Here is a 49,022-nt window from a genome sequence, read left to right on the forward strand (position 1 = left end):
GCGGCCATAGAAGGCCAGATAGAAGGAATTGACGGTGGAATCGTGACTGCTGAAGGTGGTCATGCTGGCTCTCAGAAATTGAACACGGCCGAGTTGCCGTAAGGCATGATTATCCAGTTAAGCAGCCACGCGCCCCACAACTTTCGTTTCGAATTTTTACTTATGTCTGTTTTTGAATACGAAATCAATATGGTTATTAACTTTTTTCTATAAATGACGCCAAAAAAAAGCAATCATAATGATAAAAACGAAATATTTGCAAATCATGGTGTGATAACAAAATAACCCCGCCGGCTTGCGCGGGCGGGGCTATCAAGATCATCAGCAAGCTTCGACGCCGTCAATCGACGGTTCTACGATGCCAGGTGCAGGCTGCGGTCCAACGATCAGCTTACCGACACCTTTCTCGTTCCACGGTCTGTCAGATGCTCACATCTGCTTCTTGCGGCAAGCCCGTCAGCTCGATATTGCCGTCAGTGATCGCGCCGTTCGCGAACACCGCGAACGCCGACAGTTCGTGGAAATCAATGAGGCCATTGTCGAACTCGTTTTCGTAGACAAACAACACACTGCTCTCATCATTTCGGCTATTGACGAGTATCAAAATCTGATCGCGCCAGCCGATCGATTCAACGTTCACAGCAGAGTTGATCTGTTCGAATGTTTTTTCCAGATCCAGTTGTCGTCCGACGCTGAAAGACTCGTCAATGGTGATGACCACGCCTTCGGTCTTCTCGCCGACAACGCCATCCAGGGACCAGTCGATACTTTCACTGCCGTTACGGTCGAGCTTATTACTCAGGTCGGCGCCGAGCAGGATGACGTCCTGCTCGTCGAAGCCGAAAATCAAATCCTGGCCCGCATTGTCGATACGATCGTAGACGACGGTCAGCTTGCTGCCATTGTCGACCACCACGTCATTGCCCCTGCTGGTGCGAATGACTGCATCGGTCTGGCCGTCCGAGATGAATGCCTGGCTTCGGAATTCGTCGTCGTTGCGCAGGGTGTCACCGTAGACCATGAAGGTTTGATGCACCTCAAAGCCAGCGTGGAAGAAATTATCTGCCTTCCCACCTGCGAAGAACACGGTATTCGACTTCACCATGCCGTTGGCAGTCTTGAAGGTCCCATCGGTCCAGCTCATCTGATAGAGCCCCGCGTCGATCGTCGTCTTCAGGTTCAGATACGTCTCTTGCAGCGTGGTCTTGCCGGAGGCATTGTCGTAGGCGGTTGCCGGCTGGGCGCTTCCAGAGCTGTAATCCTGCACCTTGAAACCGTCGGCACTGATCAGCTCAGTAAGCCTGCCGCCTGTCGTGTAGATGTCAATCGTGCTCGGACCGTTGGCAAGGTAGAAGTCTGCCCCCAGGTAAGACTGTGTCGCAGGTACCAGCGGTGGAGTCTCCGGTTGCGACGGGACTTCCGGCGTCTCGTCATGTGGCCTGTTCGCGAGCGTCATGGTCCCGGTCGCGGCATCGATCTTCAGGAATGGCGCGGTAGTGCCAAAATCATCGAGAATGATGTTGTTCACTTGTTCGCCATCGGACCATTGAATCATGTAGGACGTGGCAGTCTCGCCCGCGCCGGCCAGGAATGTCGAATCCTTGTGCGTGCCGCGTACGATGGCCAGCTGGTCGCGATCGGCGCCGAGCAACAACGTCGTGCCCACCAGTGGATCGCCGGTGAACACGTTGCCGAGCTCGATCACATCGCCGACCTCGGCGCCAGAAATCACGTCCATCGCGTGGGTAAGCCAGTGCGGATTGTTGGCGGCCCACTGCAGCGTATCGCCCGGATTGATCACGACCGTATCCACGTAGCCGTCCTTGCCCAGGACGATGCGATCGCCATTGGCGCCGCCGATCAGGGTATCGGCGCCAAGGCCGCCAGTGAGGGTATCGTTGCCGGCGCCGCCATACAGCGTGTCGTCCCAGTCGGTGCCGGTGATCTTGTCATCGCCGTCGAAGCCCCAGACGAGCTGGCCGCCGAAGATCTCGTCGTCACCGTTCGTGGCCAGGCTGTACAGCTTTCCACTCTTGTCGACGACCGGCTGGGCGCCATCGGCGGTCACCTGCAGATGGCCCGACACCAGGTTCGACTGCGCGCCGACCAGCGTCGTGCCTTCCTTGACCTTGCCGTCGAGTTCGGTCGTCACGACGGGTTTGCCTCCCTCGACCAGCGACAGCACGCCGGCGACGGTACTGTCGAGCGAAATGCCCTTGTCGGTCGCGGTCGCCGTGAGCTCGCCCAGGCTGATGGTGAAGATCTTCGTTTCCGAGGATGCGCCAATATTGCCGGCCGCGTCGAGCTGGCGAACACGCAGCGCGCCTTGCTCGACGTTGAGCTTGGCAAGGTCGAGTTCGGCGATACCGAGGCCATTGGCGCCGCCAAAGGTCCAGGTGCCGCCGTTATTGATGCTGTATTCCCAGCCGCTGCCCTGCACGGGTTCGAGACCGGAGATCAGGACCATGCCCGAATTGGCGCCCAGTGAAGAATCGATTTCATGGGCAAACTTGACGGTCGGCGCCTTGGGCGCGGTGTTATCCAGAGTAAAAGTGAACTTGCTCTCGCTTTGGTTGCCCGCCGCGTCCGTCTGGCGCACCCAGATGGTGTTGATGCCTTCCTGTGCGACCGGCTTCAGGTCGCTCCACTGGCCGCCGGTGACGCCGCCTTCCTGGACGTCCAGGCGCATCAGGTCCGGCAGCTGATCAGGCAGCGGCAAGGTGGGAACCACCTGCGCCACCATATGCTTGTACTCCACCGTCGTGCCGGCCTCGAGGCCGAGCACTTCAAATGCACCATCTTTGGTTACCAGGTCGTCATGCGAACCGACCTTCACGCCAGCGGTATCGTTCACCAGCCTGATGGTCGGAGTCGACACGTAGCTGTCGTAGACGATATCGGCGAAGTCGGAGGAAGCGATGATCTTGTCGCCCTCCACGGCGCGCATCACGACGCGGGTGACCAGGTCCGGCGCACGATCGGCGAACGGCTGCACCAGGCCAGGCTTGGCGTCCGACTGCGTAGAGGAACGGATCGGCATGCCGCCAGTCAGATCCAGCGCGTCGATGGTCACGGTGTTGTGGACGCGATCTTCGCTGATACCCGCGCGCACCCAGGTAGTGCCGTTGGTGGTGTATTCGAAGTGCTGGTTGCTGCCCAGATCTTTGCCGGTGTACTTGAAAGTGACAGCAGGGCTCTCCTTCTTGGTAACAGTGTCGAGCTTGTTGGTGTCGAGGTCATCCTGGGCCACGCCTGCAAAACTTAGCGTCATCGGCGTCGAAGGCGCTGGAGTAACGACCGGCTTGCTCGGCGGGTAGACCACGTCGACCGCAGCCGGCAGGCCACCTTCTCCCAGCGCAACGACCACGTCCTGCAGGGTCGCCTTGGCCGGCATCACTTTCAGCACTTTATCCATGCCGCCGCCGCGCAGCAGCGATTCCAGCGTCACCGGATCGCCGGCCGCCGCCTTGGCGGTATCGGCCAGCGCCTTGGCCAGCGCCACCGGCTCGCTCACGCCGCGCGCGGTGTCGAACAGCGCCAGCAGGGTGGTGTTGACCGCGATTGCGTCGACCACTTGCGGGGTCTTGGTGGCGGTATCGGCGAACGAGACGGCGGCGTTGACCAGCGTATCGAGATCGGCCTGAGTAGCGTTGGCGGTCACCGCGCGCACCAGGATGCGGGCCGCTTCGATCGACGCATATCCGCTGTATTCGGTGCCGTCGGCGTCGACCTTGGCGGTAAATGCGTCGGCGGCCTGCTTGCGCAGCTGCGACAGGGTAGCGTCGCTGCCCTGGGCGCCGCCCTGGATCGACATGGCGATGTCGGCCAGGCTGGCGTGGCCCTGCTCGATCGCATTGGTCCAGAAGGCCATGCCTTCGGCATCGGGCGTACGGTTGAACAGCTGGGAATAGATTTCGGTGATGCGGTCGGCGACGGTGTCGGTGCCGAAGCGTACCTGCGCTTCTTCGGAGGCGGCGAAGAAGTCGACGATCGCGCCCATGTCGCCATTGTTGGCGGCCAATTGCGTGGACCAGAATTTCAGGCCGGCCGGATCGGCCGGACGGCCATAGAAGGCCAGGTAGAAAGAGTTAACCGTGGAATCGTTGGTGCTGAAAGTGCTCATGTTCGCTCGATGGAAACGCATGGGCCAGTCGCCATGCCCGCGCAGTATGAGCGGCAACTTAAATTGCGAACAGGAAATTAAGCGGGTTTTACTGATTTTGTGGGTTTTGCGCTACAAAAAATGTCGATCTCACCCTGTTTTTGCGAATAAAACATTGAAAATCATTAAATACTGGAAAATCGGCAAAATATGTTTCTTGATACGCAAGTTTTACGAGTAAAGATTGAAACCGCTGGCATCAAGACCGTTCGCCTGCAGACCAATACGGCGTGGGCAACCTTTCAACCACCCTCGCTTGGTTAGACGGCCCAAAAAGGCGAGATAGCAGGAATGGACCGTGAAATCGTAATTGGTATGTTCGCTCATGATCGGTATCAAAAGGTCAGCATGGTCGAGTTGCCATGTAGAATCAGTACGACATGAAAACCAATAGTAAAAAAAAACTAACTGTAGATTTCCCAAGAATTTATAGGATTAATCTTACAAAAAACTAGTAATAACGCCATGTATTTACACTAAAGAAATGGTGATTTTTTTGAAAGAATGTGGCGGTGTTCATGTGGATTTAGCACTGCCCTTGTAACAATCCATGCCCACAAATAAAGTGCTTCGCCAATGACAAGCCCCGCTGCGGCAACACAGCGGGGCTTGGGGTGGGCACTTCAAGGCGCCCACGATCAATCTTCAGCTCACTCCGACTGAGCGACCAGGGTAATCTGCTCCGTGGTCGGGATGCCATCGGCGAAGGCGGCCAGCAGGGTCACTTCGTTAACATTGATCTCGTGATTGCCGTCGCTTTCCGAGTAGTACAGCAGGACTGCCGCATCGTTGCTCGCATCCTTTGCCAGGATCAGCAGGCTCTCGCCCGCCTCCATCTTTTGCAGGTCGAGGCGTGAATTAAGCGCCAGCAAGGTCAGCGAATCTTCTTTGGCGAGGTCGTCATACACGAAGGTTGCACCAAGCGAGATGGACACGGCTTCGACCGTATCGTCGACTTCCACCAGGCCGCTTTCGGGCGCCCACGTCAGTTCGCCGTCGGATTGTTTCTCGAGCGCGATTTCCAGCATCCCGCCGAGCGTGATCTTGTCATTGACGTCGAACCCGAGGATCAGGTCATGCCCACCGTGACTGGCCACCCGGTAGACGACGTTGACGGCGCCTTCGTCGGCAATGATCACATCGTTGTAATACCCGGTAGTGACATCGGAGCTGGTATTGGCCGCGGTACGGTACAGGCTGCCAGGATGGCTACCGCCATGGAGGAGTTCATTGCCTTCAAGTAAGTACGAATTGGCAATGATGAAGCCAGGCACGACGACCTCGCCTGCCACGCCACCGGCGAACAGATACTCGTCGGCGGCCAGGGTTCCGCCCGGGGTCGCGAAGGTTTCGCTGGTCCACGCTGCCCGGTACACGCCGGCATCGAGGGTGCCGTTGAGCTTGATCACGCCACTAGCCTGGACCCCGAAGCCCTCGCCGCTGGTGTACTTGTCGGCCGCTTGACCGGTACGCATGTCGGTCAGGACGAACTCGCCACCGGCAAGCAAGCCATCGTCGGTCGTCGTCACCGGCGTCATCTGATGCGGGGCAGAGATCAACGCCAGCGTGGAGTCGATGCCGACCTGGAAGCCGAACTTGAGCCCATGGACATTCGATGCCACCGGGGGGATTTCCAGCGCAATCAAGTTGCCGTAGAACTTCAGGCCAAGGCCGCTGCCGCCAAAACTCTCCAGCAGGATGCTGTTGATGGTCGATTTCTGGGTCCATTGCAGCAGGTAGGAGGTGCCCTTGAGGTCGGTCTCAAAACCGTCGAGCGGCGTCACGCTGCCGCGCACCACCGAGACCTGGCCGTCCGCGACAGTGGTGAGGTAGCCATTGCCGACAGTTTGCCCCGCGCTGCCGGTGAACTCATGGATCAGGATCACGTCGCCTGCTTCGGCGCCGTAGATCCGGTCCATCCCCACGATGCTGTCGTCGTCCTGGAATTGGCCGGTATGCGTCTCGCCGTCTTCGTAGACCAGGGTGCTGGGCACGCCATCCTTGGCCAGGAAGATGGTATCGCCGCCGGCGCCGCCCGAGATGACGTCGCTGCCGCCATTCGACCAGATGGTATCGTCGCCCGCGCCGCCGTGAAGGCTGTCATTACCCTCGGTGCCGTGGAGCGTATCGTTGCCGCCGAAACCCCACAAGGAATCGCCGATGAGCGTTTCGCGGTCGCTGCTGCCGAGCTTGTAGTAGCGAGCGCTGGCGTCCTTGAGCACGGCGCCCTGGCTGGTTTCCACGCTCAGGTAACCCTCGACCGCCTCGGGCTGCTCGCCCACGATCACGAGCCTGCCGGCGGCCGCGCCCTCGGAGGTGTGATCCGACGTCACGATGGTCTGTCCGCTCGACGACGACAGCACGATCTTGCCATCTACCTGGCTCTCGACCGTCAAGCCACGGGGGCCCGGCGTCACCGAAATGCCGGCCGGGCCGTCGATGTCGAACGTCGTCTCCTTGCCCACATTGCCAGCGGCGTCGATCACGCGCACCTCGATGGTCGCATCGGACGTCGACAGGTCGATGCCTTTCAGCGTCGCGGTGCCGCTCTTGTCGTCGATCGTGGCGGTAGTCCACTTGTCGTCGCCCTTCACGCGCCACTGGACGAATCCGTGGTCGCGCTGGTCGAGATTGAAGGTGACGTCGACGCTATTGCGGTCGGTGACCAGGAAGCCCGCAGGCTCGCCGACGATGCCCACCAGGGCCAGCTCCTCGCCCGGCGGGGTCGTGTCGTAGAAGATTTCTTCGCTGACCGAGGTGACCGGCACGCCGTTGGCATTCAGAAGCTGCACCTGCACCTTGGTGACGACGTTGCCGATCACTTCCATGATGCCGACACGGTATTCGTGACCGCCGCCCTGTTCCGAGCCGGTGCTCAGGTCGACGTGCGGCACGACGATGGTCTTGCCGGTCGGCGCGACGTCGGTCCAGGCCGCGTCGCCGATCTTGTACTGGAATTTCTGGCCCGCGGACGGGGTGCCGGTAAAGCTGAACGTCACGTCGGCATATTTTTCGTTGGTGACGTTGTCGCCAGGCGTAGGGTCTTCCGGGTCATGATCGACGCTGACGAACTTGAGCGTCACACCTTCCGGCCGCGGCGGGGTAACCGGACGCGGCGGATACACGACGTCGATCGCGGCCGGCAGGCCACCGTCGGCCAGCGCATCGACCACGTCCTGCAGGGTGGCGCGCGCCGGCATCACTTTCAGGACCTGGTCCATGCCGCCGCCGCGCAGCAGCGACTCGAGCGTGGCCGGGCTGCCGGCAGCGGCCTTGGCGACATCGGCCAGGGCCCGGGCCAGGACCACCGGGTCGAGCAGGCCGCGCGGAGTGTCGAACAGCGCCAGCAAGGTGCTGCCGCTGGCGATGGCGTCGACCACGGCCGGATTGTTCGAGGCGATGTCGGCGAAGTCGGCGACCGCCTTCACCAGCTTGGCGATATCGTCCTGTGAAGCGCCAGGGGTCACGGCGCGCACCAGTACCCGGGCCGCTTCGACCGCTGCATAGCCGTCATAGTCGCTGCCGGACGTCTCGACCAGGGCGGTGAAGTCGGCGCTGGCCTGCTTGCGCAGCGTGGCCAGGTCGGCGTCGGTGCCCTGCGCACCGTTCAGGACGGAGATGGCGACGTCGGCCAGCGAGGCGTGACCCTGCTCGACCGCATTGGTCCAGAACGCAAGGCCATTGGCCTCGGGGGCGCGGTTGAACAGTTGCTGGTAGATCTCGGTGATGCGCTCGACCGCGGTATCGGCGCCGAAACGGACCGTCGCTTCTTCGGAAGCGGCAAAGGCATCGGTGATGAAATGGTAGTCGCCGCCGTTGTCGGCAAGGTGCCCGGACCAGAAAGCCAGGCCTGCAGGGTCGGCGGGGCGGCCGAAAAAGGCTAGGTAGAAGGAGTTAACCGCAGATTCGTAGTTGGAAAGTTCGCTCATTGTCGATATCGGTTGGTCACGCATGGCCGGGTTGCCATACCAGATCAGTATGTATTCAAATGTAATTGCGAACAGGAAATATTTAGCATTTTTAGTGTTTTTGTAGGCTATTTCCTACATAAAAATACTAAAATAATATGTATTTACTTGATTGTGAATTGACTCAATGTTAATTAATTATCACATTTACGCAATAATCATCGATTTTAAATGGTTACCAGAAGTAGTGGCCAAGGTATGAATGAGGCTTGATGTTTGGCGGCTTCACCAAATCGGCATAGGGCCAGTCAGCATGCCGACTGGCCCCTCGTGCTCCCATGCGGGGCGCACCAAAAAAATGCTCCCGGCCTTGCACCGGGAGCATTCACACGCCGGCTAGGACCAATCCGGCAGGCCGACCAGCTCGATCTGTTGCATCTCGGGCATGCCGTCGGTGAACAGGGCGATCACCGAGACTTCGCCGGCGTCGATCAGGCCATTCCCGTCGACTTCACTATAGTAGTAGAGGGCGCCGCCGGTGCCGTTCATGTCCTTGGCCAGGATCAGCAGCTTTCCACCTGCGGCCATCTCGCTGGCATCGATCCTGGTGCCCAGCGTCCCCAGCGTCGGCGAGCCCAGCTGGTCCAGGTCGTTACTGCCCAGGATGCCAAAGGTTTCGATGTAGACGGCCCCGATGGCGGCATCGGGAGTCAACATGCCCGTGGAATACGGCGCCCAGACCAGGTCACCCTGGGAGTCGTGCTCCAGCGCGAGCGCGAAGTCGGTGCCCAGCACCACGCGGTCGTCGGTGCCGAAGCCGATCACCAGGTCCTGGGCCGCGCTGGCGGCGGATTCGACCTTGAGTCGCACGGGGCCGCCCGCGGCCGCCACTACGTCATGCCCGAAGCCGGTCGTCAACTCGGTCTGGTGGCTGCCACTGCGATACAGGATCGACTGGCCGCCGCCCGCATTGCTCACCGGATTGCCGTTGAGGATCGCCTCCTGGTCGAAGGTGAAGCCATGCTGGACCACCAGGCCCTCGGCGCCGCCGGCGAACTTGACGCTGTCCGCGGCCAGGGTGCCGCTTTGCGTCGCGAAAGTAGCGTCGTTCCAGCTCATTTCATAGACGCCGGCCACCAGTTCCCGGCCCAGGTGCAAGCCGCCATCGTTCTGGACGCCGCCGAAGTGCACACGATCGACGTAGTCGGTGGCCACGTTCTCGCGGCTGACCAGGTCTTCCAGCACCAGGCCGGCCGTCGACAGCATGCCATTGGTGCTGCTAGTGGCCGGCGCCAGGTTTTCCGGATCGCCCTGCAGCCTGATGATGGCGTTGTTTGCCGACAGCTGGAAAATGGCGTCGGTAAAGGTCGACTGCATCGGCGCATCGACCAGCTTGATGGTGCGCGCCAGGGGATCGTATTCCAGTTCCGGCACGCCGTCGGCATAGTCGCGCAGGAGAATGCTGTGGATCGCGTTGTCCTCGGTCCACTGCAGCATCCAGGAGCTGCCGTTGAGGGAGGAGAAGAAACGCGAATCGATGGTGGCATTGCCTCGCACCAGGGCCACCTGGCCATCGGCCGTACTGGTCAGGAATTGATTGCCGATCGAAGGCGTATTGAAGCGGATGCCTTCGCCGATGAAGAAGCTGTCGCCGGCTTCGGCGCCGTGAATCTGGTCCATCCGGGTGACATAGTTGCCGCTATCGAACAGGCCGGTGCGGGTATCGCCCGCCTCGTAGCCGATCAGGCTGCCCTTGCCGTCGGTACTCAGGCGGATGTCGTCGGCGCCGGCGCCGCCGGCGATCTTGTCCTCGCCGCCATTCGACCAGATGATGTCGTCGCCGTCGCCGCCGAACAGGTAGTCGTCGCCTTCGGTCCCGGACAATTCATCATTGCCGCCGAAGCCCCACACATGGGTGCCCGACAGGTCGACGTCGTTCCCGCCCGTGCCCAGGACAAAGCTGATGCCGCTCGGGTCGTTCACATTGGCGCCGGACTGGGGCGCAATCGCCAGCGTGCCCGAGCGCACACTGCCCTGCTCGCCCAGGATCGCTTCCTGGCCCGCCACCACGCCATGCGAAGCGTGGGTCGTCTCGGCCGGCATGCCGCCGATCTCGACCGAGCCGGTCACCGGACTGGTGATCCCCAGGCCGTCGTCGGTAAACCTGAGCTGGATGGCCGGGCCGACCGGGCCGTCGATGGTCCATTCGCCATGGTCGCCCACATTGCCGGCGGCGTCGATCACCCGCAGCTCGATGGTCTGGTCCTCTTCCGAGAGGTTGATATTGCGCAGCGTGAACAGGCCGCTGCCGTTCGGCCGCGGGGCGTCGGTCCAGGCGTCGCTGCCCTTGATGCGCCACTGGACAACGCCATCGCTGGTATCGTCGATGGTGAAGGTCACGTCGACCAGCTCGTCGCCGGTCGTCAGGTCGCCTTCAGGGCCCTGACCGATGCGCACGAAGCCCAGTTGGCCGTGCGGGTCGGTGACGTCGAGCAGGATCTCCTGCTGGAAGGGCGTGCCGACGGTAGCGCCATTGGCGTTGGCCACGCGCAGTTCCACCGTCAGCAGGTGGTCGGGCATCGGCTCGCGCGCGCCGGCGCGGTACTCGCCGACCGGCTCGCCGTCGGTCAGCGCCACGTCCTTCAGCCGGATCAGGCCATTGACCGGCGTCACATCGGTCCACTCGCTGCTGCCGTTGTGGCGGTACTGGATCTTCTGGCCGGGCTGCAGGCTGCCGTTGGCGCGGAACACGATGTCGACCTCGCTCATATTGGTGACGTGGTCGCCCGGCTTCCGGTCATCGGGGCCGTGCTCGACGCTCACGAAGCTGAAGCTCACGCCCTGGGGCGGGACCGGGGTCGGACGTGGCGGATACACCACATCGATCGCGGCCGGCAGGCCGCCTTTTTCGAGCGCGTCGACCACGTCCTGCAAGGTGGCGCGCGCCGGCATCACTTTCAGCACCTGGGCCATGCCGCCGCCGCGCAGCAGCGAAGCCAGCGTGTCCGGATTGCCGGCCGCGGCCTCGGCCACGTCGGCCAGTGCCTGCACCAGGGTCACCGGATCTTCCAGCCCGCGCTTGGTGTCGAACAGCGCCAGCAGGGTGCTGCCGGTGGCAATCGCGTCGATCACTTTCGGGTTATTGGAGGCGATATCGGCGAAGTCCACGGCCGACTCGACCAGCCTGGCAAGATCGTCCTGGGTGGCGCCCGGGGTCACGGCGCGCACCAGTACGCGTGCGGCTTCGACCGCGGCATAGCCGGCGTAGTCGCTGTCGGACAGCTCGACGCGCGCGGTGAAGTCGGCCACGGCCTGCTCGCGCAGCGCGGCCAGGTCGAGGTCGCTGCCTTGCGCACCTTCGAGGATGGTGACGGCGACATCGGCCAGCGACACATGGCCGTTCTTGACGGCGTCGCTCCAAAAAGCCAGGCCGGTGGCTTCGGGGGCGCGGTTGAACAGTTGCTGGTAGATCTGGGCGATGCGTTGTTCGGGCGTATCGTCGCCGAAGCGCACCTTGGCTTCTTCCGAATCGGCGAAGGCGCGGGTAATCAGACTGGTATCGCCACCATTGGCGGCCAACTGGCCGGACCAGAAGGCCAGGCCGTCCGGGTCGGCGGGACGGCCGAAGAAGGCAAGATAGAAGGAGTGGACCGTGGATTCAAAAGTGCTCATATCGCTCGCAATATTCGTGATGGATTAATCAATCATGACTGTTAGTCACGCCAATATTATGAGCGAAATTTAATGCAAATTGATGTCTGGTAATTGTTTATGTGAAACTTTTGTAGGATTTATCCCACACCGCCTTATTGAGAGGCCAGATAGGCCTTGGCATGACGCCGGGCCGTCCGCAAAGCCCGGTCTCAGGATCACGCTCAGACCACGCCGATCACCCGTACCTGGTCCGCCACCGGCGCGCCATTCAGGATGGCCCTGGTGCTCGGCAGCTCCAACGAAAAGCAAAGCCCCGCTGCATCGCTGCAGCGGGGCTCGAAGTTTCCAACTGTAGTGGCAGGTTGGCGATTCTTTCTACCAGGCGACGTTCATGACGTCGCCGTCATCATGTCGAACTGCCTGACGATCAACCGCGACGGCGGCGCGCAGCCACCAGGCCGGCCAGGGCCAGGCCCATCAGGGCAACGCTGCCTGGTTCCGGCACTTCGTTGATGCGCAGGTCGCCAATGCTGACGACACTGCTGCCGAGGTTGGCGGTGCGGAAGCCGATGGTGTCGAACGACTTGAAACCGGAATCGAATTCCAGGTTGATATGGCCGTCGGTCAGCTTTTTCAGATCGTCGTTGCTTGGGTTGTACCAGGCGCTCATGCGATCGTAGTTGCCGGTTTCGGTGCTCTTGTACAGATAAGCGTACAGATGCGCGAACTGGCCTTCAACGGCTGGCTCGATATTGCTCTTGGTGAAGTATTTTTCGCCGGTAGTGCCGCTGGCGCGTACGAACAGGTCATTGGTGCACTTGCCGTCGCAGTTCGCTTTCAGCCCGATCTGCGGGCCCTTGTAGCCTTCCGACGCACTCGAGTCGTTGAACCACAGTGCAGTGAACGCGTTTTTCGGGAAAACGCCGGTGTACGACAGCTTGAAATCGACCAGCACCCCGTTCGTGTAATCGATCGGCGCCTTGATGGTTGCGGCACTGTAGTTATCCTTGCCGGTGAACTCGTACGACGTGATTGGGGCAGCCGATGCGAAGCTTGCGCTCAAGGCCAGGGTCAGCAGGGCGATGCTTTTGCGAATCATATTATTCCTTGGTGATCAAAATGTTTTGGACGAGACACTTAAAGCAACTACCATGCCAGCCGAGTACTCTTGCGTTAAATCAAACACTTAGCATCGCCCGCCAATACCCAACGAAATGCACTGTAAATTTTTCCGACAGGAATTAATACTTTTGGAATTCCAATACTGTTGAATTGTAATTACACGACAATTCCAGCCCTTGCGGGGGCGGCAGATGCGAGCGACGCGCCACGCTGCCTTATAATGTCGGCCTGTCTTTCCAACCGCCTTTGCAAGGCCTATCCCACATGTCCTCCGAAAACCAGTACGTCAACATCGCCGCCTATAAATTCATCACGCTCGACAACCTGGAACAATTGCGCCCGCAATACCAGGACCTGTGCAACGAGCTCGGGTTGAAAGGCACTGTGCTGCTGACGCCGGAAGGCATCAATATGTTCCTGTCGGGCACGCGCGCGCGCATGGATCAGTACCTGGCCTGGGTGCGCAGCGACGCCCGCCTGGCGGACCTGGAATGGAAAGAAAGCCTGTCGACCGAACAGTCGCACAAGCGTATGCTGGTCAAGATCAAGAAGGAGATCATCACCATGCGCATGCCGCTGATCAAGCCGGAACTGGGCCGCGCGCCGGTGGTCGATGCGAAAACGCTCAAGCGCTGGCTCGACCAGGGCCATGACGACGACGGTGTCGAGGTGGTGATGATGGAAACCCGCAATGCCTTCGAAGTCGACGTCGGCACGTTCAATAACACGCTCGACTACCGCATCGACAAGTTCACCGAGTTCCCTGCCGTCGCGGCCGAGCACAAGGAAGAATTGAACGGCAAGACCGTGGTGACCTTCTGCACCGGCGGCATCCGCTGCGAAAAAGCCGCCATCCACATGAAAGAAATCGGCTACGACCGCGTGTTCCAGCTCGAAGGCGGCATCCTGAAGTATTTCGAGGAAGTCGGCGGCGACCATTACACTGGCGACTGCTTCGTGTTCGACTACCGCACCGCGCTCAATCCGAAACTGGAACCGACCGAGACCGTGCAATGCTTCGCCTGCCGCGCGGTGGTGACCCCACGCCAGCAACTGGCGCCCGAATACGTGATGGGCGTGTCTTGCCCGCATTGCGCAGGCAAAGAGGCCGGCGACGCGCCGCAGCAGGCCGCGGCCTGAACAGCCATGGGCGGCAGCCCGCCGCCCTCTTCTCTCAGGCCAGCGGAGCGCCCGCTTCGGCAACGCCGACCAACGGGATATCGTCCTGCGCGGCCGGCGACCCGCTCATGCGCGCGATTGCCAGGTCGATGCTGCCAGGATCGGTGGCAAGATCGCCGGTAATGAAATCCTTGACGCCTGCCAGGTAGTTAATCGCGATCATGTTCGCCGCTTCGCCGTTGTACGCGGCCTTCTCTTGCGGCGTGTCGATCCGGTTGGTGAAGGCGATGGCCACGCCGATCTTGGCGTTGAAGGCGAACTGGTCGGCGCCCTGCGCGCCCGCGGCCACCATCGTCACCATATTGTCGACCGTCATGGCGCCGGAATCGAGCGCCTTGACCCAGAAATCCAGCCCCGTCGTTTCCGGTCCGCGACCGAACAGGTTGTCGTAGATTTCCTGGACAAGCACGCGGTGATCGGTATCGAAATAGGTCGCCTCGTACTCGGCAGTCTCTGCGAAAGCGGCGGCGATTTCCTCATGGGTCACGACCTGGTGCTCGAGAAGATCGGTCCAGAACGCCAGGCCGCCGGGATCGGCCGGGCGGCTGAAATACGCGACGTACAGTTCCTGCACCTTGCTGACATAGTTCGCCATGACCTTCTCCGTATGAAATAGAGAGAAAAATATAGCGTAGTAAAAATATTAACGGCGCAGCTTACAGCAGGGTTGGGCCGGCGGACGCCGGCCCGGAAGGAATTACTGACGGAAGTAGGCGGCGATCTCGCGGATCACCTGCGAATCCAGGTTGCCCGCCGCCGCGCGCAGGCGGATCACGCCGAGCAGGTAGCCGTAGCGGGCCTGGGCCAAGTCGCGCTGGCTGACGAACAGCGTCTGCTGGGCGTTGAGCAGGTCGAGGTTGATGCGCACCCCGCCCTTGATGCTCTGCTCGGTCGCCGTCATCAGGACTTTACCGGACTCGACAGCTTTCACCAGCGCCTCGACCTTGCGGCCGCTGCTCTCGACGATGCTGTGCGCGCGGCGCAGCTCGACCAGGATCTCGTTGCGGCGCGCATCGAATTCGGCCTGGGCGCGGCCGTAGTTGGCAGCAGCCTGGCGCGTGGCCGAGCTGATGCCGCCGCCGTTGTAGATCGGGATATTGATTTGCAAGCCGAGCTGGCGGTTGGTCGATTCGGTACCAAGCTGGTTCAGCGACTCGCTGTCCGCCTTGTTATAGGTGGCCAGGAAATCGACCCGCGGCGCATGGCCGGCGCGCTGGCGCTGGATTTCGAGACGCTGGTTCTCCACCGCCAGGCGCGTGGTCGCCAGCGTGTTGTTGTTGGCCAGCGCCAGTTTTTCCCAATCCTCGTACGACGCGATATCCTGCGGCAGCGGACGGAAGTTGTCGCCCAGCTGGTCCAGGTTGCCCGGATCCATGCCGATCACGCCCTGCAGCGTCTCGCGTGCAGACTTCCGGTTATCCTCGGCCTCGATCAGCTGCGCCTCGGCCAGGTCATAGCGCGCCTGGGTCTCGAGCATGTCGGTGCGTGTACCTTCGCCGCGGTCGAACAGGCGCGCATTGACCTTTTGCTGCTCCAGGTACATATCGCGCTGCACCCTGGACAGGGCGACCTGGTCTTCGGCGAACAGCGCATCCATATAGGCCTGCGCCACCCGCACCGCGACTTCGTCGGTGCCTGCCTCGAGCGCTTGAGCGCTCTGGGCGTCCTGCACCTTGCCCTGGCGGTAGCGCACGAAGGCGTCCAGGTTCAGGATCGGCTGGCGCAGCTGCACGGTGGACGAGCGGCTGATGTAGCGCGGATGGTCGGTGGAAGGAGACACCACCCCGGTAATAGGGTTGCGGCCCATTTGCGTCCGGTCCGAGATATTGCGGTTCACCGTATGGCTGCCCGAAATGTTCGGCAGCAGCCCGGCACGGCCCTGGATGGCATTTTCGCGGCCGGCTTCGCGCTCCTGGATGCGCATCCGGTACACCGGATCGTTGCGCAGCGCCGCTTCATAGGCTTCCTGCAGCGACAGCGCGTGGGCCGGCACGGCGAAGGCGAGGCCGATGGCGGCGCCGAGGGTACTGCGCGCAACGATGGCGCGCAGGCGGGTCATCGAACGGCCACGCATCAGTCACCTCCCATTGCTGCCGGCATGCGGTCGAGGATCGGACGGAACAGGTAGTTCATCATGGTGCGCTCGCCGGTCTTGACGAACAGTTCCACCGGCATGCCGGGACGGGCGTCCATCTTGTGTTCTGCCAGCATCTTCTGGCCCTTCGGCGTGACCTTGACCTTGACCACGTAATACGGCATCCCGGTGCGCTCTTCGACCTGGCGGTCGGCTGCAACCAGCACCACTTCGCCTTCGATATGCGGGGTCTTGTTGGCATTGAATGCCGAGAAGATCAGCTCGACCTTCAGGCCCGGATGCACCTTGTCGACCAGGTTGACCGGCAGTTGGCCCTCGACGACCAGCGGATCGCCTTCCGGCACGATGTCCATCAGCTTGAAGCCGGACGGAATCACGCCGCCATTGGTAAACACCGCCAGGCCGACCACGGTGCCTGCCACCGGCGCCCGGACGTCGACGTTCGACAGCTGGAACTTCTCCGCGGTCAGGCGCGCGCGCTGGGCATCGGCTTCGCGCTGCATATCGTTCATGTGAGTGCGCACTTCTTTCTGGTAGTCCTGCGTCGTCTGCGACTTGCGCAGGGTCAGCTCCAGCACCTGGCGCTGCGAGCGGCCGATATTGCCGATGTCTTCCGACACCGCGCCGCTCAGCTGGGCATAGGTGCGTTCCAGTTCGAGCAGCCGGTTGCGTGCAACATAGCCTTCCTTGGCCAAATCGCGCATGCCGTCCAGTTGCTCCTTCAGCAGGGTCATCTGTTCTTTCTTGCTGTCGCGCGACTCTTGCAAACCCTGGATCTGCATCTTGAGACCGGCGATGCTTTCATCGACGCCACTCAACTGGCTCTGCAACGCATTCTGGCGCGACAGCAGCAGGCCATTCTGCGAACTGATCAGATCAGCCACCGCAGGCTCGCTGCGGCGCTGTTCGATTTCGGCAGGAAATTTGATGGTCTTCGCACCATCGCGTTCGGCGGCCAGGCGCGCGACGTTGGCCAGCGCCGACAGATACTGCACTTCGGTCAGCTGGACTGCCGACTCGGCGGTAATGGGATTCATGCGCGCCACGACCTGGCCTTCCTTGACCTGGTCGCCGTCACGCACCAGCAGTTGCTGCACGGTGCCGCCGACCAGGTGCTGGACCGCCTGGCGGTTCGACTGCGCCGCCACCGTGCCGCTCATCGGCACACCCTTGTCGATCGGGGCGAACAGCGCCCACAGCACGAAGCCGCCAAAGCCGAGCAAGACGAGCAGCCAGCCGATGCGGCTGAACTTGCCCGAGTCGGTGTCGACCTCGACCGGCTCGACGATATGGGAAATGACGTCGGACGTTTGTTCCTGTTTCTTCACGAGTTGCATGTTTTACTGTCCCTGTTCCGTGGTAGCGGAAGTGTTGCCGTCCTGCGCTTCGGGCGCTTGCGGCTGTGCCTGTGGCTTGCCCTGTGCCTGCTGCTTCGCCAGCATCGCCTGGCCCTTGGCGGCGAGCGCCGCCTTTTGCGCCTGCAGTTGTTTCTGGTTGGCTTCGTTAATCGCTTCCAGCACTTTCTGGGTCGGGCCGAAGGCCGCCACTGCCCCGTCGCGCATCATGAGCAGCTTGGTGGTCGCGTTCAGCGCCGCCTGGCGGTGGGTGATCAGGACGATGGTCTTGCCGCGCGCGCGCAGCTCCATCACGGCCTTCACGAGCGCGGCTTCGCCGACTTCGTCGAGGTTGGAGTTCGGTTCGTCCAGCACGATCAGCGCCGGGTCGTCGTACATGGCGCGGGCCAGCGCCAGGCGCTGACGCTGGCCGCCGGACAGGCCTGCGCCGCCGTCGCCCAGCTTGGTGTCGTAGCCTTCCGGCAGGTGCAGGATCATCTCGTGCACACCGGCGCGCTGGGCGGCGGTCACCACTTTCTCAGCATCCACATCGCCAAAGCGCGCGATGTTTTCGGACACGGTGCCGGCGAACAGCTCGATCGACTGCGGCAGGTAACCGATGTGCGGGCCGAGCTCGGCCTTGTTCCATTGGTAGATATCGGCGCCGTCCAGGCGCACCTTGCCCATCATCGCCGGCCAGATGCCGATCAACAGACGCGCCAGGGTCGACTTGCCCGAACCGCTCGGCCCGATCACGCCCAGCACATCGCCCGGTTCCAGGCCAAAGCTGACGTTGCGCACGACCGGCGCCTTGACGCCAGGTGGCGAAGCGGTGACGCCTTCGACCGCCAGGGCGCCGCGCGGCTTGGGCAGTTGCATGCCGGCCTCGCGTTTTGGATTCGCCTCGAGGATGGCGACCAGGCGGCCGTAGGCGCTACGGGTGCTGCCCACGCTCTTCCAGGCGCCGATCACTTGCTGCACCGGCTGCATGGCGCGCCCGACCAGGATCGAAGCGGCGATCATCATGCCGGCCGACATCTTGTGCTCGATGACCAGCAGCGCGCCCAGGCCGAGCACCAGCGACTGCAGCGACAGCTGGGTGAATTTGGTGCCGGCGCTGATCATGCCGGCCTTGTTGCTGGCTTCGGCCTGCAGGCCCAGGAACTTGCTGTGCACCTTGAACCAGCGGCTCATCAGGTTGGGCAGCATGCCCATCGACTCGATGACCTCGGCATTGCGCAGGTTGTTGGTGGCCATGGTGTTGGCCTCGACCGACAGCGAGTTGGCCTCGGACAGCGGCTTGCGCGTGATGCGTTCGTTGACCACGGCCAGCACGATCAGGACCAGGGTGCCGCCCAGGGCGAAGAAACCCAGCGGGACCTGGAAGAAGAAGATGATGGCCAGGTAGATCGGGAACCACGGCGCGTCGAAGAAGGCGAACAGCGCATTGCCGGTCATGAACTGGCGCACGTTGGTCAGGTCGGACATCGCCTGGCCGGCGTTGGCGCCCGAGGTCTTCAGGTTCTGCTGGAAGGCGGCCGTGTAGACGCGCTTGTTCATCATCATGTCGAAGCGGTTACCGACGCGCACGAGCACGAAGGAACGGATCATTTCGAGCGAGGCCAGCATCAGGTAGGCGCCCAGCATCAGCACCGTCAGCATGACCAGGGTCAGTTCGTTCTGGCTGGCCAGCACGCGGTCGTAGACCTGCATCATGTACAGCGAAGGCACCAGCGCCAGCATGTTCGTGATCGCACTGAACACGCCGATGGTGATGAAGGTCTTCTTGAAGATCTGTAACGCCTCGGTGATTTCGTTCTTCGGCTTGGAGAAGTTATTTTTCATATCGGTGAGACTGGAAACGACGTTCGGTGGCGTGTCGCGGATCGCCGTCGAAGCAGGCGGTTAGCGAGCTCGGCATGCCATTATGAGGCATAACACTCGAAATATGTGATGCAGATCACACAATCTGTGGTTTCCATGCGAAAAAAAACCCCGCAACCGAGGTTGCGGGGTTTTCGTCGCTTGCGGCCAGTGGCTGGCCGCGGCGCCCTCTTACAACATCATTACAGGGTGATGATGCCGTTTTCGAAGGTCAGGTCGTCGATGTTCACGCCAACCAGGGTGATGACCTTGACGCCTTCGCCGCCAGCCAGATCCGAACCGTATGCTGCGGTTTCGATGATGATCTCGGCGTTGTTGCCTTTCTGGTTGAAGAACACTTCCAGCACAGCGTCGTCGCCATCGGTGGTCTCGCCGTCGTTCAGGCTGAAGCCCGCGCCGACGTACAGGACGTCATCGCCTGCACGGTTGAAACCGGAGATCGAAGCAGTCTTGTCGTTGAAGACGAAGATGTCCGAACCAGCGGTGCCGAACTTGTTACCGTCGATCATGGTAGGTGCCACGAACTTGTTGGCAACGAAGTCATCCTGGGCCACTTTCAGATCGGCGTTCAGGCCTTTCAGTTCAGCTGCCAGCGCCTTGGCTGCGGTCAGGCCTTCGACTGCTTCTGCCAGATCGTCGATTGCGGTCTGAGCGGCTTCAGCTTCATCTTCAGCGATGTTCAGCAGAGCACCTTTGGTGGTCAGGCTAGCGGTGTAGTCATCACGGATATCGCCCAGGGCGTCGCGGAAGGCTTCGGTCTTAGGACCGACGCCGCTTTCTTCTTCCAACAGCGCATTCCATTCAGCGCGCAGCTGGGCCAGGGTTGGCACGGCGCCGTCAGCAACGGTAGGACCGTCAGCTGCGTCGAACGGAACGGCCTTCAGCAAGGTTTCGGTGTTGGTGGTGCGATCGCGGAAGGCCACTTCCACCACTGCGTCGAGGTAAGCCTGTTCAGCGATGTTCAGATCTTCCTGTGCAGCGATCGTCGCGTTCTGGGCGTTGATCAGAGCGGTCAGGCCTGGGTACTTGGCGACGTCGAGGCCGGTAGCGATGCTCCATGCGCCGCCTTCGAAGACAGCCAGGGTGACTGGGTCAGCGAGTGGGGTGCTGGAATTGGTCGCGACCAGCAGGGTGGTGTCGCCATCAACTTCGGTGTCCAGATCCAGCAGCGGATTGCGGGTTGCGAAGGTTTGTCCTGCCGCCTCTTCGGCGATGCCTGCAACTTGCCATGCTTCTTGAGCGGCTTCGCCAGCTTCTTCAGCCGAAGTGTAGGTCGCAACGGCAGCCGCCAGACCGGTAACATCGTTAACGGTCTTCTGTGCAGCTTCCAACTTGGTGTTTGCAGCGGTCAGAGCCTTGGTGTTGGCGGCTTGCTGTTCCTTGATCAGGGCATCCTTGACGCTTGGCAGGGTCGGAGCGACTTCGAGAGGATCGGTGTAGTCGCCGTCGTTGTTGAGGTCGACACCAACTTCGTAGTCACCGATCGAAGCCGAAATCTCGGCAGCGACTGCTTTCTCAGCGTTCAGGACGTTTGCAGCGATGTCATCCGAAGTGACATCCTTGATCGGCTTGCTGGTGACCGGATCGATGACTTCAGCGTCATCCAGGAAGTCAGCGATTGCCTTCTGAGCATTGCCCAGGGCTTCCAGACCACCTTCCAGGGTGAATGGGGTTGCGGCTTTCACCACTTTAGCAATGCTTGCGTCCAGGGTTGCTGGAACGATAGCAGCGGTTGCTTGGGCAGCGGTCTTGATGCCAGCCAGCAGTTCTTTAGCAGCCTTGTTAGCGTCGGCGCCCGAGTAGCCAGCTTTTTCAGCGTCGGTGTCCAATGCGTTGGTGAAGGCGGTAGCGACAACGACCTTGCTGTCGAAAGCGATCTTGTCGGTGCCCTGGGCGCCTTTCGAGATCAGGTCGACCATGTTGTCAACGGTCATGGTCTTGTCGTTCAGAGCCTTGACCCAGAATTCCAGACCAGTGGTTTCTGCGTCACGGCCGAACAGGTTCTGGTACACGGCGTTCACGATGCCAGCGTTGGTCGACTGGCTGTATTCCACTTGGTATTCCAGCGACTGAGCGAAAGCTGCCGAGATCTGGGCGGTGGTGCCGCCGTTAGCCATCACGGTAGCCCAGTGGGCCAGGCCACCAGCGTCTGCAGGACGGTTGAAGTAAGCTACGTACAGCTGTTGAATTTGGGTGTCGTACTGGGTTGCCATTAAAAGCTCCTGAGTAGATCGAAAATGATCAAGGTTTAAGTCGATTGCAGTGCCACTTCGTGTGTCCTGCAGCTCCAACGATCCGCATCATGACAGAACACATTGCGACTTAATGTGACAGCCATCACATTGAATCGCGATATTTCTTTCAAGCATCCGGAAATTTCGGCTGGTCATTATCAGAGAATCGTCAAACGAACGCAAGATACAGGTCAAACTACTGGTATTCGCTGCTCGCCGTGACATTTGGAGATAATCTAAGATGTTTTAGCGACAGACGATGACTTACAAATCGAAACAAAAAAATGCCATAAATTCGTCTATATGAATGCACATTTCCAGCCGTTTACACAGTAAGCATGTGTATTTAACCGCAAAATAAAAACGGCGCTGGAAGACTCCAGCGCCGTCAGGCAGTACTACAACCAGATAGCCGGCCGTATCGAATAATTAGTACTTAGCGGGTTATCGGCGTCCAGGACGTTCCGCCATTGACAGTGCGGCGGTCGTCAATACGGCCGTCAAAAATATAGGCTGCTCCACCGCCCTTGTCATTGCTGAGCAATCCCTGCACATTCATATAACCCGCGCGTCCCTCCGCGCGATCGCCGTACAACGTACCATCGGCGCCAAGCACGCCGCCAGCGCGGAAGCTGTATTTCTCATCCTTGCGGGACAAGTCGAACGACGTCTCGAAGCTGCGCTTGCCGAAATCGACCTCGAGTTTTCCGTTCGACAGCGTTGCCGCCGCGGCGGAGTAGCTCGAACCATAGCTCGTATATATGTAGGCTTCGCTATCGGCCAGCCGGAAACCCATGCCACCACGTTCTGGCACGACATATTCCTGGCCTGGCGTACGCAGCACGGCGAAGTTGCCTTTTACGGCTACCAGTTGGTTCTTGGTCATTTCTTGCGTCAGGTCGAAATCCGGCGCCGGACCGGTCACCCGCTCCCAGCGCCCCCATTTGATGCCGGCATGACGCACTGGAGTAGGCGGCACCGGATCTATCGGAGTCACTACCGGCGGTTGCGGCTCCGGTTGCGGTGGGTTCGGATTGCCAGGCAAAGGCTGCCCCGGATCCGGCCTCGGCACCTGGTTGTTGACATTGTCGACCACCTTATCGCCCTTCCTGATGTCGACACTCATCTCTACCGGCGTCACAACAGCGTTCCTGCCCGGCGCCATCACCATTGGCACACCAATCGGCAACACCTGCGCTTCCGGCACCACGCTGGTCCCATTCAGCAACTGCGGCGCCGTCGCACCCTGCTGGATCTGCAACAACTGCCCACGCTGGGTTGCCGACAGCTCGCGGCTGCGCGCACCTTCGCACGGTCCGCCGCCATCCGGACGGCAGGCATCGCCAAAACCGCTCACCACCACGCCGCCCGTCAGCACGGTCACGCGCGATGTGGTGTCATCGGTAAATACGGTGAAATCGGTCCCACGCACGCCAATCGCCGCCACCGGCGTATTGAAACGGAAGTTCTGCCGCGCGCGCTTGACCTCGTCGCCCGACTTGCTGCGCGCCACGCCGCTGATCAGCTCAAGCTTGACGCGGGTGTTTTCAGGATTAGCCTTGTCGATGTGATAGGCCACGATACGCGCTTTGGTATTCGGACGGAGGATGAACAGCCCGTTGTCGCTCGTCTTCACATAGATGAAACCGTCAGCGCCGGTCTGCAGCAGCTCGCCTTCCTGCACGGCGTCGCCCTCGGCCGCCTTGCGGTCGACCACTTGTGCTGCGCCCGCAACAAAGATGACCTTGCCAGCCTCCGCCGCCTGTACGGCAGAAGCCATCAATGTCATACTCGCAAGAATAATTAACCGCCGCATATTACTTTCCCTCCATCTTCGCGATTATCCGCCCCACCCGAGTCCGCGGGACGTGACGACGGTCACATTCTAATCAATTCTAACAACGTGCCTCGGTATAATTTCCCTCTAGAATGCACGTATTGCTCCAGACCGACGATATACTCGGTGACCACTGACTAGCCGTTGCTATTTGACCACACCGAGCGTGCCCGCCTTCCCCCCATCTTCGAGCCTGCGCCCCCTGCGCCTGCGCCGCGGCGCGGTGCAAGCCTGCATTTCGCTGCTCGCCTTCCTGCTGTGCGTCTACGCCCAATCGCAGCCGGGCACGGCGGCCTTCGGCAACGAGTGGCTGCGCGACGTGTTCGTCAAGCTGCGCGCTACCGATGCGCCCGAGCCGCGCATCCTGGTGGTGGATATCGACGAGACCAGTACCGAACGCCTCGGCCCCTGGCCCTGGCCGCGCGCGCGCATCGCCGACCTGGTGGAAACGCTCCTCGGCGACTACGGCGTGCGCGGGGTCGCCCTCGACATCCTGTTCCCCGACGCCGCCGACCCGGAAGGCGACGCCCGGCTGGCGGCATTGGCCGGCTTCGGGCCGGTGGTGCTGGCGCACGCCTTCGATTACATGCGCGACCGCCCGGTCGCCCTGCGCCAGGGCGTGCTGGCGCACGGACCGGTATCGCTGCCCGGCGCCCCGCCGGCAGCGCTGCCCGCTACCGGCTTCATCGCCAACCACACCGGCCTGATCGACGCGCGCCAGGTCGGCAATATCGGTTTCGTGCCCGATCCCGATGGCGTGCTGCGCCGCCTGCCGCTGTGGACCACCTTCGAAGGCAAGAGCTGGCCGGCCTTGTCGCTGGCCCTGCTGGGCTGCTGCTCCGGCAAGCCGGCGCCGCTCGTCGACGGCGCAGCGCAGACGCGCCTGGATTTCCAGCGCGACTGGAGCGCCTACACGGTGGTCACCGCCGCCGAGGTGCTCGACCGCGCCTATCCGCGCGAAGACCTGGCCGGACGCCTGGTGCTGATCGGGTCGTCATCCCTGGGCCAGGGCGACCGCGTCGCCACCCCGCTCGGCAGCAACCGGCCCGGCCTGGGCGTCCAGGCGGCGATGCTGTCGCAGTTGCTCGACCTGCAGGAAGGCAAGGCCCCTGGACGCTGGCCGGGCGCCCTGCTGGCTCTGGCGTTCGCGGCCGGCTCGGTGCTGTTCGCCATGTTTGCCTTCCCGCGCCTGTCGGCGCTGACCAGCGTCGGGCTGCTGGGGTCGATCTCGGTCGCCTGGGTCGGCCTGGCCTATTTCGCCAGCGCACGCGATCCGGTGTTCTCGGTCAGCGGGCCGCTGGCCACCAACCTGTTCCTGCTGGCGTTCGCCGTCCCCTATCAATGGCAGGTGGCGCAGACCCGCTCGCGCCATTTGCTCGACACCTTGCGCCAGTACGTCGCGCCGTCGGTGGTGCAGCAGCTGCTGCGCAGCGACATGGCCGACCCGCTCAAGCCGCGCCAGCTCGAGGTGACCACCCTGATCGCCGACATGGAAGGCTATACCTCGCAGGTCGAGTCGCTGCCGGTCGAAGAAGCCGCGCGCCTGACCCAGGAATTCCTCGATTGCCTCACCGGCCCGGTCATCGCCCACCAGGGCACGCTCGACAAATATACGGGCGACGGCCTGGTCGCGTTCTGGGGCGCCCCGCTGCCCGAAATTCACCACGCCGACCTGGCGCTGGACGCCGCGCGCGCCATCCTGGCGCGGGTGGAAGCGTTGAGCGCGCAGCGCAGCAGCGCCGGCCACAAGCCGCTGCGGGTGCGCATCGGCATCGAGAGCGGGCCGGCCATGGCGGGCGACTTCGGCACCACTTTCCGCAGCATCTATACCGCCGTGGGCGACAGCGTCAATACCGCCTCGCGCCTCGAGCAGGCCGCGCGCGACTATCCGCATGACGCCATCATCGGCCCCGGCACCGTCGCGCTGGCGCAGCGCCACCGGTTCTTGGCGCTGGGCGAACGCATCTTACGCGGCAAAGGCAAGCCGACTCCCTTGTATACCTTCGCGCCACAAGACGCCGATGCGCATGCCGCGCACGGCCTGGAACAACAGGCATGAGATCCATGTTTTCATCAGTTAGCACATACTTACGCCAGATTATCGTGGCAGCCTGCCTGGCTGGCATCGCCGGCGGCGCCGGCGCGACCCCGAACGCGCCGCCGCCCAACGAAGTCCAGATCCTGTACGAGAACGCCCTGCAGTCGATCGCCGAGGGCCGCAAGAACGACGCCTCGGACACCCTGGTGCGCGTGATCGAGAAGGAATCGCAGCATGCCGGCGCCTATCTCGAAGTGGCGCTGGTGCAGTGCAGCCTCGGCCGCGTGGACGAGGCCGAGCGCCTGTTCGCCATCATCGAGACCCGCTTCGATCCGCCACGCGCGATCCTGGAACTCATTGCCGAGGCGCGCGACACCGGCTGCGACGAATGGCAGCCATTGAAGGCCACCTCGGTCAGCGTCACGCGCGGCCTGGACATGAACGTCAACCAGGGCGCGCGCAACCCGAGCTACATCGTCGACACCGGCGGCGGCCAGGTCGAGCTGCCGCTGCTGGACGAATTCCTGCCCCGGCACGACAACTACACCGCCCTGAACGTCGAGCACACGCGCGACCTGACGCCCAACGGCCTGACCGGCTTTGCCCAGTACTTCGGCCGCCGGAATGACTCGCTGGGCCAGTACGACAGCGATTCGGTGTACGCCGGGGTCGACAGCCAGTACCGCTTCGGCGCCTGGCCGGTGCGCGCCACCGGCATGCTCGGCTTTACTTCCCTGGGCGGCAAGCTGTACCAGCGCCAGGTGCAGTTGCTGGCGCGCGCCGGGGTGCCAATGCCGCTACCGAGCCGCATGCAACTGCACGTAACAGGCGGTGTGACCCGCAACGATTATTCGACGCTGACCAATTTCGATTCGAATACCTTCGACGTGCTGGGCCAGCTGAGCTGGCGCGGCGACAAGGTATTCGCCAGCCTGAGCCAGGGCTGGCAGGCCGACCATGCGGTGCGCGAGCGCCCGGGTGGCGACCGCCACGGCTACAGCACCACCCTGCTGGCGCGGCGCGCCCTGTGGCGCGAGGTGAGCGGCGAACTCTCGTACAGCTACCAGAGCTGGCGCAGCGGCGAGGCCTATGCGCCGGGTCTGATCAACACGGTGCGCGACCAGAACACGCGTGTTGCGCGCGCCGTGCTGTCGTGGCCGATCGCCCGCAACCAATGGCTGCGGTTTGAAACCCGCGTGGTGCGCAACCGCGAAAATATCTCGATCTTCCAATACGATAACCGCCAGATCCAGCTCAGCTGGCAATGGCAGGACCGCTGACCATGTCTATGCTTTCCCCACCGGCGCGCACCCTGGGCGCCGCTACCGAGACCCACGATAACGGCTTCAATGCCGTGCGCCTGGCCTGCGCGCTGGCCGTCATGGTGTACCACGCTTACCAGATGGCGCCGGTCGCGGCGGGGCTCGATCCCCTGACGTCCAGGCTGCGGCCCGTCACCGATCTCGGCGCGCTGGCGGTCGGCATTTTCTTTTTGATCAGCGGCATGTTCGTCAGCCAGAGCTGGCTGCGCGACCCGCACCTGGGCCGTTTCGCGCTGCGGCGCGTGGCGCGCATCGTGCCGGGCCTGTTCGTCGCCACCTTGCTGTGTACCCTGACCGCGGTCGCGTTCTTTTCAGAGCGCGGCCCGGCCGGACTGTTCGATTCGGCGACCTGGCGCTATATCTTCGGCAATACGGTCTTGCATTGGCTTCAATACAATATCCCGCCTGAAGAATTGAGCATTCCCGGCGTGCTCGGCGGGCGTAACCTGAATGGCGTGCTGTGGACCTTGTACTGGGAAGGCCGCATGTATGTGGTGCTGGCCCTGGTCGGCATAGCGGCCGTGATGCCGATGCGCCCGTGGCTGCGCGGCGCCGCCATCTTCCTGCTGCTGGCGGCCAACCTGTTCCCCGAGGTGTTGAGCGGCTACCTGTGGGAAGTGCGCCTGTGGTCGCTGTTCCTGACCGGCGTGCTGCTGCAGACCCTGGCGCCGCAGCTGCGCATCGGCCCGGTGCACGTCCTCTGCGCGCTGGCGCTGGTAGGGCTGAACTGGACCCGTTCGCTGGCCATGACCCAGCATCCGCTGACCTGGTTCGGCATCGTCCTGCTGGTCGCCGCGCTGGCGCTGTGGATCGGCAGCGCGCGCGTACGCGGCCTGGGCCATGTGCAGCGCCACGATTATTCGTATGCCGTCTATATCTACCACTGGCCGGTACTGATGATGATCGGAGCACTGGTGCCAAACGCTAAGCCGCACCTGGCGCTGGCACTGTGCCTGCTGGTGCTGGCGCCGCTGTCCCTGCTGTCCTGGCACTGGGTCGAAGCGCCGGCGATGCGCGCCGCGCGGCGCTGGCTGCGGCGTCGCCGACGCGCTCCAGATGACGTCGCCTCCGCAATGCCCGGCGCCGTCATTCCCGCGCAGGCGGGAATCCAGGGCAGCACGTCCACCACCGTCGACTCCAGTGGTAACGCGGAAAATCGGAATAGGGCCGCTAGTTAACAGACGCCCTCTCACGCCCCCCCCGACCTGCGGATCAGTTGCTGCTTGATGGCCCGCCGAGCTTGTTTCAAAACAATGACGGTAGACGCATCATTTTGTGAGTTGACCAATACCAACGCCTCCAACTGCTTCTGAGTGAAAAATAAGTAACGCATACTCACCTACCGCACACGGAGACAGCATGGCAATCGACGCATACTTGCAAATTGATGGCATCAAAGGCGAATCGCAGGACGACAAGCACAAGGGCTGGATTGAATGCTTGTCTGTAGACTTCGGAGTCGATTAACCTAGAAGCGCTACGGCATCGACAGGCGGTGGCCACACCGCTGAACGCGCCGAACTAGACGACATCCTCTTCAGCAAACTCGCGGACCTCTCGACCCCGATCCTTCTCCAACACTGTGCGATGGGGAAGACTATCCCCAAAGCGAAATTCGAGTTCATGAGTGCCGATGGCGACGGCACACCTGTCAAGTATTTTGAAATCGAGTTAGAAAATGTCCTGGTCGGCATGGTCAAGCCAGGCATACGGCAAGGTGCGATCATGAAGGAGAACATCTGCCTGAAGTTCTCCAGGGTCAAGTGGAAGTACAGCCAACAGAAGATTGCCGGCGGCGCCGGCGGCAACACCTCCGGAGGATGGGATCTGGCAGCAAACAGGGTCTTTGCCTGAGGAGCCGAACATGGCTCTGGATGTAGAGAAATACACGGCCCACCTCAGGACACATGCAGCCCACCGAAGTCAGCGCAAGTGTGCGAGACGTGTCCGCGAGGCGCTCGAAGCCGGTGGTGGCAAGACCAAGGGGCATCCTGTAGATGCAAAGGATTGGGGCCCTACTCTTCTTCGGATGGGATTCCGCGAAATCCATGTGGAGGACTCTACGAAGTTCATCTTCATGAAGGGAGATATCGTCGTTCTCCAACCATACCAGGGTGGGAACCCTTCAGGACATATCGCCGCTTACGATGGGAAGATCTGGATATCTGACTTCAAGCAGCGGGATTTCTGGTCAGGTCAAGGTTACAGGAACAACAAGCCAAGCCATGTATTCTATCGCCCTTAAAAAAGCCTTCGTAGGCACACTGATGCTCCTCGCTAGTTGTGCTTGCGTCGCTGCTTCCACTACACCGCTCGTGTTACAGGAGCCTGTTCTTGGACTCCGATACGAGATCGAAAAAAATCGCTTTGATACCCTTCCGAAGAGCGAACTTGCCAACTGTGAGAACTTCCAGGATGACAAAAACAGAAGTGCTACCTGGTACATCTACGGGAAGGTCAAAGATCCAACAGGCAGAACCTACTACGTCACAGGAGGATATGAAACGGTTCACAATGTCATCCGCAACGAAGACAGGTACGAAACGACCAACCTCGGTGCAGTCTTCTACATTGAAGCCAGCAAGTGTGTCTATCTGGACGAAGCCCGGCAGACCTTCGAAGACCGCATAGTCAACGACGAAATGCCGCAGCATGTCCTGCAGGCCCTTGCGGTGGATATCGCCACCAGGCTTCAACGCGCATTCGGAGGGGCCGATCGCCTGAAGGTTGAGCTTCGCAACCAACGCATCGACGTTCAATCCCTACCTACCGAGTTAAAGCAAGCATTTCAAGTCTACGGCACGCCTTAGACGCAATCATTCCCGAGGTTCCCGCGGCCGTCATTCCCGCGCAGGCGGAAATCCAAGGCAGAACGCCCGCCGCAAAGGCCGGCCTCAGTGGCAACTCGGACAACCTTGGATTCCCGCCTGCGCGGGAATGACGTGCCGATGGCCGATGTATAAAGCGGAATTGGCGCGCGCCCCGCGTGCCGAAATGCCGCAGCCGCGCAGGTAAACCACGCAGAGCCCGGCTCGAGCATATACAATCATGCCCGTATGACTTTCGTTAACATGATGGGCTCGTTCTGATGGGCTGGAACGCACTGCTGTTCGTGCTGGCCGCCGTGGCTGTCACCGTCGGCTGCCTGGTCCCCAACCGCTGGCTCCCGCCCCTCCCGAACGACAAGGTATTGCACTTTGTCAGTTTTGCCGTCCTGACCGGCCTGGCGCTGCCGCTCGCGCACGATCTACCCTCGGCCCTGCTGTGGCTGTCCGGCCTGCTGCTGGCCGGCTGGGTGATCGAATGCCTGCAGTCGCTGCTGCCGGACCGGAGCTTCTGCTGGCGCGACATGGCCGCCAATGCCGGCGGCATCGCGTTCGCGACGCTCGCGACCTGCCTGGTCGCCCCGATTTTTTGAGGCACGAATTGAACCGAGATCCCTTGCTTGCCACCGCGCCACCAGCTGCGCCCGAGGTCAAGTCGCTGGAGGCCCATGTCCACCTGCGCAAGATTCCGCTCCTGGCCGACCTGAGCGACGAGGAAATCCTGCGCGTCAAACAGGAGTTGCGCTTCCGCCACTATGCCAAGCGCGAGATCGTCCTGCAAAAAGGCGGCAGCGGCGACGGCCTGCTGTTCCTGCTCTCAGGCCAGTTGCAGGTGGTCGACATCACCGAGGATGGCCGGGCGATCGGCCTGCGCATGCTGACGCCGGGCGACTTTTTCGGCGAAATCGCCCTGATCAACAATTCGACCCGTTCGGCCTCGGTGGTGGCGCTGACCGCAGTCGTGGTGGCGTTCTTGCCGGCCAGTACCGCGATGCACCTGTTCTCGCACTCGCCGTCGGTGGCCAGGCAGATGCTGCGCCACTTGGCGCAGAAGATCCAGCGCGACTCGGAATTCCGCGCCTTGCTCAGCATTAACAATACCGCCAAGCGCATTTATACGTATCTGTCGATGCAGGAACGGCGCCAGGCGTCGCCCGGCGCGCCGGTGGTGCTGGAAAACCTGCCGACGCACCAGGATATTGCCAATATGATCAATACCAGCCGCGAAACCGTCACCCGTGCGCTGGCTGCCCTGGTCCAGCAAGGCATCGTCCAGAAGGATGCCAGCCGGCTGATCATCGTCAAGCCGGAAGCGCTCGACCGCCTGGTGCAGGGCGAGTAGGTAGCGTAGAAGTAGCATCCGACGCTACCGCCGAGGGTAGTGCAGGCGATGACACGTCGTTACAATTGAACAATATGTGAGCTGGACCGTGGGGTATAATTTCGCCCTTAGCCCTCCAGCATTACAAAGACAAGCCACCGTGACGACAACCCTGCCGCTCTCATCCAGGGCGCTTCCCAACGCCACCGCCCCATGATTTCGCCCCTGATGCTGCGAGGCCTGTGGGCCTACCGCGGTTTCGTGCTGGGCAGCGTCAAACGCGAATTCCAGTCGAAATACGCCAATGCCATCCTGGGCGCCCTGTGGTCGGTGCTCAGCCCGCTCGCCATGATCCTGGTGTACACCGTGATCTTCTCCGAGGTCATGCGCACCAAGCTGCCCGGCGCCGAATCCGGCTTCGCTTATTCGATCTACCTGTGCGCCGGCATCCTGACCTGGGGCCTGTTCGCCGAGATCGTCGCGCGCGGCCAGAACATGTTCATCGAGCAGGCCAATGTGATCAAGAAGATCAGCTTCCCGCGCATCTGCCTGCCGGTGATCGTGGTGCTCAATGCGCTGGTCAACTTCGCCATCATCTTCAGCCTGTTCCTGGTGTTCCTGGTCGCCACCGGCAACTTCCCGGGCCTGGTGTTCGCCGCCCTGCTGCCGGTGCTGCTGGTGCAGGTGCTGCTGGCGATCGGCCTGGCGATGATCGTCGGCGTGTTGAATGTGTTCTTCCGCGACGTCGGCCAGTTCGTGACGATCGCGATGCAATTCTGGTTCTGGCTGACGCCGATCGTGTATCCGGCCTCGATCCTGCCGGAACAGATCCGCGCCGCGCTGGCCTGGAATCCGATGATGCCGCTGATCCAGGCCTACCAGGCGATCCTGGTGCATGGCACCGCGCCCGACTGGGGCTCGATCGGCATGGTAGCGCTGCTGGCGCTGCTGCTGTGCGCCTTCGGCATGCGCCTGTTCAGGAAGCGCGCCGGCGAAATGGTGGATGAACTCTGATGGGCACGATTACCGTTTCCAACCTGGGCAAGGCCTATAAAATCTACCCGACCCGGCTGTCGCGCCTGGGCGAATGGATGCTGCCTTTCCGCGGCCCGCGCCACAAACTCAAATGGGTGCTGCGCGAGGTCAGCTTCACGGTCTCGCCGGGCGAAGCCGTGGGCCTGATCGGCATCAACGGCGCCGGCAAGAGTACCCTGCTCAAGCTGATCACCGGCACCACGCAACCCACCACCGGCAGCGTCTGGATGGATGGCAGCGTGGCCGCCCTGCTCGAACTGGGCATGGGCTTCCACCCCGACTTCACCGGCCGCCAGAACGCGTATATGGCGGGCCAGCTGCTGGGCATGACGGTCGAGCAGATCACCGAACTGATGCCGCAGATCGAGGCCTTCGCCGACATCGGCGACTATATGGACCAGCCGGTGCGGGTCTACTCGAGCGGCATGCAGATGCGGGTCGCGTTCTCGGTCGCCACCGCGCGCCGGCCCGATATCCTCATCGTCGACGAGGCGCTGTCGGTGGGCGACGCTTATTTCCAGCACAAGAGCTTCGACCGCATTCGCCAGTTCCAGAAGCAAGGCACGACCCTGCTGCTGGTCTCGCACGACAAGCAGGCGATCCAGTCGGTCTGCGACCGCGCGATCCTGCTCGACGGCGGGCGCCTGGCGCGCGAAGGCAAGCCCGAGGAAATCATGGACTACTACAACGCCATGATCGCCGAACGCGAAAACGATACCGTGCGCCAGGCCGAAGTCGAGGGCAAGGTGCAGACCGTGTCCGGCACCGGCGAAGCCACGGTGGACGACATCGCCCTGCTCGACGAGCACGGCGAGCGGGTCGAGGTGGTCGACGTCGGCAGCCCGGTCACGCTCGAGGTGCGGGTAAAAGTGAACGCGCCGATCCCGCGCATGGTGCTGGGCTATATGATCAAGGACCGCCTGGGCCAGCCGATGTACGGCACCAATACCCACCTCAAGCAGCTGCCGCTCGACGACGTGAACGCAGGCGAAGAGGTGGTCTACCGCTTCGCCTTCCCGATGAACCTGGGCCCGGGCAGCTACTCGGTCGCCACCGCCATCGTCAGCACCGACACCCACCTCGTCAACAACTACGAATGGCGCGACCTGGCCCTGGTGTTCACCGTGATGAATATGCGCCGGCCCCATTTTGAAGGTTCGGCCTGGCTCGACCCGGCCATCGACATCCAACGCACATGACATTCGTTTCCTACTCCCAGAATGCCGAGGACGTGCTGCTGTGGCGCGCACTCGGCCACGTCGCCGACGGCTTCTATATCGACGTCGGCGCCAGCGATCCGGTCGAACACTCGGTCACCAAGGCGTTCTATGAACGCGGCTGGCGCGGCATCAGCATCGAGCCGCTGCCGTCGTTCCACGAACAGTTCCAGCAGCAGCGCCCGCGCGACGTCAACCTGGCGATCGCCGCCGGCGCCGAGAACGGCGAGCTGACCCTGTACGACGTGCCCGACGTGCGCGGCTGGGCCTCGCCCGACCAGGCCGTGGCCGAGATGCACCGCGCCGAAGGCCACGCCATCGCCGAACTCAAGGTGCCGGTGCGCACCCTGGCCTCGGTGTGCGAAGAACACGTGCGCGGCGAGATCCATTTCCTGAAGATCGACGTCGAAGGCTTCGAGGCCGATGTGTTGCGCGGCATGGATTTCGCGCGCTGGCGCCCGTGGGTGCTGGTGATCGAGGCGACGCTGCCGAATAGCCGCGAAACCAACCACGCCAGCTGGGAAGACATGGTCACCGGCCAGCGCTACCGCTTCGCCTGGTTCGATGGCCTGAACCGCTGGTACGTGGCCGAGGAACACCCCGAGCTGATGCAGCACTTCGGCATCCAGCCGAATGTGTTCGACGCCTTTATCTCCTACCACCTCGACCGCGCCTGGTCCAATGGCGAGGCGCAGGCCGCGGCGCTGACGGCGTCCGAGGAGCGCCTGGGCGCGCTGGCGCGCCATGCCGAAGCCGAGGCGAAACAAGCCGAAGAGAACCGCGTGCGGCTCGAGATCGCGCTGCGTAACGAACAGGACCAGCGCGCGCTGGAAGCGCGCCGCGCTGAAGAACAAGTCACGCTGCTGCAAGAGCAGCTGGCCCAGGTGAATGAAAGCGCGCGCCAGCTGTCGTACTGGGCGCGCGGCGTCGACGAACGCCTCAAGGCCACCCTGGCCAGCACCTCGTGGAAGGTCACCCGCCCGCTGCGTGCCGCCGGTTCGCTGGCGATCGCGCTCAAGAGACCAGGGCTGTCGCGCCGCATCGTCAACCGCCTCACCGCCAACGAGCGCGTGCGGCGCCTGGTGATCCCGCTGCTGCGCCGCCATCCGGCCCTGAATGAGCGCGTCAGCGCCTCGATCGCCTCGATCAAGCTCGATCCGCCGCAGCAGGCGGCGTTCGGCGTCGAGGTCCCCGAAGAACTCAAGGGCTTGCCGCAATCGGCCCGCACCGTGCTGGCCGACCTGAAACGCGCCCGCGGCAACCAGCAGTCGGATAGTTAAGCCATGCGCATCGTCATCGATTTCCTCAACGGTCCGGTAGTGGCCGATCACCTGGCCCGGATGCGCGACCTGGCGCGCCTGGCCGCCGGCCACGAACTGTGGCTGGCCACGCCGGCCAGTGAAGCACAGGCCAGCGACCGCCTGCGCCTGGCCTTCGACGGCCTGGTGCCGCGCGAGCGCGTGCGGCCCTTCTCCCTGCCGGCCGATCCGGCCCTGGCCGCGCTGCTGCGCGAAGGCGCGCTGGCCAGCATGGCCCCTGGCGTGGTGGTGACCACTGCCGAAGAGCAGTCGTCCCTGCCGACCGTCATGGCCGGCCATGATGACATCACGGCGCTCTGGACCCGGGTCCAGGCCAGCGCCGCCAAACGCACTGCTCCGGCCGCGCCGGCCACGCGCCCGCGCCTGGCCTATGTGTCGCCGCTGCCGCCGCAAAAATCGGGCATCGCCGACTACAGCGCCGAACTGGTGCCGCAACTGGCGGCCTGGTACGACATCGAGCTGGTGATCGACCAGGACCCGGTCACCGACCCGCGCCTGGCGAACTACCCGCAGCGCAGCCCGGCCTGGCTGCGCGCCCACGCCCACGAATTCCAGCGCGTGGTCTACCACTTCGGCAATTCGCCGGTGCACGGCCATATGTTCGACCTGCTGCGCGACGTGCCGGGCATCGTGGTGCTGCACGATTTTTATCTGTCGAACGTGCTCGACTACCTGGAACACGATCGCGTGCTGCCGCAAGGTTTCGTGCGCGCGCTGTACCAGTCGCACGGCTACACGGGCCTGCTCGGCCACCGCCAGGCCGGGCGCAACCGCGTGGTCTGGATCTGGAAATACCCGGCCAACCGCGGCGTGCTCGATCACGCCACCGGCATCATCGTCCACTCCGAGTTTCCGAAGCAGCTGGCCGCCCAATGGTATGGCGACGGCGCCGGCAACGACTGGCGCACCGTGCCGCTGTTGCGCGGCAAACCGGAAGGCAGCGCCACCCCGGCCGCACGCGCCGCCGCGCGCCAGCGCCTCAAGCTGCGCGATGCCGACTACATCGTCTGCACCTTCGGCATGCTGGGCCCGACCAAGCTCAATGACGAGCTGCTGGACGCCTTCCTGGCCTCGCCGCTGGCGCTTGATGCGAATTGTCATCTGGTGTTCGTCGGCCAGAACGACGGCGGCCGCTATGGCGCCGACCTGGCTAAAAAGATCAAGCACAGCGCCTGCGCCGACCGCATCAGGATCACCGGCTTCGCCGACGCCGCCACCTATGCCGACTACGTGATCGCCTGCGACACCGCGGTGCAGCTGCGCGGTTCCTCGCGCGGCGAGACCTCGGCCGCGGTGCTCGACTGCCTGCTGTACGGCGCGCCGACGATCGTCAATGCCCACGGCTCGACCGCCTCGATCGACAGCGGCCTGGTGGTGATGCTGCCGGACGAATTCAAGACCGAGGAACTGGCCGCCGCGCTGGCGCGCCTGCATGGCGATCCGGCCGCGCGCGCGGCGCTCGGCGCGCGCGCCCTGGCCTTCATGGAAACCGAACACGCCCCGGCCCACGCCGGCCGCCTGTGCATGGAAGCGATCGAGCACTTCGCCACGCCCGGCCACGGCCCGCACGCCGGCTACCGCCCGCTGGTGGCGGCCGCCGCACGGCGCTGCGCTGACGACGACTTGCCGGCGCTGGCCGAGGCCATCGCTTTCAACCAGCCCGTGGCGCCGACGCGCCAGCTGCTGGTGGACGTCTCGGCCCTGGTCCAGAACGACCTCAAGACCGGCATCCAGCGCGTGGTGCGCAGCATTTTGCTGTCGCTGATCGCGACCCCGCCCGCCGGCTTCCGGGTCGAGCCGGTATTCACCACCGGCGGCAACCGCCCCTACCACTACGCGCGCCGCTTCGGCCTGGGCCTGGTGGGCGAAGACATGCTGATGCTCGAAGACGCGCCGGTCGACCTGCGGCCGGGCGACATCTTCTTTGGCCTCGACCTGTTCCTCTCGGGTACGCACCAGAACGAGCGCCTGCTGCAGTCGATGCGCGACCGCGGCGTCGAGATCTATTTCTGCATGTACGACATCCTGCCGATGCTGCGTCCGGACGTGTTCCCGTTCGGGACCGACCAGGGCTTCGGCGACTTCCTGCGCACCGTGCACAAGACGGCGGACGGGGTGCTGTGCATTTCGCGCGCCGTGGCCGACGAACTCGCTACCTGGTACGAGGCACAAGGCCTGTGCCGCGAACTGCCTTTGACCCTGGGCTGGTTCCACCTGGGCGCCGACATCAATGCCAGCGCGCCGAGCACCGGCCTGCCGCTGGACGCATCGATCGTGCTGGGCGCCCTGGCGCAGCGGCCGAGCTTTTTGATGGTGGGCACGGTCGAGCCGCGCAAGGGCCATGCCCAGACCCTGGCCGCCTTCGAGCAGCTGTGGGAACGCGGCGTCGACGTCAACCTGGTCGTGGTCGGCAAGCAGGGCTGGATGGTCGACGCGGTGGCCGAGCGCATGAAGGCGCATCCGGAACTCGGCAAGCGCCTGTTCTGGCTGGCCGGCATCTCGGACGAGATGCTGCTCAAGCTGTATGCCGGCGCCTCGGCCCTGCTGTTCCCGTCCGAGGGCGAAGGTTTTGGCCTGCCGTTGATCGAGGCGGCCCAGCATGGCACGCCGATCATCGCGCGCGGCCTGCCCGTGTTCCGCGAAGTGGCCGGCGTCCACGCCCATTATTTCGACGGCCTGGCGCCGCAAGACCTGGCGGCGTCGATCGACGCCTGGCTGGCCCTGCAGCGCGCCGGCCAGGCCCCGGCATCGACCGGCATGCCGTGGCTGACCTGGGACCAGAGCGCCCAGCAGGTCGTCGGCAACCTGATCCGCGGGCGCTGGTACCGCACCCTGCCGGGCAGCACCGGAGCGCACCATGATTGAGCCGCGTAACGATACCGGCGCCGCCATGCGCCCGCTGGTGATCGACCTGGACGGGACCCTGATCCATTCCGATCTGCTGTGGGAATCGATCGTCCTGTTCTTGAAGAAGAATTTTTTGCGTGCCTGGCAACTGCCCTTGTGGCTGTTCCTGGGCAAGGCTGGCTTCAAGGAAAAGATCGCCAGCCAGGTCGAACTCGACCCGGCCGCCCTGCCCTACGACCAGGCGGTGCTGGCGCTGATCGCGGCCGCGCGCGCCGAGGGCCGCAGCGTGATCCTGGCCACCGGCGCCCAGCGCCGTTTCGCCGAGCAGATCGCGGCCCACCTGGGCTTGTTCGACCAAGTGCTGGCCACCGACGGCATCAATTTTACGTCGCACAACAAGGCGCGCGAACTGTGCCGCCTGTTCGGCGAGCGCGGCTACGATTACGTGGGCAATTCGCGCGCCGACCTGCCGGTGTGGCTGGCCTGCGAAGGTGCGGTGTCGGTCACGCATAAACCTTTCCGCCTGGCCGATGGTCGCGCCACCAGCCATTCGGGCAGCGTGCGCGGCGGCGCCTTGCGCGCCCTGCTCAAGGCCATGCGTCCGCGCCAGTGGCTCAAGAATATGCTGGTGTTCTTGCCGATGCTGGCCGGCCACGAATTCGACCTGTGGACGCTCAACGCGGCGCTGGTCGCCTTCGTCGCGTTCTCGCTGTGCGCGTCCAGCGCCTACCTGCTCAACGACGCCCTGGACGCCCAGGACGATCGCGTGCACCCGACCAAGCACAAGCGGCCGATCGCCTCCGGCGCATTGCCGCTGCCCGTGGCACTGATGACCAGCCCCTTGCTGGCGCTGGCGGCGATCGGCCTGTGCGCCTGGTTCAGCCCCCTGCTGCTGCTGGTGGTGCTGGTCTACTTCGTCAGCACGGTGGCCTATTCGCTGGTCTTGAAGCGCCTGCTGATGGTCGACATCGTGACCCTGGCGATCCTGTATACCTTGCGCGTGCTGGGCGGCGGCGCCGCGACCATGATCGCGCCGTCGTTCTGGCTGCTGGCGTTCTCGTTCTTCATCTTCCTGAGCCTGGCCCTGCTCAAGCGCCACAGCGAATTGTTCAACCTGCAGCGCGACGGCAAGGAAAAAACGCGCGGGCGCGGCTATACCACGGCCGACAGCATGCCGATCGCGATCATGGGCGTCAATACCGCCTTCGTCTCGGTGCTGGTGTTCATGCTGTACTTTAATTCGTCGAACGTGCTGGAGCAGTACCGCACGCCCGAACTGCTGGGCGGCATCCTGCCGCTGCTGGTGTTCTGGCTGGGCCGCCTGTGGGTGCTGGCCTTCCGCGGCGAGGTCAATGAAGACCCCGTGCTCTACGTCAGCAAGGACAAGGTGTCGCTGGTCGTCATCGTCCTGTGCCTGCTGCTGGCCACCCTCGCCTCGATCTGATCCATGATGTCCACAACCGCCTCGACCCTGCCTGCCCCCTGGCGCTTCCCGCTGCTGCTGGCCCTGCTGCTGGCGGTGCTGGTGGCCGTGCTGCCCACCGACTACCGCGGCGACAGCGTCGAATACACGCTCGACACCGTCGCCATCGCCAGCCACGGCACGCCGGATATCCGCCTGGACGACATCGCCCGCACCCGCGCGCTGCTGGGCGACGCCTACCGCGCGCCTTTCGATGAACTCGAACGCGGCATGCGCGCCGGCGACCAGGACCTGTATGCGGCCTTCACCCGCGGCAAGGACGGCGACGTCTATCCGATCCACTTCTTCGGCTATCCTCTGCTGGCGGCGGCGCCGTTCAAGCTGTTCGAGATGATCGGCGCGCCGCCGTTCAAGGCCTTCGTGGCGGTGAACCTGGCGGCCGTGTTCGTGCTCGGCCTGGCGCTGCGCCGGTTCTTCGGTTCCGAGCGGCGGGCCTGGGCCGGCCTGGCCCTGTTCATGCTGTGCGGCGGCGTCCTGTTCTGGCGCTGGAGCAGCCCGGAATGCCTCAGCGCCGCCCTGCTGCTGGCGGCCATGCTGTATTTCACCGCCGGCGCCCCGCTGCGCGGCGCCATGCTGGCCGGCCTGGCCAGCTGGCAGAATCCGACCATCCTGTTCTTCTTCGGCTTTGCGCCGCTGCTCAAGCTGTGCCTCGACTGGCAACGCGGCGCTGGCCTGATGGCCAACCTGCGCGCGCAGGTCAACCGCGCCAATATCGTCGGCCTGGCCGCGGGCGTGGCCGTGTTTTCGGTGCCGGTGCTGTTCAATCTCTACCAGTATGGCGTGCCGAACATCATCGCGCGCAAGTTCTCCGATCCGACCCTGGTGGGCGGCGAGCGCCTGCTGTCCTTCTTCTTCGACCTGAACCAGGGCATGGCGATCGGCCTGCCGGGCCTGATCGCCGCCGTGCTGCTGCTGTGCGCACGCAAGGACCTGCGCGCGCGCAGCGTGCTGTCCGTGGCGTTGCTGTTCTTGCTGGCGCTGGCGGTGCCGGCGCTGGCGGTATTGAACTGGAACTCGGATGCCGCCGGCATGATGCGCTATGTGTTCTGGTCGTCGATGCCGCTGCTGTTCGTGCTGCTGGCGCTGCTGCGCGACCGCGCCTGGCCGCTGCCGCTGGTGGCCGGCGTGGCCGCGCTGCAGGCGCTGGCCATGCTGCATGCGGCCAGCTACCACTACACGACCTTCAGCCCGCTCGCGCGCCAGGTGCTGGCACATGCCCCTGGCCTGTATCATCCCGAGCCCGAGATCTTCGCCGAACGCACTGCCCATCACGACAATTACATCCGCGCCGACGAGGTGTACGTCTACCGCATCGATGGCGCGCCGGTGAAGGCCCTGCTCAATGTGGCCAACGCCGGCGCCGATGCGGCGCTGTGCGGCGCCGGCGCCATGCTCGCGCCCGACAACGCCTTCATCGACGCCACCCGCGGCTGGCGCTATGTCGATGCTCCGCTGCGCTGTGCGGCGGGCGAACTGGTCCAGCGCAGCTTCCAGTTCGACGACCTCAAGGCCGGCGCCCAAGTCGAACTGGGCCAAGGCTGGAGCGGCCTCGAGGCGAACGGCCCGGGCTGGAACGGCGTCTGGTCGAATGGCCCGCGTTCGCAGCTGGTGCTGCACGTGGACACGCTGCAGGCGCAGCAGATCCTGGTCAGCGGCGCCTACCTGCAGAACCAGGGCCGCACCCGGGTGCGCGTCAACGGCGTCGACCTGGGCTGGCATCAGCTCGACCGCGAAGGTCCCTTGAGCCTGCCGCCGGCGGCAGTCCAGGGCGGCCGGCTCGCCATCGAACTGGAGCACGAATCGCCGCGTTCCCCCGGCGCCTCCGACCCGCGCCAGCTCGCCTTCTTCCTGCGTGAAATCAACGTCCGCGCCAAGCCGGCTGCACAGAAATGAACTATCCGATGAATCCCATCCTGGACACCCCCGGCGCCATCGCCGGCCCCGCCACCGCCGCGATTGCCGTGGTGATCCCGAGCTACCGCGTCACCCGCCACATCCTGGGCGTGATCGCCGGCATCGGCCCCGAAGTCGCGCGCATCTATGTGGTCGACGACAAGTGTCCCGACGCCAGCGGCGCCTTCGTGCGCGCCAATTGCAGCGACCCGCGCGTGACCGTGCTCGAACATGCCGAGAACCAGGGCGTGGGCGGCGCCGTGATGACCGGTTACCGCGCCGCGATCGACGACGGCGCGCGGGTGATCGTCAAGATCGACGGCGACGGCCAGATGGACGCCGCCCTGCTGCCCGATTTCGTGGCCCCGATCCTGGCCGGCGAAGCCGACTACACCAAGGGCAACCGCTTCTTCGACCTCGAGCAGATCCGGCAAATGCCGGCCATGCGCCTGTTCGGCAATGCGGTGCTGTCGCTGATGACCAAGGTGTCGTCGGGCTACTGGAACCTGTTCGATCCGACCAATGGCTATACGGCGATCCACGCCGATGCCGCGCGCCACCTGCCGTTTGACAAGATCAGCCGCCGCTACTTCTTCGAGACCGATATGCTGTTTCGCCTGAACACGCTGGGGGCGGTGGTGGCCGACGTGCCGATGGACGCCAAGTATGGCGACGAGGTGAGCAACCTCAAGATTTCGAAGGTGGTCACCGAGTTCGCGCTCAAGCACGTGCGCAACCTGGGCAAGCGCCTGTTCTATAACTATTACCTGCGCAATATGTCGCTGGCCTCGCTCGAGCTGCCGCTGGGCTTGGGGCTGCTCGGCTTCGGCACCGTGTATGGCCTGGCGCGCTGGATCGGTTCGGCCGAGAGCGACGTCGCGACCCCGGCCGGGAGCGTGATGCTGGCGGCGCTGCCCGTCATCATGGGCGTGCAATTGATCCTGGCCTTCCTGGCCTACGACATCGCCTCGGTGCCGACCCGGCCGCTGCACAAGAAGACCTTGTTCCGGCGCGTGCCATGATCCAGGTCTTGCGCTCGCGCCAGTTCATGGTGTTCGTGGCCGGCGGCGTGCTGTGCGCGCTGATCGATATCGGCCTGATGCAATTGCTGCTCTTGCTTGGCGTACACTACTCGATGGCCGCCAGCGCCGGTTTCGGCACCGGCTTACTGGTGAATTACGCATTTCATACTCGAATTACATTCGGTAAAAATGCAAATTCTTCAAATTTTGTTAGGTATATGTGTGTTGTAGGCATCAATTATTCATTGATGCTGGCGTGTGTGGCCTTGTCCGCCACATTCCTCGACAATCCGCTGGCCGGGAAGCTGGTGTCATTGCCTATCGTGGCAATCAATGGCTACCTGCTCAGCAAACACTGGATCTACAAGTGATGCGCTTCGCTCCCGTCCAGCACGACCCGGCCACCATCGCGCGCTACGGCGCCCTGTTCGCGGCCTGCTTCCCCGGCGTTAACAAGTTCACGCCGGCCTATCTCGACTGGCTGTACCTGGCAAACCCGGACGGCCAGGCGGTCGGCTACGATGCCTGGGATGGCGAGAACCTGGCCGCCCACTACGTCTGCATCCCGGCGCGCGCCTGGGTCGAGGGCCGCGAAACGACGGTGCTGCTATCGCTGAACACCGCCACCCATCCCGACTACCAGGGCAAGGGGCTGTTCACCAAGCTGGCCGCGATGACCTTCGAGGCCGGCGCCGCCGCCGGCTACGACGGCGTGTATGGCGTGGCCAACGCCAACAGCACGCCCGGCTTCGTGCGCAAGCTCGGCTTCCAGCTGGTGCGCCCGCTCGAAGCGCGAATCGGCCTGGGCCGCCTGCGCCATGGCCCCCGTCCGGCACCGCAGACGCTGTCGTTCGAGCGCAGCTGGAGCGAGGCCGCACTGGCCTGGCGCTGCGCCAATCCGCACAACCCGGTGGCGCGCCGCGACGGCGCCGCGCGCCGCCAGTTCCACGCGGCCGCCATGGGCAGCCACCTGCCGGCCTACGCCGAGCTGGGTCCGGCGTCTACGGCATCGTCGTCAGCAACGCAGTCCGACAGCACGCGGCGACCGCTGTCGCCGCTGCGCCTGTTCATCGGCCTGGCGCCGGACGCCGGCGCCAATTACTGGAACTACGCCAGCATTCCCTTGAAGCTGCGGCCATCGCCGCTGAACCTGATCTACCGCTCGTTCAGCGAGCGCGTGAGCGCGCTCGATCCCAGCCGCATCCAGTTCAGCTTCCTCGACTTCGATGCCTACTGAACCGATCCAGGCGGTCGCGCTCTTCCTGTTCGCCCACCAGGACGATGAATTCGGCGTGCTGCAGCGCATCGCCCACTACCGCGCGCGCGGCTTGCGCGTGGCCTGCGCCTACCTGACCGACGGCGGCACCGCGCGCGCCGCCAGCGCACAGCGCAATGCCGAATCGCGCGCGGTCCTGCAGCGGCTCGGCGTGAGGGACGCCGACATCGCCTTCGCCGGCGAACAGCTCGGCATCGGCGACGCCCAGTTGCCGCTGCACCTGGCCCGGGCCGACGCCTGGATCGGACGCTGGCTGGATGGACATATCGCGATCGAGGCCCTGCATGTGACGGCCTGGGAAGGCGGCCACCACGACCACGACGCGCTGCACGCGCTGGCCGTGGGCCAGGCCGAACGGCGCGGCCTGCTGGCGCGCACCTGGCAGTATTCGCTGTACCAGGCCGAAGGCCTCGGCGGTCCGCTGTTCCGGGTGCTGGCGCCGCTGGCGGCCAACGGTCCGGTCGACCGCATCGCCATTCCCTGGGCCGACCGCCTGCGCAACCTGCGCTGCTGCCTGATGTATCCATCGCAGCTGACCACCTGGGTCGGCCTGTTCCCGCCGGTGGCCTGGCACACCATGGTGCGCGGCGTGGAGTCGCTGCAGCCGGTATCGCCGGCGCGCCTGTTGGAGCGGCCGCACGCGGGCGCGCTGTACTACGAAAAACGCCAGTTCTTTACCTGGGAACGCATGCAAGGCGCGCTGGAGCAGTGGCGCGCCGGTTTCCCGCCTTCCTGAAAGCCTTCGATGACCCGTTCCGTCACCGACCTCCCGACCGGCCGCGCGGCCGGCAGCCTGCGCCGCCATGCCTGGGAAGTCGCCCTGGGCGCCAGCTTGCTGGCGGCCGGCCTGTTCCTGTTCCAGCGCAACTACGGCCTGTATCCCAGTGTCTTCGCCGACGAGTGGTACTACAGCAAAATGACGCGCCTGGAGCCGTTCGAGGTCGCGCTGGTGCCGTCCTGGCTCTACCTGTGGCTGATGCGGATACTGACCGAGGCCGGCGGCGAACGCTTCCTGGAGGCGGTGCGGCTGGGTAACCTGGCCTTCCTGCTCGGGTCTGCGGCGGTGCTGTACGCGACCGCGCGACGCTTCGCCAGCAGGCCGATGGCCTATGCCGTCGCGATCGCGTCGACCCTGGCGCCGCTGAACCTGTACTCCGCCTATTTCATGCCGGAGATGACCTATTATTTCGGCTTCTGCCTGCTGGGCTGGATCGCGCTGACCCGCGCCGGCTGGCATTGGGCAGTGCATGCCGCCGTCGCCGGCGCCGTGATCGGACTGATGAGCTTGGTGAAAGTGCACGCCCTGTTCCTGCTGCCGGGCCTGTGCCTGTTCCTGGCCTACCGCGCCTGGGCTCGCCCCCACGGCCATGCATGGATCGTCCAGGCACTGGGCGCGGCGGCACTGGCCGCGGCCAGCGCGGTGATCCTCAAGTTCGGCCTCGGCTGGCTGATCGCCGGCGACGCCGGCCTGCATCTGTTCGGCCAGTTCTACGGCCGTGCCGCCACCACGGCCACCAGTTCGGTCATCGACCTGGTCAAGCCGGCACTGGTCGTCGGCGGCGGCCACCTGGCCACCCTCACCCTGCTAGCCGCCTTGCCGCTGGCGCTGCTGGTCTACGGCATGTGCACCAAAGTGCTGCAGCGCCCGGCCACCGCAGCAGGCGCGGCAAACGCCGCAGCGAGCCCCGGCGCACTGGCGCTCTACACTTTCTTGATGCTCGGTTCGGCAGGCGGCCTGACCGTGCTGTACACCGCTTCGCTCAACTTCATGGGCCACGATGAACTGATGCGCCTGCACCTGCGCTACTACAGCTTCGTGTTCCCATTGCTGTGGCTGGCGGCCGGCGCCGCGGCCGGCGATGCGGTGCGCCGCGCGCCACTGCTGCGCTGGGCCCTGGCGCTGGGCCTGTGCCTGGGGCTGCTGATGGCGCTCAGGTACCTGCCCGGCTACCGCATGCTGATGGTCGATGGCCCGGACATCGCCGGCATCGACCTGGCGCATCCGGGCACGATGGCGCTGGCACTGCTGCAGGGCGCACTGCTGCTCGGATGGGCCGCCGGCCTGCGCGCGACGCCCCTGCTGTTCGTCATCGTGGCGCTGCCCGCGACCCTGGTCGCGACCCAGGTCGGGGTGGCGGCGGAACTCGAGGCGCAGCGTACGGCGTCGGCGGCCGACCTTGGCGGCCAGGCCGCGCGGCGCCTGGTGCCCCCTGCCGAGCGCGCCAACATCACCCTGGTCGGCCAGATTCCCGGGAACCTCATGCGCGCCCAGTTCCAGATCGACGATCCGAAATCGTCGCTGCTGGTCTTGCCATGGGACGGCGCGCTCAGCGAAGAACAAGTGCCGACCCATGGCGGCTGGCTGCTGTTGATCGGGGAGAACGCGCTGCCGAAAGGGCTCGATGTGCGCGAGGCCGGACCGGGCTACCGCCTCATCAAGCTGCGCAGCCAGGCCGATCGCCTGAAGGGACGCGAGATCGGCCAGGCGAGGCTGGACGAGGGCTTCAAGCCTGGCCTTCTCGAAGGCATCGACGGCTTCTCGCACGCCGAACAGTGGGGCCGCTGGTCGACCGGCAAGCAGGTTACGCTGCGTTTCGCCCAGCCGCTGCCGCCGCGCGCGGCCCTGATGCTCGAAGGCCAGGCGTTCGGCGTCAACGCCACGCTTCCCTTCGTCCTGCGCGCTGGGGACGCCAGCGTGAACTTCAGGATCAGCGGTTCGGCCCAGGAAATCGGCCTGCGCCTGCTGACCGACGGCACGGTGCGCAGCATCGTCATCGAGATACCGCAACCGCAGTCGCCGGCCGATTTGGGCTATCAGGGCGATGCGCGCCAGCTCGGCATCGGGCTGGTGCGCGTCAGGCTCATCGACCTGGACCAGGCGCCCTGACGCCGGCCGCCTGGCCGGCGACGTGCATTAGGGCGATTTCTGCGCCCTGGCCCGCTGTTCTTCAGCGAATTTCTCGCCGATATACAGGTCGCCCTCATACGTCAGGTGATGGCTGTCGCGATACATCAGTTTCCCGTCGAGCATCCCCTTGCAATGCTTGTCGTCGCACAGGTATTTGGCAGGGGCGAACGTGGTAACTGAAGGGAATTCCTTCAGCACCGCGCCGACGATCCGGTTATGCTCCTTGATGGCTTGTTCGTAGGTAGAGACATCCATCGTGCAATCGCGGTTCGTGGTCGAGCTGGCGATGCCTGCCCTCTTGATGCAGGCGCGCGGCTCGAAGTCGAGCGTGGGTATATCGTAGAAATAGATGACTTCCTTGCCTGCATCCTGTAAGGCGCGCAGGGTCGCACGGAATTGCTCGGTGAGCAGCCTGCCTTCTGCCGTGTCATCGCTATGCTTGGCAATCGTGGAAATGATGACTTTCCTGATGCTCGCAGTCGACAGGGTCAGCTCAAGCATCTTCGCCGTCGCTTCCTGGTACTGGTCGTTGATACCGGGCTTGACGCCGATATAGGGAATACGGGTGCCGAAGTACACCAGGTTCTCACCCTGTTCGCCATAATATTTCAGCAGGCCCGCGGACACGTGGTAAGCGTGGCTGTCGCCGATCATGCCCATCGTTGGCTCAATGTCGGCATTCCCCATCAGGCAGTAATCCCAGACCGTATCGAATCCATAGCGTTTCTTGCAGGCGGCGGCGTTATCGCGGTCTTCCACGACGATCAGCGCTTTCTGCAGATTGGCGTTGTCGACGATGCTCTTGCGCGTCGGCAGGCCATCCTGCTTGTACACCCAGCCACCGACGCCACCGATCACCGCCACCAGCACCGCCAGCACGATGGCGACAGCAGGCTGGCGCGGGCCGCGCCGGCGTATCGGCTGCTCGACGAGCACATATGTCAGCCACGCCAGCAGCACCGCGCCCAGCACCGCGGCAATGCGGATTTCCAGCGCCGGCGTACCCGACTCGACAATGTGCGCAAAGGACAGCAGCGGCCAGTGCCACAGATACAGCGGATAACTGATCAGGCCAACCCACACCAGGGCGCGGTTCGACAGGACGAACCGGTTGATCCACGCAAGCGGACCGGCGGCGATCAGGCATCCGGCGCCGAGGGATGGCAGCAGCGCCCACCAGCCCGGGAAACCTTTGCCGCCCCGGATCAGTGCGCAGGCCAGGATAATGAGCCCAAGCCCGACGAAGGACAGTAGATTGCGTCCGGTCGCGCTGTTCGAGCCGAACGATACCGGCGTTCTTTGCAGCGACCAATACGCCAGCATCGCGCCGATCAGCAGCTCCCAAGCCCGGCTGGCAAGTGAATAAAAGGTCGCGCTCGGGAATTTCTCGAGCCCGCCGATATTGATCCCGAACGACACCACCATCAGTGCCAGCGTCAGCCAGAACAGGCTCATCCGATATTTGAATGCCAGGGCAAGCAGGATCGGCCAGAAAATATAGAACTGCTCTTCGATGCCGAGCGACCACAGGTGCAGCAAAGGCTTGGTTTCAGCGGCGGTATCGAAATAGCCCACCTCGAACCAGAGGAAGATATTTGACAGGAAGGTGGCGCCGCCAAAGATGTGTTTTCCGAGGAGCTTCAGTTCGTCAGGAAACAGGGCGATCCAACCGAAAGCCAGCGATGCCGACAATACCAGGATCAGGGCCGGGAAGATGCGCCTGGCGCGACGCGCATAGAAATTGGCGTAGCTGAACGAATTATTCCCGAATTCGTTGATCAGGATTGTTGAAATCAGGTAACCGGAGATGACGAAGAAGATGTCGACGCCGATGAAGCCGCCCGGAATAAGCTTGGGAAAGGCGTGAAACAGGACGACAATCAGGACGGCGATCGCGCGCATGCCGTCGATATCGGCCCGGTAGGACACGTGCTGGGCAGCGAGGGCTGCCTTCGGATCTGTATGCAAGGATATTCCCCTTCGATGAACGCCTGGCACGGCCGGTGTGATCGTCACCGCGCTGCCGTTCATTCCACCTTGCGCCGTCGCGGCATTGCGGCAGGCTGGCAAAGTAGTCAAAAGAAAATATTATCGCATGTAAAGATGTCACTCCAACAGCACGATGGGCATGCAAGGTGTGGGCTCGCACAGAGCGCCGTTCCTCCAAACTTACGCAAAGCTATCCGAAGTTAACTTTGCTGTTGAATTCCTGCTTCGCTGGGGCCGGTTTCACCTTGCGCTTCACCCGCAAGGCCAGCGCCTTCCCCTCCACAGGCAGCGACGGTGGAACTCACCGCCATATTTCTCAAGTTGGTTGCCGCGTTCACATCGCGATCGTGCAGTGCGCCGCAATGCGGGCAGCGCCATTGGCGCACCTGGAGGTCCAGCGTATCGAGCCGATGGCCGCAGCATGAACACGTCTTACTGCTGGGGTACCAACGATCCACCACGACCACCTGCCCACCACGCCACTCCGCCTTGTATTCCAGTTGGCGGCGCAGCTCTCCGAAGCCCATGTCCGCGATTGAGCGTGCCAGACGGCGGTTCCCAAGCATGCCTTTGACGTTCAGGTCCTCGATCCCGATGATGTGGAATCGGCAGGTGATGGATGTGGTCAGCTTGTGCAGGCCGTCGCGCCGTATGTCAGCGATCCTGGCATGCAGGCGGGCGAGCTTGTTCTTCGCCTTGGCGTAATTGCGGGAACCTTTTACTTTGCGCGACAGGCTCCGCGCCAGGCGTTTTACCCGCGCCAGCAGCGTTCGCAACGCCTTCGGGCCGACGACGATTTCACCGGTTGACAGCGTAGCCAGCGCCGTGACACCGAAGTCCACTCCTACCGCGCCTTGGTTTTCGGCAGGCGGCAAGAATGACGCAATGGTGTCAACGACAATACTGGCATACCAGCGGTCTGCAACACGGTCGATCGAGGCAGAGACAATTTTCCCAGCAAGACGCAGGGATTCGCACATGCGCAGCCATCCCAGCTTAGGTGTTCAGTATCGTGCGATCATGTTCCTCGCCGTAGCTGGCCTTTGTTCCGTGCAAAAGCTATGCTGGGCGACTTGATTGCTGGATTCAGCAGTCCCAGTATTCAATCGCACCCGGAG

General features: G+C 63.3%; 31 protein-coding genes and 1 pseudogene. 20 read left to right on the plus strand and 12 right to left on the minus strand.

The genetic code is table 11. The annotated features are described in order from the left end of the window. Positions 1-421 precede the first annotated feature (421 nt). From E8M83_RS22675 to E8M83_RS22690, 4 genes are all read right to left on the minus strand, one after another. Entirely contained in the window at positions 422-4,144 is a 3,723-nt protein-coding gene (locus E8M83_RS22675) for a DUF4214 domain-containing protein (protein WP_137175627.1), read from the minus strand. Positions 4,145-4,812: 668 nt separating this feature from the next. After that, on the minus strand, positions 4,813-8,091 hold the full coding sequence (locus E8M83_RS22680; protein WP_170976896.1) for a DUF4214 domain-containing protein: 3,279 nt from the start codon (positions 8,089-8,091) through the stop codon (positions 4,813-4,815). A 375-nt stretch (positions 8,092-8,466) separates the two neighbouring features. Continuing rightward, entirely contained in the window at positions 8,467-11,742 is a 3,276-nt protein-coding gene (locus E8M83_RS22685) for a DUF4214 domain-containing protein (protein WP_137175629.1), read from the minus strand. Between the two features lie 409 nt (positions 11,743-12,151). Beyond that, positions 12,152-12,823 (minus strand): PEP-CTERM sorting domain-containing protein, encoded by a 672-nt coding sequence (locus E8M83_RS22690; RefSeq protein ID WP_137175630.1) that lies wholly within the window; start codon positions 12,821-12,823, stop codon positions 12,152-12,154. Positions 12,824-13,110: 287 nt separating this feature from the next. On the opposite strand from E8M83_RS22690, the gene E8M83_RS22695 reads away from it, so the two are divergent. Continuing rightward, entirely contained in the window at positions 13,111-13,986 is an 876-nt protein-coding gene (locus tag E8M83_RS22695; RefSeq protein ID WP_137175631.1) for a sulfurtransferase, read from the plus strand. Between the two features lie 34 nt (positions 13,987-14,020). Here E8M83_RS22695 and E8M83_RS22700 read toward each other — a convergent pair whose 3' ends face one another. The 6 genes from E8M83_RS22700 to E8M83_RS22725 all read right to left on the minus strand — a co-directional run bounded on the left by E8M83_RS22700 (position 14,021) and on the right by E8M83_RS22725 (position 23,352). Continuing rightward, positions 14,021-14,620, minus strand: coding sequence for a DUF4214 domain-containing protein (locus E8M83_RS22700; RefSeq protein WP_137175632.1), 600 nt, complete (start codon positions 14,618-14,620; stop codon positions 14,021-14,023). Between the two features lie 102 nt (positions 14,621-14,722). Next, on the minus strand, positions 14,723-16,099 hold the full coding sequence (locus tag E8M83_RS22705; RefSeq protein WP_229491815.1) for a TolC family outer membrane protein: 1,377 nt from the start codon (positions 16,097-16,099) through the stop codon (positions 14,723-14,725). Then, entirely contained in the window at positions 16,099-17,457 is a 1,359-nt protein-coding gene (locus tag E8M83_RS22710; protein ID WP_137175633.1) for an HlyD family type I secretion periplasmic adaptor subunit, read from the minus strand. Before E8M83_RS22710 ends, E8M83_RS22705 begins: the two co-directional genes overlap by 1 nt. A 3-nt stretch (positions 17,458-17,460) precedes the next feature. Continuing rightward, positions 17,461-19,299, minus strand: coding sequence for a type I secretion system permease/ATPase (locus E8M83_RS22715; protein WP_137175634.1), 1,839 nt, complete (start codon positions 19,297-19,299; stop codon positions 17,461-17,463). A gap of 221 nt (positions 19,300-19,520) precedes the next feature. Then, positions 19,521-21,551, minus strand: a complete 2,031-nt coding sequence (locus E8M83_RS22720; protein ID WP_137175635.1) for a DUF4214 domain-containing protein — start codon at positions 21,549-21,551, stop codon at positions 19,521-19,523. Between the two features lie 457 nt (positions 21,552-22,008). Then, entirely contained in the window at positions 22,009-23,352 is a 1,344-nt protein-coding gene (locus tag E8M83_RS22725) for a FecR domain-containing protein (RefSeq protein ID WP_229491817.1), read from the minus strand. A gap of 223 nt (positions 23,353-23,575) precedes the next feature. On the opposite strand from E8M83_RS22725, the gene E8M83_RS22730 reads away from it, so the two are divergent. The 19 genes and pseudogenes from E8M83_RS22730 (at position 23,576) to E8M83_RS22820 (ending at position 45,894) form a co-directional block, all read left to right on the plus strand. Continuing rightward, positions 23,576-25,468, plus strand: coding sequence for a CHASE2 domain-containing protein (locus E8M83_RS22730; RefSeq protein WP_229491819.1), 1,893 nt, complete (start codon positions 23,576-23,578; stop codon positions 25,466-25,468). A gap of 44 nt (positions 25,469-25,512) precedes the next feature. Then, positions 25,513-26,727 carry a lipopolysaccharide assembly protein LapB gene (locus E8M83_RS22735; RefSeq protein WP_229491821.1) on the plus strand — a complete coding sequence of 405 codons (1,215 nt, stop codon included), beginning with the start codon at positions 25,513-25,515 and terminating at the stop codon, positions 26,725-26,727. Positions 26,728-26,729: 2 nt separating this feature from the next. Beyond that, positions 26,730-27,947: an acyltransferase gene (locus E8M83_RS22740; protein ID WP_170976897.1), complete on the plus strand. Its 1,218-nt coding sequence runs from the start codon at positions 26,730-26,732 to the stop codon at positions 27,945-27,947. A gap of 181 nt (positions 27,948-28,128) precedes the next feature. Then, a pseudogene (locus tag E8M83_RS22745) lies at positions 28,129-28,623 on the plus strand (Hcp family type VI secretion system effector). Positions 28,624-28,633: 10 nt separating this feature from the next. Next, a complete protein-coding gene (locus tag E8M83_RS22750) occupies positions 28,634-29,014 on the plus strand; it encodes a hypothetical protein (RefSeq protein ID WP_137175638.1) in 381 nt (126 codons plus the stop codon). Then, entirely contained in the window at positions 28,995-29,579 is a 585-nt protein-coding gene (locus E8M83_RS22755) for a hypothetical protein (protein ID WP_137175639.1), read from the plus strand. Before E8M83_RS22750 ends, E8M83_RS22755 begins: the two co-directional genes overlap by 20 nt. A gap of 278 nt (positions 29,580-29,857) precedes the next feature. Further along, positions 29,858-30,187 carry a VanZ family protein gene (locus E8M83_RS22760; protein ID WP_137175640.1) on the plus strand — a complete coding sequence of 110 codons (330 nt, stop codon included), beginning with the start codon at positions 29,858-29,860 and terminating at the stop codon, positions 30,185-30,187. An 8-nt stretch (positions 30,188-30,195) separates the two neighbouring features. Next, entirely contained in the window at positions 30,196-30,936 is a 741-nt protein-coding gene (locus tag E8M83_RS22765; protein WP_229491822.1) for a Crp/Fnr family transcriptional regulator, read from the plus strand. A gap of 192 nt (positions 30,937-31,128) precedes the next feature. Beyond that, positions 31,129-31,929 carry an ABC transporter permease gene (locus E8M83_RS22770; RefSeq protein ID WP_137175642.1) on the plus strand — a complete coding sequence of 267 codons (801 nt, stop codon included), beginning with the start codon at positions 31,129-31,131 and terminating at the stop codon, positions 31,927-31,929. Further along, the gene (locus E8M83_RS22775) at positions 31,929-33,149 is read left to right on the plus strand and encodes an ABC transporter ATP-binding protein (RefSeq protein WP_137175643.1); all 1,221 of its coding nucleotides are present in this window, start codon (positions 31,929-31,931) and stop codon (positions 33,147-33,149) included. Before E8M83_RS22770 ends, E8M83_RS22775 begins: the two co-directional genes overlap by 1 nt. Continuing rightward, positions 33,146-34,447: an FkbM family methyltransferase gene (locus E8M83_RS22780; RefSeq protein WP_137175644.1), complete on the plus strand. Its 1,302-nt coding sequence runs from the start codon at positions 33,146-33,148 to the stop codon at positions 34,445-34,447. The genes E8M83_RS22775 and E8M83_RS22780 overlap by 4 nt, the downstream gene beginning before the upstream one ends. 3 nt (positions 34,448-34,450) lie before the next feature. Then, positions 34,451-37,351 carry a glycosyltransferase gene (locus E8M83_RS22785; RefSeq protein ID WP_137175645.1) on the plus strand — a complete coding sequence of 967 codons (2,901 nt, stop codon included), beginning with the start codon at positions 34,451-34,453 and terminating at the stop codon, positions 37,349-37,351. Continuing rightward, positions 37,344-38,777: a UbiA family prenyltransferase gene (locus E8M83_RS22790; protein WP_137175646.1), complete on the plus strand. Its 1,434-nt coding sequence runs from the start codon at positions 37,344-37,346 to the stop codon at positions 38,775-38,777. The genes E8M83_RS22785 and E8M83_RS22790 overlap by 8 nt, the downstream gene beginning before the upstream one ends. A gap of 3 nt (positions 38,778-38,780) precedes the next feature. Continuing rightward, a complete protein-coding gene (locus E8M83_RS22795) occupies positions 38,781-40,709 on the plus strand; it encodes a hypothetical protein (RefSeq protein ID WP_137175647.1) in 1,929 nt (642 codons plus the stop codon). Between the two features lie 8 nt (positions 40,710-40,717). Continuing rightward, positions 40,718-41,731, plus strand: coding sequence for a glycosyltransferase family 2 protein (locus E8M83_RS22800; protein WP_229491824.1), 1,014 nt, complete (start codon positions 40,718-40,720; stop codon positions 41,729-41,731). Then, a complete protein-coding gene (locus E8M83_RS22805; protein WP_137175649.1) occupies positions 41,728-42,102 on the plus strand; it encodes a GtrA family protein in 375 nt (124 codons plus the stop codon). Before E8M83_RS22800 ends, E8M83_RS22805 begins: the two co-directional genes overlap by 4 nt. Further along, positions 42,102-42,968, plus strand: coding sequence for a GNAT family N-acetyltransferase (locus E8M83_RS22810; protein ID WP_137175650.1), 867 nt, complete (start codon positions 42,102-42,104; stop codon positions 42,966-42,968). Before E8M83_RS22805 ends, E8M83_RS22810 begins: the two co-directional genes overlap by 1 nt. Further along, positions 42,958-43,743 (plus strand): PIG-L deacetylase family protein, encoded by a 786-nt coding sequence (locus E8M83_RS22815; protein ID WP_137175651.1) that lies wholly within the window; start codon positions 42,958-42,960, stop codon positions 43,741-43,743. Before E8M83_RS22810 ends, E8M83_RS22815 begins: the two co-directional genes overlap by 11 nt. Positions 43,744-43,752: 9 nt before the next feature. Further along, positions 43,753-45,894, plus strand: coding sequence for a glycosyltransferase family 39 protein (locus E8M83_RS22820; protein WP_137175652.1), 2,142 nt, complete (start codon positions 43,753-43,755; stop codon positions 45,892-45,894). Positions 45,895-45,921: 27 nt separating this feature from the next. Here E8M83_RS22820 and E8M83_RS22825 read toward each other — a convergent pair whose 3' ends face one another. Together E8M83_RS22825 and E8M83_RS22830 are read right to left on the minus strand one after the other, a co-directional pair. Beyond that, positions 45,922-47,946 (minus strand): acyltransferase family protein, encoded by a 2,025-nt coding sequence (locus E8M83_RS22825; RefSeq protein WP_137175653.1) that lies wholly within the window; start codon positions 47,944-47,946, stop codon positions 45,922-45,924. A gap of 158 nt (positions 47,947-48,104) precedes the next feature. Next, the gene (locus E8M83_RS22830) at positions 48,105-48,884 is read right to left on the minus strand and encodes a transposase (protein ID WP_229491826.1); all 780 of its coding nucleotides are present in this window, start codon (positions 48,882-48,884) and stop codon (positions 48,105-48,107) included. Positions 48,885-49,022 lie beyond the last annotated feature (138 nt).

This window comes from Massilia sp. HP4, assembly GCF_005222695.1.
Lineage (GTDB): Bacteria > Pseudomonadota > Gammaproteobacteria > Burkholderiales > Burkholderiaceae_D > Telluria.

Bases quoted from the DNA above. Each gene is read 5' to 3' on its own strand.
- E8M83_RS22675 (WP_137175627.1), bottom strand. From the start codon at position 4,144: ATGCGTTTCCATCGAGCGAACATGAGCACTTTCAGCACCAACGATTCC.
- E8M83_RS22680 (WP_170976896.1), bottom strand. From the start codon at position 8,091: ATGAGCGAACTTTCCAACTACGAATCTGCGGTTAACTCCTTCTACCTA.
- E8M83_RS22685 (WP_137175629.1), bottom strand. From the start codon at position 11,742: ATGAGCACTTTTGAATCCACGGTCCACTCCTTCTATCTTGCCTTCTTC.
- E8M83_RS22690 (WP_137175630.1), bottom strand. From the start codon at position 12,823: ATGATTCGCAAAAGCATCGCCCTGCTGACCCTGGCCTTGAGCGCAAGC.
- E8M83_RS22695 (WP_137175631.1), top strand. From the start codon at position 13,111: ATGTCCTCCGAAAACCAGTACGTCAACATCGCCGCCTATAAATTCATC.
- E8M83_RS22700 (WP_137175632.1), bottom strand. From the start codon at position 14,620: ATGGCGAACTATGTCAGCAAGGTGCAGGAACTGTACGTCGCGTATTTC.
- E8M83_RS22705 (WP_229491815.1), bottom strand. From the start codon at position 16,099: ATGCGTGGCCGTTCGATGACCCGCCTGCGCGCCATCGTTGCGCGCAGT.
- E8M83_RS22710 (WP_137175633.1), bottom strand. From the start codon at position 17,457: ATGCAACTCGTGAAGAAACAGGAACAAACGTCCGACGTCATTTCCCAT.
- E8M83_RS22715 (WP_137175634.1), bottom strand. From the start codon at position 19,299: ATGAAAAATAACTTCTCCAAGCCGAAGAACGAAATCACCGAGGCGTTA.
- E8M83_RS22720 (WP_137175635.1), bottom strand. From the start codon at position 21,551: ATGGCAACCCAGTACGACACCCAAATTCAACAGCTGTACGTAGCTTAC.
- E8M83_RS22725 (WP_229491817.1), bottom strand. From the start codon at position 23,352: ATGGCTTCTGCCGTACAGGCGGCGGAGGCTGGCAAGGTCATCTTTGTT.
- E8M83_RS22740 (WP_170976897.1), top strand. From the start codon at position 26,730: ATGTCTATGCTTTCCCCACCGGCGCGCACCCTGGGCGCCGCTACCGAG.
- E8M83_RS22750 (WP_137175638.1), top strand. From the start codon at position 28,634: ATGGCTCTGGATGTAGAGAAATACACGGCCCACCTCAGGACACATGCA.
- E8M83_RS22755 (WP_137175639.1), top strand. From the start codon at position 28,995: ATGTATTCTATCGCCCTTAAAAAAGCCTTCGTAGGCACACTGATGCTC.
- E8M83_RS22760 (WP_137175640.1), top strand. From the start codon at position 29,858: ATGGGCTGGAACGCACTGCTGTTCGTGCTGGCCGCCGTGGCTGTCACC.
- E8M83_RS22770 (WP_137175642.1), top strand. From the start codon at position 31,129: ATGATTTCGCCCCTGATGCTGCGAGGCCTGTGGGCCTACCGCGGTTTC.
- E8M83_RS22775 (WP_137175643.1), top strand. From the start codon at position 31,929: ATGGGCACGATTACCGTTTCCAACCTGGGCAAGGCCTATAAAATCTAC.
- E8M83_RS22780 (WP_137175644.1), top strand. From the start codon at position 33,146: ATGACATTCGTTTCCTACTCCCAGAATGCCGAGGACGTGCTGCTGTGG.
- E8M83_RS22785 (WP_137175645.1), top strand. From the start codon at position 34,451: ATGCGCATCGTCATCGATTTCCTCAACGGTCCGGTAGTGGCCGATCAC.
- E8M83_RS22790 (WP_137175646.1), top strand. From the start codon at position 37,344: ATGATTGAGCCGCGTAACGATACCGGCGCCGCCATGCGCCCGCTGGTG.
- E8M83_RS22795 (WP_137175647.1), top strand. From the start codon at position 38,781: ATGATGTCCACAACCGCCTCGACCCTGCCTGCCCCCTGGCGCTTCCCG.
- E8M83_RS22800 (WP_229491824.1), top strand. From the start codon at position 40,718: ATGAATCCCATCCTGGACACCCCCGGCGCCATCGCCGGCCCCGCCACC.
- E8M83_RS22805 (WP_137175649.1), top strand. From the start codon at position 41,728: ATGATCCAGGTCTTGCGCTCGCGCCAGTTCATGGTGTTCGTGGCCGGC.
- E8M83_RS22810 (WP_137175650.1), top strand. From the start codon at position 42,102: ATGCGCTTCGCTCCCGTCCAGCACGACCCGGCCACCATCGCGCGCTAC.
- E8M83_RS22815 (WP_137175651.1), top strand. From the start codon at position 42,958: ATGCCTACTGAACCGATCCAGGCGGTCGCGCTCTTCCTGTTCGCCCAC.
- E8M83_RS22820 (WP_137175652.1), top strand. From the start codon at position 43,753: ATGACCCGTTCCGTCACCGACCTCCCGACCGGCCGCGCGGCCGGCAGC.
- E8M83_RS22825 (WP_137175653.1), bottom strand. From the start codon at position 47,946: ATGAACGGCAGCGCGGTGACGATCACACCGGCCGTGCCAGGCGTTCAT.
- E8M83_RS22830 (WP_229491826.1), bottom strand. From the start codon at position 48,884: ATGTGCGAATCCCTGCGTCTTGCTGGGAAAATTGTCTCTGCCTCGATC.